Source organism: Geobacillus sp. B4113_201601 (assembly GCF_001587475.1).
Lineage (GTDB): Bacteria > Bacillota > Bacilli > Bacillales > Anoxybacillaceae > Geobacillus > Geobacillus icigianus.
In genome coordinates, this window is record NZ_LQYX01000094.1 from 59,752 (window position 1) to 102,356 (window position 42,605).

General features: G+C 50.4%; 42 protein-coding genes and 2 pseudogenes. 40 read left to right on the top strand and 4 right to left on the bottom strand.

The annotated features are described in order from the left end of the window. The 10 genes and pseudogenes from B4113_RS20665 to B4113_RS13610 all read left to right on the top strand — a co-directional run. Window positions 1-324 (top strand): annotated as a pseudogene (locus tag B4113_RS20665) (IS701 family transposase); the annotation flags it as partial. A gap of 141 nt (window positions 325-465) precedes the next feature. Continuing rightward, window positions 466-1,131 carry an HAD family hydrolase gene (locus B4113_RS13570; RefSeq protein WP_061912566.1) on the top strand — a complete coding sequence of 222 codons (666 nt, stop codon included), beginning with the start codon at window positions 466-468 and terminating at the stop codon, window positions 1,129-1,131. A gap of 18 nt (window positions 1,132-1,149) precedes the next feature. After that, window positions 1,150-2,121: an ATP-grasp domain-containing protein gene (locus B4113_RS13575; RefSeq protein ID WP_235207655.1), complete on the top strand. Its 972-nt coding sequence runs from the start codon at window positions 1,150-1,152 to the stop codon at window positions 2,119-2,121. 2 nt (window positions 2,122-2,123) lie between these two features. Continuing rightward, complete coding sequence (locus B4113_RS13580) at window positions 2,124-2,849, top strand: cytidylyltransferase domain-containing protein (RefSeq protein ID WP_033022889.1); 726 nt, start codon at window positions 2,124-2,126, stop codon at window positions 2,847-2,849. Window position 2,850: 1 nt separating this feature from the next. Then, complete coding sequence (locus tag B4113_RS13585) at window positions 2,851-3,138, top strand: glycosyltransferase (protein WP_255358723.1); 288 nt, start codon at window positions 2,851-2,853, stop codon at window positions 3,136-3,138. 24 nt (window positions 3,139-3,162) lie between these two features. After that, window positions 3,163-4,224 carry a UDP-2,4-diacetamido-2,4,6-trideoxy-beta-L-altropyranose hydrolase gene (gene pseG, locus B4113_RS13590; protein ID WP_033022878.1) on the top strand — a complete coding sequence of 354 codons (1,062 nt, stop codon included), beginning with the start codon at window positions 3,163-3,165 and terminating at the stop codon, window positions 4,222-4,224. 61 nt (window positions 4,225-4,285) lie between these two features. Then, the gene (pseI, locus tag B4113_RS13595; RefSeq protein WP_051962789.1) at window positions 4,286-5,272 is read left to right on the top strand and encodes a pseudaminic acid synthase; all 987 of its coding nucleotides are present in this window, start codon (window positions 4,286-4,288) and stop codon (window positions 5,270-5,272) included. A 14-nt stretch (window positions 5,273-5,286) separates the two neighbouring features. Then, a complete protein-coding gene (gene pseC / locus B4113_RS13600) occupies window positions 5,287-6,432 on the top strand; it encodes a UDP-4-amino-4,6-dideoxy-N-acetyl-beta-L-altrosamine transaminase (RefSeq protein ID WP_033022876.1) in 1,146 nt (381 codons plus the stop codon). A gap of 173 nt (window positions 6,433-6,605) precedes the next feature. Further along, window positions 6,606-7,952: a DUF4910 domain-containing protein gene (locus tag B4113_RS13605; RefSeq protein WP_033843073.1), complete on the top strand. Its 1,347-nt coding sequence runs from the start codon at window positions 6,606-6,608 to the stop codon at window positions 7,950-7,952. Beyond that, complete coding sequence (locus B4113_RS13610; RefSeq protein WP_033017836.1) at window positions 7,949-8,755, top strand: formyl transferase; 807 nt, start codon at window positions 7,949-7,951, stop codon at window positions 8,753-8,755. The genes B4113_RS13605 and B4113_RS13610 overlap by 4 nt, the downstream gene beginning before the upstream one ends. Before the next feature lie 203 nt (window positions 8,756-8,958). Here the strand turns inward: B4113_RS13610 and B4113_RS13615 are convergent, their stop codons facing one another. Then, window positions 8,959-9,768, bottom strand: a complete 810-nt coding sequence (locus B4113_RS13615; RefSeq protein ID WP_033017835.1) for a flagellin — start codon at window positions 9,766-9,768, stop codon at window positions 8,959-8,961. Window positions 9,769-9,893: 125 nt separating this feature from the next. Here B4113_RS13615 and flaG point away from each other — a divergent pair, with 125 nt between their 5' ends. The 17 genes and pseudogenes from flaG (at window position 9,894) to B4113_RS13700 (ending at window position 25,372) form a co-directional block, all read left to right on the top strand. Further along, entirely contained in the window at window positions 9,894-10,241 is a 348-nt protein-coding gene (gene flaG / locus B4113_RS13620; RefSeq protein ID WP_033017832.1) for a flagellar protein FlaG, read from the top strand. A gap of 15 nt (window positions 10,242-10,256) precedes the next feature. Then, window positions 10,257-11,828, top strand: a complete 1,572-nt coding sequence (locus B4113_RS13625; RefSeq protein ID WP_061912567.1) for a flagellar hook-associated protein 2 — start codon at window positions 10,257-10,259, stop codon at window positions 11,826-11,828. A 41-nt stretch (window positions 11,829-11,869) separates the two neighbouring features. Continuing rightward, window positions 11,870-12,268: a flagellar export chaperone FliS gene (gene fliS, locus B4113_RS13630; protein ID WP_061912568.1), complete on the top strand. Its 399-nt coding sequence runs from the start codon at window positions 11,870-11,872 to the stop codon at window positions 12,266-12,268. Continuing rightward, a complete protein-coding gene (locus B4113_RS13635) occupies window positions 12,268-12,618 on the top strand; it encodes a hypothetical protein (RefSeq protein ID WP_061912569.1) in 351 nt (116 codons plus the stop codon). The genes fliS and B4113_RS13635 overlap by 1 nt, the downstream gene beginning before the upstream one ends. A 169-nt stretch (window positions 12,619-12,787) precedes the next feature. Continuing rightward, a complete protein-coding gene (gene hpf / locus B4113_RS13640; RefSeq protein WP_033017827.1) occupies window positions 12,788-13,336 on the top strand; it encodes a ribosome hibernation-promoting factor, HPF/YfiA family in 549 nt (182 codons plus the stop codon). 81 nt (window positions 13,337-13,417) lie between these two features. Beyond that, the gene (locus B4113_RS13645) at window positions 13,418-14,059 is read left to right on the top strand and encodes a septation ring formation regulator EzrA (protein ID WP_061912570.1); all 642 of its coding nucleotides are present in this window, start codon (window positions 13,418-13,420) and stop codon (window positions 14,057-14,059) included. A gap of 110 nt (window positions 14,060-14,169) precedes the next feature. Further along, window positions 14,170-16,683 carry a preprotein translocase subunit SecA gene (secA, locus tag B4113_RS13650; RefSeq protein ID WP_061912571.1) on the top strand — a complete coding sequence of 838 codons (2,514 nt, stop codon included), beginning with the start codon at window positions 14,170-14,172 and terminating at the stop codon, window positions 16,681-16,683. A gap of 96 nt (window positions 16,684-16,779) precedes the next feature. After that, window positions 16,780-17,881 (top strand): peptide chain release factor 2 gene (gene prfB, locus B4113_RS13655; RefSeq protein ID WP_369802277.1). Its coding sequence is split into 2 segments (ribosomal slippage): window positions 16,780-16,851 and window positions 16,853-17,881, totalling 1,101 coding nucleotides; the frame shifts between segments, so codons are not numbered across the junction. Between the two features lie 108 nt (window positions 17,882-17,989). Next, a complete protein-coding gene (locus B4113_RS13660) occupies window positions 17,990-18,250 on the top strand; it encodes a hypothetical protein (RefSeq protein ID WP_081897160.1) in 261 nt (86 codons plus the stop codon). Beyond that, the gene (locus B4113_RS13665; protein WP_033017823.1) at window positions 18,219-18,479 is read left to right on the top strand and encodes a type II toxin-antitoxin system RelE/ParE family toxin; all 261 of its coding nucleotides are present in this window, start codon (window positions 18,219-18,221) and stop codon (window positions 18,477-18,479) included. The genes B4113_RS13660 and B4113_RS13665 overlap by 32 nt, the downstream gene beginning before the upstream one ends. A 136-nt stretch (window positions 18,480-18,615) precedes the next feature. Continuing rightward, a complete protein-coding gene (locus B4113_RS13670) occupies window positions 18,616-19,479 on the top strand; it encodes a YitT family protein (protein ID WP_033017822.1) in 864 nt (287 codons plus the stop codon). A gap of 58 nt (window positions 19,480-19,537) precedes the next feature. Then, the gene (cccB, locus tag B4113_RS13675; protein ID WP_033017821.1) at window positions 19,538-19,873 is read left to right on the top strand and encodes a cytochrome c551; all 336 of its coding nucleotides are present in this window, start codon (window positions 19,538-19,540) and stop codon (window positions 19,871-19,873) included. A gap of 489 nt (window positions 19,874-20,362) precedes the next feature. After that, window positions 20,363-21,049, top strand: coding sequence for a cell division ATP-binding protein FtsE (ftsE, locus tag B4113_RS13680; protein ID WP_033017819.1), 687 nt, complete (start codon window positions 20,363-20,365; stop codon window positions 21,047-21,049). Beyond that, on the top strand, window positions 21,039-21,932 hold the full coding sequence (gene ftsX / locus B4113_RS13685) for a permease-like cell division protein FtsX (protein WP_033017817.1): 894 nt from the start codon (window positions 21,039-21,041) through the stop codon (window positions 21,930-21,932). Before ftsE ends, ftsX begins: the two co-directional genes overlap by 11 nt. 33 nt (window positions 21,933-21,965) lie before the next feature. Continuing rightward, entirely contained in the window at window positions 21,966-23,252 is a 1,287-nt protein-coding gene (locus tag B4113_RS13690; RefSeq protein ID WP_033017815.1) for a murein hydrolase activator EnvC, read from the top strand. Window positions 23,253-23,416: 164 nt separating this feature from the next. Next, window positions 23,417-23,711: pseudogene (locus tag B4113_RS13695) on the top strand (pirin family protein); the annotation flags it as partial. Between the two features lie 197 nt (window positions 23,712-23,908). Further along, on the top strand, window positions 23,909-25,372 hold the full coding sequence (locus B4113_RS13700) for a S41 family peptidase (protein WP_033017814.1): 1,464 nt from the start codon (window positions 23,909-23,911) through the stop codon (window positions 25,370-25,372). Between the two features lie 576 nt (window positions 25,373-25,948). Here B4113_RS13700 and B4113_RS13705 read toward each other — a convergent pair. The 3 genes from B4113_RS13705 to B4113_RS13720 form a co-directional block, all read right to left on the bottom strand. Then, complete coding sequence (locus tag B4113_RS13705; protein ID WP_081897161.1) at window positions 25,949-26,941, bottom strand: glycosyltransferase family 2 protein; 993 nt, start codon at window positions 26,939-26,941, stop codon at window positions 25,949-25,951. A gap of 17 nt (window positions 26,942-26,958) precedes the next feature. Then, window positions 26,959-28,629, bottom strand: coding sequence for a DUF6044 family protein (locus B4113_RS13710; protein ID WP_033017812.1), 1,671 nt, complete (start codon window positions 28,627-28,629; stop codon window positions 26,959-26,961). 893 nt (window positions 28,630-29,522) lie between these two features. Next, window positions 29,523-30,077, bottom strand: a complete 555-nt coding sequence (locus tag B4113_RS13720; protein WP_061912573.1) for a MerR family transcriptional regulator — start codon at window positions 30,075-30,077, stop codon at window positions 29,523-29,525. A 219-nt stretch (window positions 30,078-30,296) separates the two neighbouring features. Between B4113_RS13720 and B4113_RS13725 the strand changes: the two genes are divergently transcribed. The 13 genes from B4113_RS13725 (at window position 30,297) to B4113_RS13785 (ending at window position 42,486) form a co-directional block, all read left to right on the top strand. Continuing rightward, window positions 30,297-31,469, top strand: a complete 1,173-nt coding sequence (locus tag B4113_RS13725) for a PDZ domain-containing protein (protein ID WP_061912574.1) — start codon at window positions 30,297-30,299, stop codon at window positions 31,467-31,469. 14 nt (window positions 31,470-31,483) lie between these two features. After that, window positions 31,484-31,708, top strand: a complete 225-nt coding sequence (locus tag B4113_RS13730; RefSeq protein WP_033017804.1) for a CsbA family protein — start codon at window positions 31,484-31,486, stop codon at window positions 31,706-31,708. After that, the gene (locus tag B4113_RS13735) at window positions 31,705-31,935 is read left to right on the top strand and encodes a hypothetical protein (protein ID WP_061912575.1); all 231 of its coding nucleotides are present in this window, start codon (window positions 31,705-31,707) and stop codon (window positions 31,933-31,935) included. Before B4113_RS13730 ends, B4113_RS13735 begins: the two co-directional genes overlap by 4 nt. A gap of 392 nt (window positions 31,936-32,327) precedes the next feature. Further along, the gene (gene uvrB / locus B4113_RS13740) at window positions 32,328-34,304 is read left to right on the top strand and encodes an excinuclease ABC subunit UvrB (protein WP_153017160.1); all 1,977 of its coding nucleotides are present in this window, start codon (window positions 32,328-32,330) and stop codon (window positions 34,302-34,304) included. Between the two features lie 5 nt (window positions 34,305-34,309). After that, a complete protein-coding gene (gene uvrA / locus B4113_RS13745) occupies window positions 34,310-37,168 on the top strand; it encodes an excinuclease ABC subunit UvrA (protein ID WP_061912577.1) in 2,859 nt (952 codons plus the stop codon). A 128-nt stretch (window positions 37,169-37,296) separates the two neighbouring features. Then, on the top strand, window positions 37,297-37,623 hold the full coding sequence (locus B4113_RS13750; protein ID WP_061912578.1) for a DUF4870 domain-containing protein: 327 nt from the start codon (window positions 37,297-37,299) through the stop codon (window positions 37,621-37,623). 84 nt (window positions 37,624-37,707) lie between these two features. After that, complete coding sequence (locus tag B4113_RS13755; RefSeq protein WP_033017797.1) at window positions 37,708-38,070, top strand: phage holin family protein; 363 nt, start codon at window positions 37,708-37,710, stop codon at window positions 38,068-38,070. Beyond that, the gene (locus tag B4113_RS13760) at window positions 38,045-38,245 is read left to right on the top strand and encodes a hypothetical protein (protein ID WP_061912579.1); all 201 of its coding nucleotides are present in this window, start codon (window positions 38,045-38,047) and stop codon (window positions 38,243-38,245) included. Before B4113_RS13755 ends, B4113_RS13760 begins: the two co-directional genes overlap by 26 nt. Window positions 38,246-38,303: 58 nt before the next feature. Next, window positions 38,304-39,239 carry an HPr(Ser) kinase/phosphatase gene (hprK, locus tag B4113_RS13765; protein ID WP_061912580.1) on the top strand — a complete coding sequence of 312 codons (936 nt, stop codon included), beginning with the start codon at window positions 38,304-38,306 and terminating at the stop codon, window positions 39,237-39,239. 248 nt (window positions 39,240-39,487) lie between these two features. Then, a complete protein-coding gene (gene lgt / locus B4113_RS13770; RefSeq protein ID WP_033843075.1) occupies window positions 39,488-40,300 on the top strand; it encodes a prolipoprotein diacylglyceryl transferase in 813 nt (270 codons plus the stop codon). A gap of 88 nt (window positions 40,301-40,388) precedes the next feature. Beyond that, the gene (locus tag B4113_RS13775) at window positions 40,389-41,327 is read left to right on the top strand and encodes a nucleoside recognition domain-containing protein (RefSeq protein ID WP_033843076.1); all 939 of its coding nucleotides are present in this window, start codon (window positions 40,389-40,391) and stop codon (window positions 41,325-41,327) included. Further along, window positions 41,324-41,992 (top strand): pyrophosphatase PpaX, encoded by a 669-nt coding sequence (gene ppaX / locus B4113_RS13780; protein ID WP_061912581.1) that lies wholly within the window; start codon window positions 41,324-41,326, stop codon window positions 41,990-41,992. Before B4113_RS13775 ends, ppaX begins: the two co-directional genes overlap by 4 nt. Beyond that, window positions 41,989-42,486, top strand: coding sequence for a DapH/DapD/GlmU-related protein (locus B4113_RS13785; RefSeq protein ID WP_033017782.1), 498 nt, complete (start codon window positions 41,989-41,991; stop codon window positions 42,484-42,486). Before ppaX ends, B4113_RS13785 begins: the two co-directional genes overlap by 4 nt. Window positions 42,487-42,605 lie beyond the last annotated feature (119 nt).

Genomic DNA, 42,605 nt, shown 5'->3' on the forward strand with positions numbered 1-42,605 from the left:
TTCCATGTTGTCTTCGACACCAACCGGGAGCTGGGTGACGAAGACATCCTGCTTGACGATGCCCAGCACTGGACGATCCGGCAGGCCAAAGACTGGCTGAAGTCAGGTGCTACCCGTGTTCGCCACGTTCGGACGGTGAAACGGGATGGGGCCGTGGTGCTATTTTCCTGCGTATCCAGCATCGCGGAATCTCAACAAGACCTCTCTTCCGGCCTAGAGCTTCTTCTGTCTTGGAAAGGACACAGCCTAGTTGAGTTCATTTGCAACACCGCTGATCAAGATATTCCTATTAATGTTATCAAAAAACAGCTTCATGTCGCCTAAGGGGTACCCTGTTTGTCTCTTAGGGCATGGAAATGACTGTAATGAAAAATGCTCATCTACAGTTGTTAAATTGATTGACCTGTAAATGATATTTTCGTTATTTGATATTCACGAGTTAATTGTATCATCTTGAGGTGACTTATGGTTTACAGTGGATACATTTTTGATCTTGACGATACCCTATATTGCGAACACGATTACGTAAAATCGGGATTTTGGGTTGTGGCAAATGAGCTCGCGAACTATCGGTCGGATATGGATATAAGTGGGATTTATCAAATGCTTATTGCTGAATGGAAAAGAAATGGTCGTGGTCGAGTGTTTGATGAAGTATGTAGACAGTTAAATATCGATATAGATGTTTCCCATTTAGTTCGTCTTTATCGCAGACATACACCTAATATTTCCTTATATGATGATGCGCAAAAATTAATTTTCTATTTAAAAGAAAAAGGAAAAAAGCTAGGGATTATTACTGATGGAGATTCAACAATGCAATGGGCCAAGGTGAAGGCGCTTCATCTAGAAAAGCTGTTTGACTATATTATTGTCACTGGTGATTTGGGGGAGGAACATTGGAAACCTAGCGAGACTCCGTATCGAAAAATGGTTGAATATTTGCATTTAGATTTTGGCGATTGTGTATATATAGGGGATAATCCAAACAAAGATTTTATTACCGCTAGAAAACTGGGAATGGGAACGGTTCGTATCGTTCGTGATGTTGGTGATCATATGCAAACGAGGCTTTCAGGAGAGTATGAGGCGGATGATTTGATTTATTCATTAACCGAATTGATTACATAAGATGCGAAAAATAAAGGGGTGGTATGTATTAATGTATTAGTAACTAGTATTTCAAAAAAAATACCGATGTTGCAAGCTATTCAGCAGGCGATGCGAAAAATGAATTCTTCTATGGCTTTAATTGGCGCCGACATAAATCCGAGTTGTATCGGTCGATATTTTGTTCATGAATTTTGGGAAATGCCTTCTTTGGAAGATGTGAAAATTGAAGAGTTTATTTTGTTTTGTAAGAAAAAAAACATTGGTTTTTTGATCCCGACAAGAGACGGTGAGCTTCTTTATTTTTCCTTTTATCGTCGATTATTGAAGGAACATGGGATTTCCGTCATGGTCTCTGAACCAGAAGCTGTCCAAACCTGTCTTGATAAGCTGCGTTTTTACAAAGTTTTAACTGAAAATGGGTTTCCAGCGATTCCGACGTCCTTATCGGTTCAAGAATTAGAATTTGATCATTATGTCGTCAAAGAACGTTACGGATCTGGAGCGAGAAGCATAGGGATCAATTTATCAAGCGAAGAGGCAGTATTGCACGCTAAGAGATTAGAAGAACCTATTTTCCAACCGTTTATTCAAGGGATGGAAATCAGTGTTGATCTTTACATCACCCGTACAGGAGACGTTAAAGGAGTAGTAGCGCGAACAAGGGACAATGTCGTAAACGGGGAATCGCAAGTAACAACAACGATAAAAAACGAAAAATTAGAACGTATGTGCGGAGATGTTGCTAAATGTTTGAAATTATATGGTCATATTGTAATGCAAGTGATCATGGATAATCAAGGAGATTTTCATATTATAGAGTGCAATAGTCGTTTTGGCGGGGCTTCTACGTTAAGCATAGAAGTCGGATTGGATAGTTTTTACTGGTTTTTTCTTGAATCGCAAGGAAAAAATTTAGATGATTATCCTTTTGTTCGTTCAGAGACCGAAAAGAGACAAATAAGGTATCCAACCGATCTGATCATCGATATTAGGGAAGGGGAGGGATAACCTTGAAAACTTTAATCATCATCCAAGCACGCATGGGGTCGTCCCGTTTGCCAGGAAAAGTATTGATGCCGCTTGGGGAGACGGTGGTGTTAGACTATGTTGTTTCCAGATGTCAGCAAGTGAAACAGGTAGATGAGGTTATTGTCGCAACCTCTGTGCTGCCGCAGGATGATGTGATTGAATCGTGGTGCAAACAGCATCACGTTCGGTGCTTCCGCGGATCGGAGGATGATGTGCTAGCGCGCTATTATGAATGCGCAAAGCCTTATCAGCCTGATTATGTGATTCGTGTGACGGCGGATTGCCCTTTTGTTGATTATGAACTTGCGGACCGAATTATTGAAGCAATGGAGGTTGAACCAGCTGATATTGTGATTGTAGAAGGAGATTTGCCGCGTGGCTTAGTCGTTGAAATGGTGTCATTTTCAGCGCTCGAATATATATATCACCATGGGAAAGAGCCGCGGCATCGCGAGCACGTGACTTATTATGCGTATGAGTTTCCCGATGAATTTCAGCGTACATATATTCAAGCGCCGAAGGAGATTCAGCATCCCCAGTTGCGCATCACACTCGATACCGAAGAAGATTATCAATTATGTAGGGCAATTGCCCACTATTTCAAAGGAGACCGATTTGTTCGTTCACGCGAGGTCGTTCGTTTTTTGCTTCATCATCCGGATGTGGCACTGATCAACGCGCATGTTCAGCAAAAGCCGGTGGTGTAAAATGCGTGGTGGTCACGAGAGAATCTTTACGACTATGCTACATGGAGCCGTTAGTTTGACAGACAACAATCTATTCTTACAAAGTGAATTTAAAGACGGAGAGGACCTTCTTTCGTATTCTTTTACTTCATATCCTTATGATAGGATACAGTCATTTTTGGACGATAAAGTAACGTTGCAAAAAATCGCTGAAAATGGGAGGAAAAAGGTGATAGAAAAGCATACTTGGTTGGCAAGAGCAAAAAAAATCATTGAGACTGTTATTTATCACAAACATTTTATGGCTTAAATAGAAATAGAGGCGAATAGGACGATGAATATTTTATTTCGTGTTGATTCGTCGTTTGTGATCGGCACCGGTCATGTGATGCGCTGTTTGACATTGGCGAGAATGCTCAAAGAAGCTGGTTGTGCTGTATATTTTGCGATGAGAGTGGGAGTAGGGGATTTTTGTGATGAGGTGGAAAGCAGAGGGTTTCCTGTGTTCCGTCTAACTTATGATGGACCATTGTCGCAAGAGATGGACGCCCAATGGACGATTGACGTAGTGCGAGGATTTCCTCAGCCGATCGATTGGTGCATTGTTGATCATTATGAGCTTGATCGCCGCTGGGAAGAAAACGTGAAAGCCTATGTTAGGCGTGTGATGGTAATTGATGATTTAGCGAACCGTCCTCATGAATGTGATATTTTGTTGGATCAAAACTATTACCGGCAGGCGCAACAGCGGTATCATGGACTTGTGCCGTCTAGTTGCCGTCTGTTTTTAGGTCCAAAATATTTGTTGTTGCGGCCAGAATTTGAGGAGGCTAGACAATCTGCACCGATTCGCAACGGACAAGTTCGGCGGCTACTCTTGTTTTTTGGCGGCAGCGATCCAACGAATGAAACGGAGAAAGTATTGCAGGCTTTGCGGGATTTGCATTTCACACCTGTGAAAGTGGATGTTGTCGTCGGTAAAGCTAATCCAAAACGTTCGAAAATCGAGGAAATGTGCCTTGAAATGAACATCAATTACCATTGTCAAATTAATGATCTCGCTGAACTCATGGCGCAGGCGGATTTATCTTGCGGAGCTGGTGGAGTGACGATGTGGGAGAGATGTTTTCTCGGTCTTCCTTCCATTGTTACCATAGTTGCTGAGAATCAAAGACAATCGGTGAAAGATACAGCTGAATACGGGGCGGTTTGGAATTTAGGTTGGTATAGGGATGTAAAAGTGATGGATTATGCCGATATATTGAATAGAGCCATATCATCACCTGATGAACTTGCATATATGAGTGAAAAAGCGTTAGAATTGTTGGGCAACAAAGTAAAATATATGGTTCATCCAGTTGTTCAAGCTATTTTGGAGGGATCACATCTTGAGTGACGGTATTCGAATAGGAGATCGTTGGATTGGTATCAATCGCAAACCATTCATCATCGCCGAAATGTCGGGCAACCATAATCAATCTTTAGAAAGGGCGTTAAAAATTGTTGATCTTGCAGCGGAAGCAGGTGTCGACGCGGTTAAACTGCAAACATACACCCCTGATACGATGACTTTAGATATTCATACAGGTGAATTTTTTATCGAAAGTGAGACGAATCTTTGGAAAGGCCAATCTTTATATAACCTGTATAAAGAAGCGTACACTCCGTGGGAATGGCATGAAGCGATCTTTGAACGTTGTAAAAAGCACGGATTGCTTGCTTTCAGCTCTCCCTTTGATGAAACGGCAGTGGATTTTTTAGAAACATTAAATGTGCCGGCTTATAAAATCGCTTCGTTTGAAAATATAGATATTCCGTTAATTAAAAAAGTGGCTGCTACAGGGAAACCGGTTATTATTTCAACAGGAATGGCTACGGTTGCAGAGCTAGATGAGGCCGTTCAAGCGGTTCGTTCACAAGGGAATAATCAAATTATATTATTGAAATGTACAAGTACGTATCCTGCGACACCAGAAAACTCGAATATTGTGACGATTCCACATATGCGACAATTATTTGGAGTTGAAGTGGGATTGTCTGATCATACGATGGGGATTGGCACTGCGGTAGCAGCGGTAGCGCTTGGAGCAACAGTCATCGAAAAACATTTCACCACTTCCCGTGTAGAAGGCGGGGTGGATGCTGCGTTTTCGCTAGAGCCTCATGAAATGAAAATGCTTGTCGAAGAAACAGAACGGGCTTGGCTCAGCCTAGGTATGATCCATTACGGTCCTACTAATGCCGAAAAGCCTTCCCTTGAACATCGGCGTTCTCTTTATATTGCAGAGGATTTAAAGGCAGGCGATCTCATTACAAAAGAGAATGTTCGCGCCATTCGGCCTGGACATGGATTGCCGCCCAAATATTATGATGTAGTTCTTGGAAAAGCGGTGAAGAAAGATGTAAAAAAAGGAACACCATTAAGCTGGGATATATTGTTGTAAATGAAGGTGGAACAATGAAAAAAAGGGAATCTTTCCTTTCCTATGGACAACAATGGATTACGGATGACGATATTGAAGCAGTCGTAGATGTGCTAAAGTCTCCCTATTTAACCCAAGGGCCAAAAATTCAAGAGTTTGAACGGAAAGTCGCTGATTATGTTGGAGCGAAGTATGCCGTGGCGTTTTCAAATGGAACGGCAGCTCTTCACGGCGCTTGTTTTGCTGCGGAGATTGGCGAGGGGGATGAAGCGATTACGACGCCGATTACATTCGCCGCTACTGCCAACGCTGTTCTTTATTGCGGGGGAAAACCTGTATTTGCAGATATTGATGATCGGACGTACAACATTGATCCGAAAGAAATACGCAAGCATATTACGCCAAATACAAAAGCGATTATTCCGGTTGATTTTACCGGGCAGCCAGCTGATATGGATGCAATCATGGAGATCGCCAATGAGTACGGCTTGATCGTCATTGAAGATGGTGCCCATTCTCTCGGGGCTGAGTATAAAGGGCGTAAAGTCGGAACGTTAGCGCATATGACGATGTTTAGCTTTCATCCTGTCAAGCCGGTGACAACAGCAGAAGGCGGAGTCATCGTAACCGATTCAGCGGAGTATTATGAAAAACTAAAACGATTTCGCTCGCACGGCATTATAAAGTATAATTTGTCACGAGATGAAGGCCCTTGGTATTATGAAATGGTAGATTTAGGGTATAACTATCGGATGACGGATCTTCAAGCGGCGTTAGGGCTTTCACAAATGGACAAGTTGGATCGTTTTATTGAAAGACGCCGCGAAATTGCCAACATGTATAATGAAGCGTTGAAAACGATGGATTCTGTTATTTTACCAAAGCAGCTTGAAGGAACTCAATCCGGCTGGCATCTGTATGTGCTTCAATTAAAATTGGATAAACTAAAACGCAGCCGCAGAGAAATTTTTGAGAGTCTTCGCGCCGAAAACATTGGTGTTCATGTACATTACATTCCGGTTTATTGGCACCCTTACTATCAAAAGTTGGGGTATCGAAGAGGGATTTGTCCAAAAGCGGAGCATTGGTATGAACAAGCATTGACACTGCCGATATTTCCAAAAATGACGGATAAAGATGTGAATGATGTCATTGAGGCGGTGAAAAGAACCATCGTGTAAGCTGTTGCCTAGGAGGCTGGTGAAAAGCCGCTGATTCTCTTCATGAATGGAGAACGTGTGAAAAACAGGACTGATGCAATAAGGTTTTTCTAGTTGAGAAACGAGAGGGCAAAGCCATATCCACGAGTAAATCACCAGCCATCTAGGTTCGCTTACAGCGAAAGGAGCATACCATGAATAAGGAATATGAATTGATCGATCAGTTGTTTGATGAACTGTTCCCTATTACTCGAAGTATAACGGGTGAAGGTGTTAGAAAGACAATTAGTATTTTAAAAAAATATATTCCATTAGAAATGTTTTCTGTTAAAACGGGTACAAAGGTATTTGATTGGGAAATACCTAAGGAATGGGTGATTAGGGAAGCATGGATTAAAGATGAAGAAGGTAATGAAATTGTAAATATGAAAAATCATAATCTACACGTTTTGAATTATAGTATTCCTGTTAATAAAAAAATGTCCTTAGAAGAATTAAAACCATTTATTCACACTATTCCTCATTTACCAGAAGCAATTCCGTATGTGACATCGTATTATAAAGAGCGCTGGGGATTTTGTATGTCCTACAATCAATTCAAAAGTTTAAAGCAAGGCATTTATCATGTATTTATAGATAGTGAACTGAAAAATGGTGAGTTAAATTATGCACATGCCATTTTGCCGGGGAAATCGGATAAGGAGATTTTAATTAGTACCTATATTTGTCATCCATCAATGGCGAATAATGAATTAAGCGGACCATTAGTAGCTGCTTTCTTGTACAACCGGTTAAAAAAATGGAAAGAAAGAAACTTTACTTATCGCTTTGTATTTGTCCCTGAAACAATTGGATCAATTGCATATTTACATCGCTTTGGAGAACATTTACGTAAACATGTTTATTCAGGCTTTGTTTTAACATGTTTGGGTGGAAAAAATTATCCTTTAAGTTTTAAAAGATCAAGAAACAAAAATGCTCCAATTAATAAAATTGTAGACTACTTGATGTCAACAGGAGAAATGGATATTGTTGTACGACCGTTTACACCAATTAACGGATCGGACGAAAGGCAATATTGTTCTCCTGGGTTTAATTTGCCGATTGGACAATTTGCTAGGATGGTTTATGGACAATATGATGGCTACCATAATTCGTTGGATACAAAAGAGGTCATGACGATTGAAAAAATAGTAGACAGCATTGATGAGATTGAACGAATCTTAAAAATCCAAGAATGGAATGGCTACTATGTGAATGTGAATCCGTTTGGGGAAGTAAAATTGGATAAACATGGCCTATATCCTGATATGAACACCCCTTTAAATCGAGATGCGTCTACTAATTTTAAAAGGGACCAACGAAAACAATTAAATGTTATACTGACTTTGCTCAATTATTCTGATGGTGAGCATTCTTTATTGGATATTGCCGAAATCTCAGGTTACTGTTTCCATGATTTTGTAGATATGATTCAGTTACTAAAAAGGAAAGGATTGTTAGAAGGTCCATATTACGAAAAAAGGAGTTTATCTGTATGAAAATAGTGCTTTTGTCGGGTTCTCATCCTCGTCATTACTATGTTGCTAATACGTTGTTAGAAAATGGGTTGCTACATGGCCACATGATTGAAGAGAGAGAGGCTTTTGTACCTGCCCCTCCAGAAGGGTTGGAACCGATTGATCGCGAAAACTTTATTCGTCATTTTCGTGAACGGGAAGAGGCAGAGTACGCTTTTTTTGGTGAACACAAAAAAGTTTTGGGTGATATTCCTACATTGGTCATTCATCAATCTGAGTTGAATGGTGAAAAGATGCTTCAATGGTTACAAGAACAACAACCCGATGTTGTACTGACGTATGGCGTACATAAAATTGATGACCATGTAATTGACAGGTTGCCTGATTATGCATGGAATATACACGGCGGGCTTTCCCCTTGGTATCGTGGAAATATAACGCTATTTTGGCCGTTTTACATGTTAAGGCCAAACTGGGCGGGAATGACGATCCATCGTTTAACGTCTAAACTGGATGGGGGAGATATTGTTCACCACTCGGTACCTAAACTCGAGTATGGAGATGGTATTCATGATGTAGCATGCAAAGCGGTGAAAAAGGTGGCGGCTGACCTTGTTGAAATATTAAAAAGGCTTCAAAGTGGCAAGGTACCTAACTACGTGCCGCAAAAATCCAACGGAAAATTATTTGTAGCAACTGATTGGACACCACAACATTTAAGGCTGATTTACCAGACTTTTCATAACGACATCGTTGATCATTATTTAGATGGAAAGTTAGGACATGTGGAGCCTAAGCTAGTCAATGCGCTAGCAGAGCAGTAAAGTGCCGTTGTGTTGGTTTGGTGGCTTGTGAGAAAGAGAAAATGTGCACTCGTCCTGTGTCTCTCATTTTCGATTTCCTAAAATCGGAATATTTCGCTGATGATAACTGATTAGGCAGCGGCAGATAAGCAGGACATTGTAAAAATGAGGGCTGTCTCGACTCGTCGTTTCAAACGACTTCTTGAGACAGCCTTGTCGTATGATTACATCAGTAATTTTAACGTTTCCTCCACATTGCGGTTCATATGAGAAATGAGAAGGTAATCCGCTTGTTGGCGAATTTTCCCGCTTATGTAGTTCATCATTTCGCGGGCGATGTTGGTGTCTCTCAACATCGATTCCGATGTGGTTAAGCTCGTTTCTTTTAACATCGTATTGTTCAGATGATGTTCAAGCGCTTCGTAATCAGCCCCGACTTTTGTTAAGTGATTTGTTACTTTTTTTAGCGCGTTGTCCACCTTTGTGATCAATTGTTCGGCCTCTGTCCGCGTTAATAGCGTTGCTCCGTTAAGCTCAAGACTAATAGTGCTTGTATCTACTATGTCAACGGTAATGGTTTGACCGGGATTGGCCCCGACTTGTAATGTTAGCGGTATGGTTTCGCCAAGAATTTTCTTTGTGTTGAACTCGAGCTTTTCTGCAGTATCATCAATGGCTTGGAGCAGCTGATCCAATTCTTTTTGACTGGCGGCGCGGTCATTCCCGTCAAGTGTATCATTGGCGTTTTGCGTTGCCAGTTCTCTCACGCGTTGTAGCAGGTGATTGACGTTCATCAGTCCTTCTTCGGCTGCCTTTAACACGGAAAGGCCGTCCTGCATGTTTCGCTGTGATTGGGCCAAACCTCTTATTTGCGCTCGCAATGTTTCTGAAATGCTTAATCCTGCCGCATCGTCACTCGCACGATAAATGTGTAACCCGGAGGACAGCTTCTCCAGTGTTTTGGTCAAATTCGTGACATTTCGCTGATAGCGGTGGGTGGAAAAGACAATCGCAGATTGGTTTTGTATTTTCATAAGTTCACCTCCATTTTCTCTAATGGTCTGTTCATTTTATATATCGACTTTTTCGCTGAAACTTTAAATATTCGCAATAGGAACCGATATAAACAGTAGCAAAAGAGTACAGGAGGAAGAGAAGGATGAAAATCGAAAATTCCTTGTCGGTGCATGATGTGTATATTCCTCACCTATCCAAGGAAGGCTCAGTTTTGATGCAAAAAATGATGGAGCAACAGAGTGAGGCTAATGACGAAGCGCCTGTATCGAAGAAAAAGGTCGAAGAAATTACTAGAAAGTTAAATGAATTTCTAGAAATTCATAGCCGCTCTCTTAAGTTTAAACTGCATGAAGAGCTAAACCAGTATTATGTGCAAGTCATTGATGATGACACCGAAACAGTGATAAGGGAAATTCCTCCGAAAAAATTGCTAGACGCGTTTTATACGATGCAAAAGTTTCTTGGCATGATTGTTGATGAAAAAATTTAAAAAGGGGTGAGTGGAATGGAAATGATGCGAGTCGGGGGTTTAGCAAGTGGAATGGATATTGATAAGCTTGTCAATGATTTGATGAAGGCAGAGCGTGCTCCTCTTAACAAATTATATCAGAAAAAACAAATTTTTGAGTGGCAGCGTGATGCATATCGTGAAATCAACAAAAAATTAGCGGATTTCGATCAATATTTATTTGATCATTTTACGTTGTCCAGTACCTTTTATCAGAAAACAGCGACGTCATCAAACGAAGCGGCTGTCAGTGTGAAAGCTTTGGGTTCATCGTATGATTCAACCAATACGATCACCGTTTCCCAATTGGCTATGGCTGCCACAGGTGTTTCGGGGGAAGTGGGAAATGCGTCTTTGGCCACCAAACTAAGCGAAAAAGGGTTAGCGGCAGAGACGAAGATCACCATCGTTGCGCTGCAAGCTAACGGAGTGTATAAAGAGGAAGAGCTAACGTTCTCCCCGAATGATACGATCGCTGATGTTGTGAAGAAGCTGAATCAATCCAGTTTAAATATCAATGCGATTTTTGATGACGGCTCCAAAAAACTTGGAATTTCTGCTCGGGCAACTGGTACATTGGACAGCACCGATGTCGATAAAGCAGAGGTTTATGTGAAAACGGCGACAGGCGATGATATTTTTGCGACGATTTTCGGTTTTGGTATCGGAAATGACCAAAACGGCAATTCTGGTGTTACTTCTTTGGCCAATGGAGGAAAAAACGCAAAATTCACATTGAACGGACTAGAAATGGAAAGGCAGTCTAATACATTTACCATTAACGGTATAGAGTATACATTGAAAGCAGTAACTTCTACTCCTGTGACAGTTGCTTCCTCGACTGACATGGATGCCATGATCAGCAAAATTGAAGAATTTGTAAAAAAATACAATGAATTAATTGGCGCATTGAATGATAAAATCCGTGAAAAGCGTTATCGCGATTACCCGCCACTTACTGATGAACAAAAAAAGGAAATGACGGAAAAGCAAGTTGAGCTGTGGGAAGAAAAAGCGAAAAGCGGATTGCTTCGGGGAGATTCAATCATTTCAACTGGCTTGTCGCAAATGCGTCGTGATTTATACAGTAGGGTAGATGGAATCGGTAGCAATGGTATTGACACTCTTTCTGAATTAGGAATTACTACAACCAGTGAGATTTCGAGCGGCGGAAAACTGGTGATTAATTATGACAAGTTGCGAAAGGCGCTCGAAAGTGATGTGGATAAGGTTGCGAAAACATTGACGCAAAATGGCGTTGTTAGCAAAGATCCAAACACTGGTCAGGTCACTTCTGATACCCGCGGCATCGTGCAACGACTTCGTGATACAATGAAAGGGATGATGACCAATATTGAAAAAAAGGCTGGGAAACCGACCTATACAGAAAATCAATATTCTCTTGGTTTGCAGCTAAGGGATGTTGAAGATCGAATCTCAGATGTTCAACGACATCTTCAGGATATTGAATCCCGGTATTGGAGACAATTCACAGCAATGGAACAAGCCATTCAAAGAGCAAATCAGCAATCAGCGTTTCTTATGGGGCAATTTGGTCGAGGGATGTAAGTGGGATATTGATGATCATTGATATAGGGAGATGCTAATAGATGACTACTCAGCAATTTCATCAAGTTTACAAACAAAACAGTGTGAGCACTGCTTCACCGGGTGAACTAACATTGATGCTGTATAACGGTTGCCTGAAGTTTTTAACGAAAGCTAAGCAGGCAATGAGTGAGGAAAACGTACAAGAGCGCAATAGAAATTTGCAAAAAGCGCAAAGAATTATTCAAGAACTTATGGTGACATTAAATCAAAAATACGAAGTGGCTAAACAGATGATGGTTATGTACGAGTATATGAACCGACGGCTCATTGAAGCGAACATCAAAAACGATATTTCGATTGTTGAAGAAGTCGAAGGGTTTGTGATCGAGTTCCGTGATACATGGGAAGAGGTTATTCGTTTAACGCGCCAAAAACAGTTTAAGGGAGATCAAGTTTAATGGATTTGATCGAGCAGCTTGTCTTTTGTTCAGAACGCTTGCTGGCGGTTCTTCAGCATCCGGTGGATGAGCGTGACAAACAAGTAGCCAAAGTGGAGCACTTGTTAGCGGAAAGGGAAAAAATAATCAGCAGATTAAAAGAGCAATCATGTGAAAACGTAAACCGGCAGAAGGCAGAGAAAATCGTAGAAATGGAACGGGATATTCAGCAAGGGCTGTTTCGGTTATACGAGAGTATAAAAGCGGATTGGGAAAGATGGCATCAGAAGAGAAGGCTGCAGCGCTCCTATCAAAATACGTTTGCATATGTTGAGACATATGACGGGCGATTCTATGATAAGAGAAAATAGGACTTCCATTCATAATGATCATTCCGTTTGAAATGTAAACCGACACTTCTATGGCAGTCTTTCTAAGTTCCGAAAACTCCTGAAAATTTTTTGATTGGAGGCGGAGATCACAGGGTAATAAAATGATGTAAAGGGTTATTTAGTTTGTACAGAGAAGGAGTGGTCAGCGATGATGTATCACATTCGCGGGGAAAACATTGACGTCACGCCAGCTTTGCGCGACTATGTGGAGAAAAAAATTGGGAAATTGGGCCGCTACTTTGAGGGGACTGACGACGTGCATGTGCATGTCAATTTAAAAGTATATAATGATGGACAAGGAAAAATCGAAGTGACCATTCCGATGCCGCATTTGTTGCTGCGGGCTGAAGAGCGCCATAACGATATGTATGCGGCCATTGATTTAGTGGCCGATAAATTGGAGCGGCAAATTCGCAAGCATAAAACGAAAGTGAACCGGAAGCTGCGCGACCGCGAAAAAGAAATGAAGGCGACCGCTCCGGTGCCCAACGGTCCTAGCGCGGCCGAGAGCGAAGATGAATTTGAAATCGTGCGCACGAAACATTTCAGCTTAAAGCCGATGGATAGCGAGGAAGCGATTTTGCAGATGAATTTGTTAGGGCACAACTTCTTTATTTTCACGAACGCGGAAACGAACCGGACGAACATTGTTTATCGCCGCAAAGACGGCAAATACGGGCTCATCGAGGCGAATTGAACCACTCTTCTATACGCATCCCCTGCTTTTTTTGGCAGGGGATGCTATAATATGTGTGAACAGAGCAAAAGGGGGAGAACGATGGAAGAACTGCTGCGGCAAATATTGTTCAAGTTGGATAACATGGAAAAAGGATTTTTGGCGTTTCAAGAAGAAACTCGCCAACGGTTCACGAAGATTGACGAACGGTTTACCCAGATTGACGAGCGATTTGCCCAGATTGACGAGCGATTTGCCCAGATTGACGAGCGATTTGCCCAGATTGACGAGCGATTTGCCCAGATTGATGAGCGGTTTGCGCAAATTGATGAACGGTTTGCTCAGATTGATGAACGGTTTGCTCGGATTGACGAATGCTTTGCTCAAATGAATGAGCGTTTTGTGCAGATCGATGGCCGTTTAGCAGAAATGAGTGGGCAAATGGGTTCACTGACGACTCGTGTTGAAGCGCTTGAAGGACGCGTCGATGAAATGAACAAGCGCATTAGCCGGCTTGAACAAGAAATGGGAGAGGTGAAAGCACGATTAGACCGTGTAGAAGCGGAGTTGGCGGAAGTGAAAGAAACGCTTCATCGCGTCGAAACGCAGCTTGTGGATGATGTGCAACTATGGCTGCGCAAAATTCATGAAAAAGTAGAGGAGAAAAGTTTTGAAATTGATGCGCTGAATCGGCGCCTTCACCATGCGGAAGCGGCGATTGAGCAGCTTCAGTCCAAGGCGTGATCCCCTCCTCTTGGACATGCCCCTCTCTAAGCCTGTACAACAGTTGTCACCGATCCCTGTCTAATGATATGATGAAGAAGTGAGTCCATGAAAAATAAGGAGCGTTTCCTATGCTTGGAGTCTTAAAAAACGTATTTGACCCGAACAAGCGTCAGTTGGCAAGACTGGAGAAAATCGCTGACCAAGTCGATGCGCTCGGTCCGGAGATGGCGCGATTGTCGGATGAACAGCTGCGGCAAAAAACCGAGGAGTTTAAAGCCCGCTATCAGCAAGGCGAATCGCTCGATGACTTGCTTGTTGAGGCGTTTGCTGTTGTGCGCGAAGGAGCGAAGCGCGTCCTCGGCTTGTACCCATATAAAGTGCAAATTATGGGCGGCGTTGTCTTGCATGAAGGCGACATCGCCGAGATGAAAACCGGGGAAGGGAAAACGTTGACGGCGACGATGCCCGTCTATTTGAACGCCTTGACAGGGCGCGGCGTGCATGTCGTGACGGTCAACGAATACTTGGCGACGCGCGACGCGACGGAAATGGGCAAGCTGTACGAGTTTTTAGGCATGACTGTCGGCTTGAACTTGAGCGGCATGTCGCGCGAAGAAAAGCAGGCGGCGTACAACGCCGACATCACGTACGGGACGAACAACGAGTTTGGTTTCGACTATTTGCGCGACAACATGGTCCTCTATAAGGAGCATATTGTGCAGCGGCCGCTTTATTACGCCATCATTGACGAGGTCGACTCGATTTTGATCGATGAAGCGCGGACGCCGCTTATCATTTCCGGTACGGCGCAAAAGTCGACAAAGCTGTACGTGCAGGCGAACGCGTTTGTGCGCACGTTGCGCAAAGACGTCGATTACACATACGATGAAAAAACGAAAAGCGTCCAGCTCACTGAGGAAGGGATGAACAAAGCTGAGCGGGCGTTTGGCATCGATAACTTGTTCGATTTGAAACACGTCACGCTCAACCACCACATTCAGCTGGCGCTTAGAGCGCACGTGACGATGCAGCGCGACGTTGATTACGTCGTGCAAGACGGCAAAGTGATCATCGTCGACCCGTTCACCGGGCGTTTGATGCACGGCCGCCGCTACAGCGACGGGTTGCATCAAGCCATCGAGGCGAAGGAAGGGCTCGAGATTCAAAACGAGTCGATGACCTTAGCCACGATTACATTCCAAAACTACTTCCGCATGTATGAAAAATTGGCGGGGATGACCGGGACGGCGAAGACGGAGGAAGAGGAGTTCCGCAACATTTACAACATGCGCGTCGTTGTCATCCCGACGAATCGTCCGGTCATTCGCGAAGACCGTCCGGATTTGATTTACCGCACGATGGAAGGGAAGTTCCGCGCCGTTGTTGAAGATATCGCCGCCCGCCATGCGAAAGGGCAGCCGGTGCTGGTTGGGACAGTGGCGATCGAGACATCGGAGCTGCTGTCCGAGATGCTCAAAAAACGCGGCATCCCGCACAACGTCTTAAACGCGAAAAACCATGCGAAAGAGGCGGAAATCATCGCCCAAGCCGGGCAAAAAGGCGCGGTGACGATCGCGACGAACATGGCCGGGCGCGGGACGGACATTAAGCTCGGCGAAGGGGTCAAAGAGCTCGGGGGATTAGCCGTCATTGGCACGGAACGGCATGAAAGCCGGCGGATCGACAACCAGCTGCGCGGCCGTTCCGGACGCCAAGGCGACCCGGGGGTGTCGCAGTTTTACTTGTCGCTTGAAGACGAGCTGATGCGTCGCTTTGGTTCCGAGAGCCTCATGGCCATGATGGACCGCCTTGGCATGGACGACTCGCAGCCGATTCAAAGCAAAATGGTGACGAAAGCGGTCGAGTCGGCGCAAAAACGGGTGGAAGGCAACAACTTCGATGCCCGCAAACAGCTGCTTCAATACGACGATGTGCTGCGCGAACAGCGGGAAATCATTTACCGCCAGCGCTACGAAGTGCTCGATTCCGACAACTTGCGCGGCATTGTTGAAAAGATGATCCAATCGGTGATCGAGCGCGTCGTCCACGCTCATACCCCGAAAGAAGACTTGCCGGAAGAGTGGAACCTAAAAGGGCTCGTCGATTATCTCAACGCCCATCTGCTTCCGGAAGGCGATGTGACGGAAGCCGACTTGCGCGGCAAAGAGCCGGAAGAGATGATCGAACTCATTTGGGCGAAAGTCAAAGCGCGTTATGATGAAAAAGAAGCGCAAATTCCGCCCGAACAAATGCGCGAGTTTGAACGCGTCGTCGTCTTGCGCGCCGTTGACATGAAATGGATGAACCATATTGACGAGATGGAGCAGCTCCGCCAAGGCATCCATTTGCGCGCTTACGGGCAGGTCGATCCGCTCCGCGAATACCAAATGGAAGGGTATGCGATGTTTGAAAACATGATCGCCTCGATTGAAGAGGAAGTCGCCACCTATATCATGAAAGCGGAAATCCAGTATAATCTCGAGCGCCAGGAAGTGGCGAAAGGCGAGGCGGTTCATCCGAAGGAAGACGGTGAGGAGCCGAAGAAAAAACCGGTCCGCAAGGCGGTGCGCGTCGGCCGCAACGACCCGTGCCCGTGCGGCAGCGGGAAAAAGTATAAACATTGTTGCGGAAGAGCGGTGTGACCGTTTATAAATAATAAAGGGAGGCTCGACCTCCCTTTTCCATGGCAACGATGAATGATTGGCATACGATATTCATGATGAGGTGAGGACAACATGATCGATTTGGCGGAAATCAAACAAGAGCTCGAGAAAATGGCTAAGCGATTAGCGGAAATCAGGGGGTCTCTTTGACCTCGATGTGAAGCGGGAGCGCATTCGCGAATTAGAGGAGCAAATGGCCGCCCCCGGTTTTTGGGATGACCAGAAAGCGGCGCAGGCGGTCATTGCCGAGGTGAATGGGCTCAAGGATTTGGTTGGCGAGTTTGAGTCGCTGCAGGAACGGTTTGACAATTTGGAAGTGACGTACGAGTTGTTGAAAGAAGAACCGGACGAGGAGCTGCAGGCTGAGCTCGTGGAAGAAGCGAAAACATTGACGAAAGACTTCAGCGAGTTCGAGTTGCAGCTGCTGCTCAACGAATCGTACGACCAAAACAATGCGATTTTGGAACTTCATCCCGGCGCGGGCGGCACCGAGTCGCAAGACTGGGCGTCGATGCTGTTGCGCATGTACACGCGCTGGGCGGAGAAAAAAGGGTTCAAAGTGGAAACGCTCGACTACCTGCCGGGCGAGGAAGCGGGGATCAAAAGCGTCACGCTGCTTATCAAAGGCCGGAATGCCTACGGCTATTTAAAAGCGGAAAAAGGGGTGCACCGGCTTGTCCGCATCTCGCCGTTTGACGCCTCGGGCCGCCGGCACACGTCGTTTGTGTCATGCGAAGTCGTGCCGGAGATGGACGAAAACATCGAAATCGAGATTCGTCCGGATGAGCTGAAGATTGACACGTACCGCTCCAGCGGCGCGGGCGGACAGCACGTCAATACGACCGATTCGGCGGTGCGCATCACCCACTTGCCGACCGGGATCGTCGTCACGTGCCAATCGGAGCGGTCGCAAATCCAAAACCGCGAAAAAGCGATGAATATGTTGAAAGCGAAATTGTATCAAAAGAAACTCGAGGAGCAGCAAGCTGAACTGGCCGAGCTGCGCGGTGAGCAAAAAGAAATCGGCTGGGGGAACCAGATCCGTTCGTACGTTTTCCATCCGTATTCGCTTGTCAAAGACCATCGGACGAACGTCGAGGTTGGCAACGTGCAAGCGGTGATGGATGGGGAGATTGACGTGTTTATTGACGCGTATTTGCGCGCGAAGTTGAAGTAAAGGGCGATCATCGGATCGTCCTTTTTCGTTTCAAAAATCATTTTTCTGATTTTGACGCATCTGCATCCCCGTGGTATGCTGAAGGTAACGAAAGGCAAAAGGAGGGCGATGGCTTTGGCGGTGCGCAAACAAGTGCTTTACGAACTGATTGAACGGTTGGATGAAACGGATCATCAAACAGCGTACGATTTTTTGATGTACCTGCTTGATCGGTCCAGAAAGGAACGAATGGTATGGGAGCGGATTGACGAAACAGATGAAGAAGAAACGTTGACGGAAGAAGAGCGCCAGCAGTTGCAAAGCGATGAAGGATATATCATCGGGGGAGAAGCCAAGCGTGAATTCGGGCTACAAGTTGATTTACCATAGGGCCGCAGTCAAATTCATCGCTAGGCAAGAAAAAGAGGTTCAAGAACGGTTGGCCTCTGGGTTGCAAGGTCTGCTAGCGATCCCACCGCAGGGGGATATTAAAAAGTTGAAGGGGCAGGATGGATTATATCGGCTGCGAATCGGAACATATCGTGTATTGTTTCGTATCGATCATGAAGAACGAATCATCTATATTGAGGCGATCGGCAACCGTGGGGATGTGTATTGAGGCTTGTATTTTTTGGCTAGGGCGATCATCGGATCGTCCTTTTTCCCTTTAGCATAGTAGATCGATATCGCGTTAATCGGCTGTCATTTACTTGTCAAAACGGGCATGCTATACTCACAAAGGAAGGTGGGGAAGCATGCGGAAACGAAAAGAGAAAACCGTTTCTCCGGCGATCGAGGCGGCGTTGGAGTATGGATACGTGCTCGCTGGCGCGGCGATCGTCGCGGTGGCGTTTAACGTGTTTTTGCTGCCGAACCGGATCGCCTCGGGCGGAGTGAGCGGCATCAGCACGATTATGCATGCGCTGTTTGGCATTGAGCCGGCGTATGTCCAATGGGCGCTCAACGTCCCGCTCTTTATCGCCGGCGTCGTGTTATTAGGCCGGCAGTTTGGCGTGAAAACGTTCGTGGGGACGGTGTTTTTGCCGCTTGTGGTCTATTTGACGAAAGAGATGGAGCCGGCGACGACGAATCCGCTTCTTGGCGCGATTTTTGGCGGCATCGGTGTTGGGCTTGGCCTTGGCATTGTCTTTCGCGGTCGGGCGTCGACGGGCGGCACCGACCTAGCGGCGCAAATCATTCATAAATATACCGGGCTGTCGCTTGGGATGTGCGTCATTTTGATCGACGGTTTGATCGTGTTGACCGCGGCGTTTGTATTTGATATCGAACGGGCGCTCTATGCGCTGATTGCGCTGTATGTGACAAGCAAAACGATCGACCTCGTTCAAGTCGGACTCGGCTACTCGAAGATCGCGCTGATCATTACGAACGAAGAAGAGAAAGTGCGGCGCGCCATTTTGCACGAAATCGACCGCGGGGTGACGCGGCTGCCGGCGTACGGCGGTTACACGGAACATGAGCGCCCGGTGTTGATGTGCGTCGTTGCTCAATCGGAGTTCACGAAATTGAAACAAATCGTCCGAACCATTGATCCGACCGCATTTGTCGTTGTTGCCAACGCCGCTGAGGTGCTTGGCGAGGGATTTCAGCGTACGTAAAAGAGAAAAAATCGGTTATAATACATATGAGAAACCAATGTTTTAGGGGGAGTTCACCATGAAGTGGAAATGGGCTGCGCTGTTTCTCGGAGTTTCGCTCACCTTGGCGGCATGTGGTGGCGGAGGAGATAACGCTGAGAACAAAAACAATGGCAACAAAAGTGGAGGGGAGACGACAGCGTCCGCCGAACAAATTTTCAAACAAAACTGCGCATCCTGTCACGGGCAAGATTTGTCAGGAGGGGCTGGCCCGAACTTGCAAAAGGTAGGGAGCAAGTATTCGAAGGATCAGATTAAAGACATTATTGCCAAAGGCCGCGGCATTATGCCTGGGGGGGTGATCAAAGGCGAAGAGGCCGATAAAGTAGCCGAGTGGCTGGCCGCCAAAAAATAATCGCCGCCGAGCGAAAAAAGTGAGACGTCGCCTTGTTCGAATGCGAACAGGGCGATGTTTTTTTATGAGCGTGGAAAATCGAGGCATTCTCGCCCACCGTTTCCTCATCTCGCCGATGTAAAAGCCGGCGTGCGCTTGCAGGAGTGTGATTCTCGCTCATACTGTTTCCGTATATCGTTTCTCAAATCGAGACACCTTGTCCCATCGGTCCTTCTGTTTGCGTGTTCACTCACCGACCGAGGAGAAGAAGCGGTTTTTCACCCGTCTTCCAGAAGGGCGTTGATGGAAAAGGATCCGGCGCTCAAGCAATTGTTTTCGCATATAGGCATGGTTGCAGAACTGCGACTTTTTTCCTATCATTATTTGAAATATAAATGTAAAATTCGACAGAAGAAAATCGTGTTATAATAATCCTTGTGAAATTTTGCTAGATTCGTTCGAAACAGCTCGAGAAATGACAACAAGTGCGTCGAAAAATAGGTGATGACGATGATTGAAATGCAAGATGTATATAAAACATATCCGAACGGCGTTGTGGCATTAAACGGCGTCAATGTCCGCATCAAACAAGGAGAATTCGTCTATGTCGTTGGACCTAGTGGAGCGGGCAAATCGACGTTTATCAAAATGATGTACCGCGAGGAGAAGCCGACGAAAGGGAGCATCATGGTCAACGGAGTGAACCTCGCAAAGCTCAAAGATAACAAAGTGCCGTTGCTGCGCCGCCAAATCGGCATTGTCTTCCAAGATTTTAAGCTGCTTCCTAAACTCAATGTATATGAAAACGTCGCCTTTGCTTTGGAAGTGATTGAAGAGTCGCCGAAAGCCATTCGCAAAAAGGTGATGGAAGTCCTTGATCTCGTTGGTCTCAAGCATAAAGTCCGCTCTTATCCGAACGAATTGTCCGGCGGCGAACAACAGCGCGTCTCCATTGCCCGCTCGATCGTCAATTCTCCGAAAATTGTCATTGCCGATGAACCGACAGGAAATTTAGACCCGGAAACATCATGGGGGATTATGGAGTTGTTTGAGAAAATTAACGAACGAGGAACGACCATTGTGATGGCAACCCATAATAAGGAAATCGTCAATGCGACGCGGCGGCGTGTCATCGCCATCGAAAACGGAAAAATTGTCCGTGACGAGGCGAGGGGGGAATACGGCTATGACGCTTAACACGTTCAAGCGCCATGTTCGGGAGAGCGTCAAAAGTCTCGGCCGCAACGGCTGGATGACGTTTGCTTCTGCGAGCGCCGTCACCGTGACGCTGCTGCTCGTCGGCGTCTTTTTCACCGTTATGTTCAACATTAACTATTTTGCCAAAAAAGTAGAAAATGATGTCGAAATCCGCGTGCATATCGAGTTGACCGCCGACCGTCAAGCAAAAGACGCGTTGCGTCGGCAAATCGAAGCCATTCCCAACGTCAAAGATGTCCGTTATTCCTCGAAGGATGAAGAACTGAAGCGGCTGATCAAAAGCATGGGCGAGGAAGGGACGGCGTTCCGTCTGTTTGAGCAGCAAAACCCGCTCAGCGATGTGTATGTCGTCAAAGCCGCCCGTCCGCAAGACACGGTGAAAATCGCCAAGCAAATTGAAACGCTCCCGTCTGTTCATAAAGTGAACTACGGACAAGGAACGGTTGAAAAGCTGTTTAATGTGCTAAAAGTGATGCGCAACGTTGGGTTGGTGCTGATTGCCGGCTTGCTGTTTACGGCGATGTTTCTCATTTCCAACACGATTAAAATTACGATTTTTGCCCGCCGCCGCGAAATCGAGATTATGCGCCTCGTCGGGGCGACGAACGGGTTTATCCGCTGGCCGTTTTTCTTGGAAGGATTGTGGCTTGGCGTGCTCGGTTCGATCGTTCCGATCACGGCGTTGGCGGTCGTCTACTATAACGTCTACCATGTATACGAGCATCAGTTTGCGCTCCAGCTGTTTGAGCTTCTTCCGTTTTCCCCGTTCATCTGGCAGCTAAGCGCTTTGCTGCTGGCCATTGGCGCTGTCATCGGTGTCTGGGGAAGCGTGATGTCTGTGCGCAAGTTTTTGAAGGTATAAACAATCCAATTTAGCAGGGAGAGGGGAAGCGAGATGAAAAAGAAAAACGTAATGGCGCTCGCCGTTGCCGCGGCGCTTGGGCTCGGCGTTTTGCCGCCTGCGGCCAATGCCGTCAGCTCTCGCGATATTCAACAAAAGCGAAGCGAAATCGACGCGCTTCGCTCCAAGCGGTCGGAAGTGCAGGGGAAAATTAGTGAGTCGCAAAAAAACATCGAGTCCCTCCAGTCGCAGCAAAAACAAGTCGCCAATGACATCGCGAAGCTGAACGTCGCTATTGAGGAGACGAGCGGAAAAATCCGCAACGTCAGCGCTGACATCGACCAAACAGAGCGAGCGATTACCCAATTGAAACAAGAAATTGCCGAAATTCAGGAGCGGATTGAAAAGCGGAATGAGATTTTAAAGGAGCGGCTTCGGTCGCTGCAAGAAAGCGGTGGAGCGATCAGCTACTTGGAAGTGCTGCTGGGCGCGCAAAGCTTCAGCGACTTCATCGACCGCATGAGCGCGGTGACGACGATCATGGAAGCGGACCAGCAAATCGTCCGCGAGCAAGAGGCGGATAAAGCGCTCAAAGAGAAAAAAGAAACCGAACTGACGGAAAAGCGGAACAAGCTGCAAGCGGACTTGCAGGAGCTCAAACAGCTGCAAGCAAGCCTCGCCGGTCAGCTGGAACAGAAAAATCAATTGATGGCTGATTTAAAACAAAAAGAAGAAGAGGAACACGAACATCAGTTGGCGCTTGAAGAACAAAACGAATTGATTGCCAAGCAAGAAGCAGCCGTAAAGCAGCAGCTCGCCGAACTGGAGCGGCAAAAGCGAGCGGAAGAGGAAGCCGCGAAGCAGCGGGCACGTACATATTTATCACCATCGTTGGCTGACCAAGGATCGGGCGGCAGCGTCCCCCCGGTATCGAGCGGGGCGTTCACCCGTCCGGCCAACGGACCGATTACATCCGGTTTTGGGTACCGGTTTGGCGGCACGGACTTCCATCCGGGAGTCGATATCGGCAAGCGGGCTCCGGTCGTTCCGGTCGTTGCCGCCGCCGACGGGGTTGTGTTCCGTTCCTACTATTCTAGCAGCTACGGAAACGTCATTTTTGTCAGCCATATCATCGACGGCCAACTGTATACGACCGTTTATGCTCACCTTGAAGCGCGGCTCGTGGGCGAAGGTCAGCACGTGCAAAAAGGGCAAATCATTGGATACATGGGCAACACCGGCGATTCAACCGGCCCGCACTTGCACTTTGAACTTCACCGCGGCGAGTGGAACCCAGGCAAGACGAACGCCGTTGACCCGCGCAATTACATCGCGTTCTAATTCGCTGAAATGAAAAGGGAGGCGCAACTCGTCGATCGCTTTGCGATGGGCCAGTTGCGCATTTTTTCTTGGAGGACGGTGAATTTTGGCGATGATTTCGTCATTGGATAGCGTTGGCGCTGCTTGCAAGCTGGGAATGAGCGCCAATGAAGGCGAGGAAAATGATGATTCAGATTGACCGGGCTTCATCCCGCTATCATGCCGATTACGGTTGGCTAAAAACGTACTATAGTTTTTCGTTTGACGAGTATTGCGATCCGAACAACGTTCAATTTGGCCCGCTGCGGGGGGGAAACGACGATTTCGTCGCGCCGCTTGCTGGTTTTGGCGCTCACCCGCACATAGAGATGGAAATTGTGTCAGTTAAAGGGGTATTTGCAACATGAAGACAGCACGGGGCATAAAGCTGTGACGACGTTTGGCGGCGTGGAGCGGATGTCGGCCGGCACCGGCATCGTTCGCCGTTAAGGGCGAGCGGTGCCTCTTTTTTCCGTTCTGTATCGGTTGAGAAATCAAAAGCGAGCATGTAAACTAGTAAGAGGGATGGGCGGCATGGTATCATACTCGGTACAAGCTTGACATATGATGAAAATAAAGCCTTGGCACGGCGATAAGCGGTGCTTTTCATATATGGGACAGGGTGAGGAGGAAACGACGTGAAAAAAACGACAATGACTGCGCTAATGGCGCTGTCGATGCTCATCGGGGCAGGGGGCACGTACGTCGGCTTGCAGTGGGCCGATCGCCCGCCGGAAGGAGCGCTTTCAACGATTGTGGCCGATGAGCTGTCCAAATCCGCGGGCGATGATGAAGAAATGAAAAAAATTCGTCAAGCGTATGAGCTTATCAAAAATCGATATGTGGAAAAGGTCGATGAAGACAAACTGACGGAAGGCGCCATTCAAGGGATGATTCACACGCTCGGCGACCCGTATTCGGTGTATATGGATGCGGAAACGACCGAACAGTTCAATGAATCGCTCGATTCATCGTTTGAAGGGATCGGCGCTGAAGTCAGCATGATTGACGGCAAAGTGACGATTGTCGCCCCCATCAAAAATTCACCGGCGGAGAAAGCAGGATTGAAGCCCAATGACCAGATTTTGCGCGTCAACGGGGAAAGCTTGGAAGGGCTTGACTTGTATGAAGCGGTGTTGAAAATCCGCGGCAAAAAGGGGACGACGGTCGAGCTGGACATTTTGCGTCCTGGTGCGAAAAATGTCATGAAAGTCAAAGTCGTCCGCGATGCCATTCCTATTCAGACGGTGTACGACTCGATCAAAACGTACCAAGGCAAAAAAGCGGGCTACTTGCAAATTACGTCGTTTTCGGAAAACACGGCGGCCGATTTTAAAAAGAAATTGGCGAAGCTGGAAGCTGAACACATTGACGGCTTAATCATTGATGTGCGCGGCAATCCGGGCGGCTATTTGCAAAGTGTGGAGGAAATGTTAAAACAGCTGATTCCAAAAGGCAAACCGTATGTCCAAATCGAAGAACGCGACGGCGACCGGCAAAAATTTTACTCCGACCTAACGGCGAAAAAGCCGTACCCGATTGTCGTTCTTGTCGATCAAGGCAGCGCCTCGGCGTCGGAAATTTTGGCCGGAGCGATGAAGGAAGCGGGGGGCTATCCGCTCGTCGGCGAGACTACGTTCGGCAAAGGGACGGTGCAGCAAGCGATCCCGATGGGCGATGGAAGCAACATCAAATTGACGCTGTACAAATGGCTGACCCCGGACGGACATTGGATTCATAAAAAAGGAATCAAGCCGGACGTCGCGGTCGCTCAGCCGGACTACTTTCACGTCGCTCCGCTTCATGTGGAAAAACCGTTTCAGTATGATATGAACGATGAGCAAATCGCCAATGCGCAAAAAATGTTAAAAGGGCTTGGCTTCAACCCGGGCCGCACTGACGGCTATTTCAGCAAAGAAACGGAACAGGCGGTAAAAGCTTTCCAAAAAGCAAACAAGCTGCCGGTCACGGGCCACATCGATGACACGACAGCGCAACTGTTGCAGGCGAAAATCATAGAGGCGGTGCGCGACCCTGGCCATGACATGCAGCTCAAAAAGGCGCTGGAGGTGCTGTTTTCGTCATCGGCCCGGCGCGGGTGAGCAAGCGGGAAAACCGCTTTTCGATTTAACGTAATTTCCGACAGAAGTCTCCCACCTCAAGGGAATATACAGGGCAAAAACCAATGAGTAGGTGGGAGAGGAATGTCGGTTGGCGATCGCCGACGGATGTGGTCATCGATTGTTCGAGCGGACGCCTTCGGAGCGAGGGAAAGCGTAAAGGGGACTTGTGTGGGGCTTCCCGTTCGGTGAACGCGCACAAGTCGCTAGAAGCCTCCTCCCCAAGCGAAGCGGAGGTGACGGGTAGTTCACAGCCTTTCCGCGCTGACACGCTCCGGCCGCTTCCGGGTTGTCGTGCGGAGAGGAAAAAGGCGTTCATCGATCAATGGCTCTCGTGAGGGAAAGCGCGATGGCCGGCGTTGTCTCTTGATTCGATCACGGCTGGACGGGATGAAAAAGAGGGGGAGCGAAAAGGCGCGCCCCATATCGTGAGGCAGAACCGTATATATAGCAACGCAAGAGAAGGAGGGTGTCCCTACAAAGGATCGGGACACCCTCTTTCGTTGCTAATATAACGCACTGGCTGCTTCTGCCGCACGGGGACCGCTGTTTTCTGTTCTATAAGCGCGCCGGCGTTTTTTTCTGTTCTGCCGGAAGCGGCAGCTGGACGGTCGTTTCGATCGCAAAGCGCGGACGACGTTTTACTTCTTGGTAAATTTTACCTACATATTCACCGATCAGACCAAGGCTCATTAGCACGAGTCCGCCGATAAACCAAACGGAAATCATGAGCGACGTCCAGCCGGATTTCGCGTGTCCGAGCCATTTGCTGATGAGAGCGTACAACCCGGCCGCTCCGCTGATGAGAAAGGCGGCAAAACCGATCAAAGTAATGGCGCGAATCGGTGCGACGCTTAAGGAGGTGATGCCGTCAAAGGCGAAGGCGAGCATCTTTTTGAGCGGGTATTTCGACTGCCCGGCCCATCGCTCATGACGGTCGTAAAAGACGCATGTCGAGCGGAACCCAACAAGCGGCACCAATCCGCGCAAAAAGAGATTGACTTCTGTGTAGCGGCTCAGCTCATCGAGCGCCCGCTTGCTCATTAACCGGAAATCGGCGTGGTTGTAAATGAGCTCGATTCCGAGCGCCTGCATGAACCGATAAAAGGCTTGGGCGGTCGTACGCTTGAACCACGTGTCTGTCTTTCGGCTGCGCCGCACGCCGTAAACGATGTCGTATCCTTCGCGGTATTTTTGCACAAATTCGCGGATCGCCTCCACATCGTCTTGCAAATCGGCGTCAATGGACACGGCGCAATCGGCGTACGCGCGGACGGTGTCAAGCCCGGCGAGCAGCGCCCGCTGATGGCCGACGTTGCGCGCGAGCTTGATGCCCGCCACGAAGGGGTTTCGCTCGCTTTCTTCTTCAATGAGCGACCATGTCCGGTCGCGGCTGCCGTCATCGACAAAAACGACATGGCTGCCGATGGCGACCGCTCCTTCTTCGAGCAATTGCTCAAGCAAAGCGGTCAGCCGCCGGGTCGTTTCCGGCAACACGTCTTCTTCGTTGTAGCATGGGACGACGATGGCCAACAATGGTTTGTCCATCATGTGTTTCTTGCCTCCTTTCACTCCACTTCATACACATAAATTTTCCATACTGACTGTCGATCGGTGAACGCCCGCAAGAAGCGGAGATGGATGTCGCGGGCGTTCATGATCGGGACGGAGGAAAAAATGTACTTGCCGCCAAGCTGTTTGAATGCCTTTGTGTTGATCTCGAAATGATGGATGACTTTATGCGATCGTTTCGTGAACATATAATGTTTTCCAAGCTCTGCCGAGAACAAATAGACGCGGTTGCCCCAATGGTCAAAATAGTCTTTCAGCACCGGGTTTTTATCCAGTTCCTTGGCGATGATACGCCGAAATTGCCGCTTATATGACAGCGGGTAAAAATTGTTGTACGTATCGAGCGTATAAAACCCGTTGTATTGAGCGATGGCCGGATGCAGCCCAACGCTGGCGACGCGGTAGGAGGATACCGGCTTGCCGATATATCGTTTGATTTCTGAAAACAAATGTTCAGAATAAAATTGCTCGAACGATGGTGTGCCAGCGAGGCGATAGCGAATTTCCTCGTTGAATCCGCCAAGCAGCAGCAACTGCAACGTCAGGGCGATCGGTACGAGCCGCCGCCACGCCGCGCGCTCTTTGGCGATGATTTGCAAGGCCAAGGCAAAATCAAGGTAAATGACCATCGGCCGCAAAAAATGGAAGCGGGCGAAATTGAACGTATTCAAAAGCGAAATCCGCTCTTTGAGCGGCTGCCACCCTTTGTAAAACCAAAACGCATACCAAGTCGATAAGGCGATGTTCAACCAAAACAGCAAAAGAAAGCGCCGCTCCAATGGTCCGCGCTGTCGGCGCCAAACGAGAAAAAACGCCGCCCAAAGCACCGGCAAGATGATCGGCCCGTGAACGGTCATTACATGCGTATGGCCGAGCACATAGTTTTTTAGCGTCAGCCGCAGACAGTGGAGGAAGCTGAGCCGTGAAGAAAGAAATTCGTTTCGGCTCGTCGGTTCGCCATCGAAGACAAGCGAGTATACGAGCCGGTACTCGATGGCTAAAAACAAGCTGGTCATCAAGACAATCGCTGTGAACAATCGTTTGTTCCATTGCCTGCGGACAACGCCGTCAAACAACCACACCGCCCCCATCGCGGCGAGGAAAAAGAAAAATCCGAGCACAAAGCTGGCGTAAAACGGAAGCAAGATGATCGCAAGCCACTCTTTCCACGTCGCTTCCCCTTTGCGGATGGAAAGAAATGCCCATAGCGCCAGCGGCATGCCGAGCGTGCTCAGCATCCCGGACGGCCAAAACGGCGTCAGGGCGAAGGCGAGGGAGACGCCGACGCGAATCAGCCATGATTCCGGATTCGGCAAAAAGTGGCGGCGAAGCAGCCAATACATGCCCAAAAAAGCGAAAATACGCGTGATCGTCTGGCTGAGCGCGTACGCCACCATGGAAGGGAATAAGGCGTGCAGCCACACGATGCCGCTGAATTCCGTCCCAAAGGCGTTGCGCGGCAGGCCGTTGATCACTTGCGGGATGACGGCGTCGATGGGGCCGAACAGCTCGCCGCTCCGGACCAGCACCCGATACCAAGCAATGTTGGAATCCATGTTGTCATGGACACGAATATGGGCATGTTCCCCGAGAAGATATAGAGGGGACAGATAGGCCGCCAAGATGATCCATGCCGCGATGAGCGCCTTTCGTTCGTTCCGTTCCACGTCTGGCTTCCCTCCTTTCGAAAAGCGAAATCATCGCAACATCCGACATTATACGAAGCAATGATTAAGAAATGATAAGAAAGAGGTAAAGAAGCGGTGAAGGCCAAGCAAAAAAGCCCGCTTCAACCGGCCGAAGCCTTCGGGAGAACGATTAGAATCCACCACCGTCCCCCAAACGGAGCCGCGGTCGCTAAGCCTAAGGAGGACGGCGGGGATCAAGGTGAAAAAACAGTCTATATAAGTTGCCATTTTGTTTTCCATGGCGTTGTTCGCCGTTCTTGTCACGGTGCCAACTTGTCAGGTGATAAGATGGGACATGGAGACCGGAGATTCTTTATTACAACCTAATATATTAAGTTGCCATTTTGTTTTCCATCCCGCTGATTACTCTGATATTGGCTTGTATTTAGATGAAACCTGCAACGAAAACTCGGAAATTCTTTATTGCAACTTATATAGCTTCCCTTTTTTATCTACCTTCATGATTTGGGCCACAATCACTCGCTTTGTCCATCTTCATGCTTGACGGTGGTCACAGCAGAGAAAAAGGGGCCAGAGGGTGCCTCCTAGTTGGTTGAACCCTCTCTTGCGCCCTCATTAGATGTGGAAGACAGGAGCTGAACAAAGCATTTCATTTTGAAACACGATGTTGCGAATAGGCATTGTTCAATCCTCATCGTATGTTAGAAGGCCGGTGAAACGTGCTGATTTGCGCCCAACCGCCAGTGTTTCGACGTGTATGTTGGCAAGGTTGCTCAAATGGAGCAAGTCAGGTTGCCCTTAGACTCCCTTCTTCCATCACCGGCCTTTTCGATTGGCTGCTGGCTTGCGTGTTGCTCTTTCACCGCCAACGGTCAGTTAGCTACCCGCGCGGCCGGAACTGAAGCAACCGGCTAGGCGAACAGACCGATCACCCGTCCGAGGCCGCGCCGTTTTCGCTTTGGTGGTTGAGGCGGTTCGTGGGATGATGGCGGCTTGTTATTCAGCTGTTGCTCGAGCCGGGCGACGAGCTGTTCGAGCGCGGCGAGGCGGGCAGTGATTTCTTCCATTTCCCGACGGTGATGCAGCAATTGAACGGAGACGACGTCGTCGGCTTTTTGGCCGAGCTGCTGTTCGAGTTGATCAAGGCGCGAAGAGATGCGGGCGATTTCCGGTTCGAAGGATGGCTGGCGCAAAACGTCGAGCGTGGGCGACGGCGCTTCTTGTTTCGGTTGGTTGTCGGTTGGCAACGACGCTGCAGCGGAAGGGTGCCGCGCGGCTGCAGGCCGTTCCAAGGCCGCGCCTTGTTCGAATTTGACGCGCTCCAACAAAGCGATCGTGTTTTCATCGAACAAGTAATGGCCGGCTTCATTTTTGCGCAGCGGGATGTCATACTTCCGCACCCAGCGTTGGATGGTTTTCGGTGAAACACCAAGACGGGCGGCGACATCGGTCGTTTTTATTTCCATCGTTTCACTCCTCCCTTTCTCCTTCTTGTTCTATCTTTTTTTCATTGAGGGCGCGAACTCCTTCCTGACCGACAAAACTAGTGGCGATTCGACAAAGAAAGCCGAAAAGGACGGCATTTCGCCACATGGGAAAAAAGATGGCGGCAGGCATAGGATTTGTCGCGGCCATTTGGTAGAATAAAAGGTAAAGAACGGTGAACGAAACAAGGGGGAACGTTGATGGCGACATGGGGGCTTGAATGGCTAGAAGGGATTGCGGCGGTATGGCGGCAGCCGCTCCTTTATTATGGCGCCTTGCTCGCCTTGGCCGCCGGTTGGCGGCGGGTGAAGCGCGAGCGCCACGATTTTCACGTGCGCGTCTACAGTCCATGGAAAGAATGGCGGGGGCTTTGGACAAGCGGATGGCTTCCGGGGGCGGTGCTGTCAGCGGTGGCGCTTGGGGCGGGCCTCGTCGTGCCGAAGGAGGTCGTTTGGACGGTGACCGCGCTCACGGTGCTGCTTGGCTTGACGATGGAAGCGCGGCTATTGTCGGCGGCGTATACGCTGGGGGGGACGCTGCTCGTGCTCGCGATGGCCGAGCGCGGCAGGATGGCTGTTCCTTGGCTTCGCGATGGCGTAGAAGCAGCGCCGGTGTTGGCGCTGTGGCTGACGTTGCTGTTGGCGGCTGAAGGATGGCTCATCATTCGGACGCGAACGGAGCCCGCTTCGCCGCAGCTTTTGAAAAGCAAGCGGGGAATGACCATCGGCCGGCAATGGGTGCAGCGCCTCTGGTTTGTGCCGGTCGTGTTGCCGATGGCTGGCGGCTCGCTGCCGTCGCTTCCATGGTGGCCGTTTGCTGTCGGCGGGGAAGGGCATTCGTTTTGGCTTGTTCCGTTTCTGATCGGGTTTTCTCAGCGTCGCCATCATGTGCGGCCGCCCGAGGCGGCGCGTCGGGAAGGGCGGCTCGTGCTGCTGCTGGCCGGCGTTGTTGCCGTGTTGGCGACAGGAAGCGTATGGTATGCGCCGCTGGCGGTGGCGGCGGGAGCGGTGGCGGTCATCGGGCGTGAATGGATCGCTTTTTCTGGCCGCCGCGCCGACAGCGCTTCCCCACCCCGCTTTGCCCGTCATCCGCACGGAGTGGTCATCGTCGGGGTGCTGCCGGGGTCAAAGGCGGAAAAAATGGGGCTTTCGATTGGGGAAGTGATCTGCAAAACGAACGGGGTGCCAGTGCGGACGGAGGCGGAGTTTTACGAAGCGCTCCAGCGCAACCGCGCATTTTGCAAATTGGAAGTGATCGGCGATAACGGGGAAGTTCGCTTTGTCCAAGGGGCGCTCTATGAGGATGAACACCATGAGCTTGGGCTGCTGTTCGTCCGTGAGCGCGGCTCCTTGGCATCGGAAGCTGTTTCGTAAAGGAGAAGACAATCATGTGGTTTTTGGCGGCGCTTTTCATACCGTGTCTCTTAGTGTTGTTGTTCGCGCGGGTGACGTACAATCGGTACATCGCGGTGCTGTTGACCGTCGCCCTGCTTGTAGCTTCTTATCTGAAAGGGTATACGGACCAGTTTCATGAAATCGTGGCCGATGTTGCTTCCACGATAGCCGGGTTTTTGTGGGCAGGGCGCATGCTTGAGCGCTTGAAGGAAAAATGAAGGGCGATGGCCGGCGGCGCGGCTGTGATGATCAACGCTTTTTCCCGCCGGTGGGCGGTGAAGCAAGCAAAGCGGAGCCGGTGATGGACTCGCGCAGCCGCTTCTCGGAATCGTTTCTTAATATAGAAAAACTTGTTCCATCGATCAAGGCAAACAGCGGTTTTTCATCGACCTTAACAAGGCCGGCGGAAATAGCTGTTTTTTCCGATCAATGGATGAACGTGTGAAAAGAAGCGCTGATGATACAACGTTTCTCTATTGGAGAAACGATGCTAGGAATCGGTATGTACTATTAAATCACCAGCCTCTAAAGGAGCGGACGGGGAAGAAGGAACCAGTCCGCTTTTTGGCGTTGCTAAAAAGGGCGATGATGGCCGCAAAATCGAGATGTCGTTGCTCTGCGTCTGCGCCCCGCTGCACTGATGCCAGCGCCTCTGTCTGTTGATGGGGCGCTTCGTCTTGTTCCTTGAGACAGCGGTTTCTTCCCGAAAGTGCAGGAAAGAGGGAGCGATGGAAAACGCTGAACGGATTGGTACGAATATGAGTTCGCATTTTTGATGCGCCGATGGAGCCGATGTGGTACAATGGGGAAAGATGGTACGGAGAAGGAGGCGGAACGGTGGAGGGCCGTTTTCAACTAGTTTCATCTTATCAACCGCAAGGCGATCAACCGCAGGCGATCGCCAAGCTCGTTGACGGGTTGCGGCAGGGAGTGAAGCACCAAACGCTGCTTGGGGCGACGGGGACGGGCAAAACGTTTACGATCTCGAACGTGATTGCCCAAGTCAACAAACCAACGCTCGTCATCGCCCACAACAAAACGCTCGCTGGCCAATTGTACAGCGAGCTGAAGGAGTTTTTCCCGCACAACGCCGTCGAATATTTTGTCAGCTATTACGATTACTATCAGCCGGAAGCGTACGTGCCGCAGACGGATACGTACATTGAAAAAGACGCGAAAATCAACGATGAAATCGATAAATTGCGGCACTCGGCAACATCGGCTTTGTTTGAGCGCCGGGACGTCATCATCGTCGCCAGCGTGTCGTGCATTTACGGTTTAGGGTCGCCGGAAGAATACCGGGAGCTCGTCGTTTCATTGCGCGTCGGGATGGAAATCGAGCGCAACGCGTTGCTGCGGCGGCTCGTTGACATCCAATACGACCGCAATGATATCGACTTCCGGCGCGGCACGTTCCGCGTCCGCGGCGATGTCGTCGAAATTTTCCCCGCGTCGCGCGATGAACATTGCATCCGCGTCGAATTTTTCGGCGATGAAATCGACCGCATCCGCGAGGTGGACGCCTTGACCGGCGAGGTGCTCGGCGAGCGTGAGCACGTCGCTATTTTCCCGGCGTCGCACTTTGTCACGCGCGAGGAGAAAATGCGGCTCGCCATTCAAAACATCGAACAAGAGCTCGAGGAGCGGCTCGCCGAACTGCGCGCGCAAGGGAAGCTTTTGGAGGCGCAGCGGCTCGAGCAGCGGACGCGCTATGATCTTGAAATGATGCGCGAGATGGGCTTTTGTTCCGGCATCGAAAACTACTCGCGCCACTTGGCGCTGCGGCCGCCGGGCTCGACGCCGTACACCTTGCTTGACTATTTTCCGGACGATTTTTTGATCATCATTGATGAGTCGCACGTCACCTTGCCGCAGCTGCGCGGCATGTACAACGGCGACCGGGCGCGCAAGCAAGTGCTCGTCGACCACGGCTTCCGCCTGCCGTCGGCGCTTGACAACCGGCCGCTCACGTTTGAAGAGTTCGAGCAAAAAATCAAGCAAATTATTTACGTCTCCGCGACGCCGGGGCCGTATGAGCTTGAGCATAGCCCGGGCGTTGTCGAACAAATCATCCGCCCGACCGGGCTGTTGGATCCGACGATCGACGTCCGTCCGACGAACGGGCAAATCGACGATTTGATCGGCGAAATTCGCGAGCGGGTCGAGCGGAACGAGCGGACGTTGGTCACAACGTTGACGAAAAAAATGGCTGAAGACTTGACCGATTATTTGAAAGAAGCCGGCATCAAAGTCGCTTACTTGCATTCGGAAATCAAAACGCTGGAGCGCATTGAAATCATCCGCGACTTGCGGCTCGGCAAATATGATGTGCTTGTTGGCATCAACTTGCTGCGGGAAGGATTGGACATTCCGGAAGTGTCGCTTGTCGCCATTTTGGACGCCGACAAAGAAGGGTTTTTGCGCTCGGAGCGTTCGCTCATCCAGACGATCGGCCGCGCGGCGCGCAACGCGAACGGCCATGTGATCATGTACGCCGATACAGTGACGAAATCGATGGAAATTGCCATTCAAGAAACGAAGCGGCGCCGGACGATTCAGGAAGCGTACAACCAAGAGCACGGCATCGTGCCGCGCACGGTGAAAAAGGAGATTCGTGACGTCATCCGCGCGACGTATGCGGCGGAAGAGACGGAGACGTACGAGGCGAAGGCGCCGGCCAAGATGACGAAGCAGGAGCGGGAAGAGCTGATTCGAACGCTCGAGGCGGAAATGAAAGCAGCGGCCAAAGCGCTCGACTTCGAGCGGGCCGCCCAGCTGCGTGATGCCATTTTCGAGTTGAAAGCGGAAGGGTGACGGGAATGGAGAAAATTATCATCAAAGGGGCGCGCGCCCATAACTTAAAAAACATTGACGTCGAAATCCCGCGCGGCAAGCTTGTTGTATTGACCGGGCTGTCGGGTTCGGGAAAGTCGTCGCTGGCGTTTGATACGATTTACGCGGAAGGGCAGCGGCGCTACGTCGAATCGTTGTCGGCGTACGCCCGCCAGTTTTTAGGGCAGATGGACAAGCCGGATGTCGATGCGATCGAAGGATTGTCGCCGGCCATTTCGATCGACCAAAAGACGACAAGCCGCAACCCGCGTTCCACGGTCGGCACGGTGACGGAAATTTACGACTACTTGCGGCTGTTGTTCGCCCGTATCGGCCGGCCGTTCTGCCCAACGCACGGCATCGAAATTCAATCGCAGACGATCGAGCAAATGGTCGACCGGCTGCTCGCGTACCCGGAGCGGACGAAAATGCAAATTTTGGCGCCGATCGTCTCGGGACGAAAAGGGACGCACGCGAAAGTGCTTGACGATATCCGCAAACAAGGGTATGTGCGCGTCCGCATTGACGGCGAGATGCGCGAGTTAACGGAAGACATCGAACTGGAAAAAAACAAAAAGCATTCGATTGAGGTCGTCGTCGACCGGATTGTGATGAAAGACGGCATCGCGGCAAGGCTCGCTGACTCGCTGGAGACAGCCTTGAAGCTCGCCGACGGCAAAGTCATCGTCGATGTGATCGGCGAAGGAGAGCTCTTGTTCAGCGAAAAGCACGCTTGCCCGTATTGCGGCTTTTCGATCGGGGAGCTTGAGCCGCGCCTGTTCTCGTTCAACAGCCCGTTTGGCGCCTGCCCGGACTGCGACGGGCTCGGGGCGAAGCTCGAAGTCGATCCCGACCTTGTCATCCCGAACGATGAATTGACATTGAAGGAGCACGCCATCGCTCCGTGGGAGCCGCAAAGCTCGCAATACTACCCGCAGCTGCTCGAAGCCGTGTGCCGCCATTACGGCATCCCGATGGACGTGCCGGTGAAAGATTTGCCAAAAGAGCAGCTCGATAAAATTTTGCACGGCAGCGGCGGGGAAGTCATTCATTTTCGTTATACGAACGATTTCGGCCAAGTGCGTGAACAGTACATCGAGTTTGAAGGAGTTTTGCGCAACATCGAGCGCCGCTACCGCGAGACAAGCTCCGATTACATCCGCGAGCAGATGGAAAAGTATATGGCCGAACAGCCGTGCCCGACGTGCCAAGGCTACCGGCTGAAAAAAGAAAGCCTCGCCGTCTTGGTCGGCGGCAAGCATATCGGCGAGGTCACCGCCATGTCGGTGACCGAGGCGCTCGCCTTTTTTGACGGTCTCGAGCTGACGGAAAAAGAAGCGCAAATCGCCCGCCTCATTTTGCGTGAAATTCGCGACCGGCTCGGCTTTTTGCAAAACGTCGGCCTCGACTATTTGACGCTGAGCCGCTCGGCGGGCACGCTCTCCGGCGGCGAGGCGCAGCGCATCCGCTTGGCGACGCAAATCGGCTCGCGGCTGACCGGCGTCTTGTACGTGCTCGACGAGCCGTCGATCGGCCTGCATCAGCGCGACAATGACCGACTGATCGCGACGTTACAAAACATGCGCGACCTCGGCAATACGCTCATTGTCGTCGAACATGACGAAGATACGATGCTCGCGGCCGACTATTTGATTGACATCGGTCCGGGGGCGGGCATCCACGGCGGCGAGGTCGTCGCGGCCGGCACGCCGGAAGAGGTGATGAACGATCCGAACTCGCTCACCGGCCAATATTTGTCCGGGAAAAAATTCATCCCGCTCCCGGCCGAACGGCGCCAGCCGGACGGACGGTGGCTCGAGGTGGTCGGCGCCCGCGAGCACAACTTGAAAAACGTCTCGGTGAACATCCCGCTCGGCACGTTCGTCGCCGTCACCGGGGTGTCAGGCTCGGGCAAAAGCACGCTTGTGAACGAAGTGCTTTATAAGGCGCTGGCGCAAAAGCTGCACCGGGCGAAAGCGAAACCGGGGGAACATCGCGACATCCGCGGGCTTGAGCATCTCGACAAAGTGATTGACATCGACCAATCGCCGATCGGACGCACCCCGCGGTCGAATCCGGCGACGTACACCGGGGTGTTTGATGACATCCGCGACGTGTTTGCCGCTACGAACGAAGCGAAAGTGCGCGGCTACAAAAAAGGGCGCTTCAGCTTCAACGTCAAAGGCGGGCGCTGCGAGGCGTGCCATGGCGATGGGATCATCAAAATTGAAATGCACTTTTTGCCGGACGTGTACGTCCCGTGCGAAGTATGCCACGGCAAACGGTACAACCGCGAAACGCTTGAGGTGACGTACAAAGGAAAAAACATCGCCGACGTGCTGGACATGACGGTCGAAGATGCGCTGGACTTTTTCGCTTCGATCCCGAAAATCAAACGCAAGCTCGCGACGCTGTACGATGTCGGCCTCGGCTATATGAAGCTCGGCCAGCCGGCGACGACGCTCTCCGGCGGCGAGGCGCAGCGCGTCAAGCTCGCTGCCGAGCTGCACCGCCGCTCGAACGGCCGGACGCTCTACATTTTGGACGAGCCGACGACCGGGCTGCACGTCGACGACATCGCCCGGCTGCTTGATGTGCTTCACCGGCTGGTCGACAACGGCGATACGGTGCTCGTCATCGAACATAACTTGGACGTCATTAAAACGGCCGATTACATCATTGACCTAGGTCCGGAAGGCGGCGACCGCGGCGGGCAAATTGTCGCGGCCGGCACGCCGGAACACGTGGCCGAGGTCGAAGCTTCCTACACCGGCCGCTATTTGAAACCGATTTTGGAACGCGACCGGGCGCGCATGCAGGCGCGGTATGAGGCGGCAAAGGCGTAAAGGCCTTTGCCGCTTTTTTCAACCGGCGGTGGAGGAAGTGGCTGCGCTATCTTTTTTTTCAACGGCGGGAAACTTTCCCTGATGATGATCGTATATACAAAACGAACACGTGGGAAAGGGGATTGTCAATGTCAACGAATAAAATGGTATCAGCGCTTTGTTATTTTAGCGTCTTTTTCGCGCCATTGCTTTTGCCGATCGTCGTTTATTTCGTCGTTGAGGATATGGAAGTGAAACGCCATGCGAAGCGGTCGCTCGTGTCGCATTTGATTCCAGCCGCCACCATTGTCTTGTTCATCGCCTTCGCCGCCTCGCCGCTCTTGTTTGGCCATTGGAACGAGGGGTCGTTCTTGTTTAGCAGTGGGGTCGTGTGGCTTGGCTTTCTTGTGGCCGGGGTGGTGAACCTTGTGGTTGTGATTTGGAATGTCATTAAAGGAATTCAAGTGTTAAAATAGAAATGATGATGGCCGTCGATTCAAGGCGACATAGGCAGATGATGGCGTTTCAACGCGAAAGATTACAGAAAAGATGGTGAGGCCATGCTCAATTGGTTGATCGGAGTTGTCGTAAATACGGTGTTGTTAATGGCGATTGACGGCTATTTTGACGACATTCATTTCAGCGGGGTGGGGGCGGCGTTTGTGGCCAGCCTCATTTTGGCGGTGCTTAACGCCGTCGTCCGCCCAGTCCTCATTTTATTGACGCTGCCGGTAACGGTGTTAACGCTCGGTTTGTTTTTGTTTGTGATCAACGCCATCACGCTTATGATGACGGCCGGGTTGATGGGAGATGCGTTTCAAATCGGCGGTTTTGGCACCGCGCTGCTCGCGTCGATCGTGTTGTCGTTTTTCCATTTGCTTGTGCAAAAGGCGATTATTGAGCCGCTGCGCGACCGCTCGTAACGGAAGCGCGATTGATGAAGGGGGCGCCGTCGTTTTCCGCCGCGGCGTGAATCGATCGAGACGCGGAACGGAGCGGCGCCTAGACGGTGCGTTGCGCATCGTTTCGGTTCGACGGGGGCTGAATCGGGACGGGGAAGCCGTCCCGATTTTGTTTTCGCCGTTGTTTTCCATTTAATGACGAAACGAAACGTGCTACAATGGAAAAAGATGAGGAAAGGGGAGAAAGGCCGAGTATGCCAAAAGTGCGGACGAAAGACATCATCGAACAGTTCCAGCTCGAGCTCGTCAGCGGCGCTGAGGGCATTTACCGCCCGATTACGACGAGCGACTTGTCACGGCCGGGCATTGAGATGGCCGGCTATTTCGCTTATTATCCGGCCGAGCGCTTGCAGCTGCTTGGGCGGACCGAGCTGTCGTTTTACGAAACGTTGACGCCGGAAGAAAAACGGTCGCGGATGGAGCGGCTTTGTACCGACATTACGCCAGGGATCATCGTTTCGCGCGGGCTTGAGGTGCCGCCCGAACTGATCGAAGCGTCCGAGCGCCAGTCGGTGCCGGTGATGCGTTCGACGATGAAAACGACCCGGCTCTCAAGCCGATTGACGAACTATTTGGAAAGCAAGCTCGCTCCTACGACCGCGGTGCATGGAGTGCTGGTCGATGTGTATGGGGTCGGTGTATTGATCACCGGCAAAAGCGGCGTCGGCAAGAGTGAGACGGCGCTGGAGCTCGTGAAGCGCGGCCACCGCTTGGTCGCCGACGATTGCGTGGAAATCCGCCAAGAAGACGAGGACACGTTGGTCGGCAGCGCGCCCGAGTTGATCGAGCACTTGCTGGAAATTCGTGGGCTTGGCATCATCAATATGATGACGCTGTTCGGCGCAGGAGCGGTGCGGACGCATAAGCGCATCTCGCTCGTCATCGATTTGGAGCTGTGGGATCCGGAAAAGCAGTACGACCGGCTCGGGCTCGAGGAAGAAAAAGTAAAAATATTGGATACCGAACTGCCGAAACTGACCATTCCGGTCCGCCCCGGCCGCAACTTGGCCGTCATCGTGGAAGTGGCGGCGATGAACTTCCGGTTAAAACGCATGGGCGTCAACGCCGCTGAGGAGTTTTCGGCGCGCTTGAGCGATGCCATCGAGGATGGAGCGCCCGATTACGAGTAACGGCGGGCCGCGAACAGGAGGCGGGTTGTGGGAGACAACGGCGTTCCCCGTGATTTAAGCCGTCTTCGAGTGCATTGGAAGCATCCTGAGCGGTGGCATTTGTTTTTTAACAGTGGACCGCGAACGGGGACGGTGGCGGGAGACAACAGCGTTCGTTCCCCCGTGATTTAAGCCGCCTTCGTGCGCATTGGAGGCATCTTGAGCGCGGCATTCGTCCTTGCCTGATACGCAACATAGGAGGTGGAAAGATGGAGTCTGCGATTCAGCCGCTTGACCGCGTGTTTTTGCACCTTGGTCCAATTACAATATATTGGTATGGGGTCATTATCGGCACCGGCGTTTTGATCGGGCTGTGGCTCGCGACGCGCGAAGGGGTGCGGCGCGGCTTGGCGAAAGAGACGTTTGTCGATTTGGTGCTGTTTGCTGTGCCGATCGCCATTGTCTGCGCGCGGACGTACTACGTGCTGTTTGAATGGAACTATTATTCAAAGCATCTTTCTGAGATTCCGAAAATCTGGGAAGGAGGCCTTGCCATTCACGGAGGGTTGATCGGGGCGGTAGCGACCGGCGCGGTGTTCGCCCGCGTGCGCGGGCTGTCGTTTTGGAAGCTTGCTGATATTGCCGCCCCGAGCATCATTTTAGGGCAGGCGATCGGGCGCTGGGGCAACTTTATGAACCAGGAAGCGCACGGCGGTCCGGTGTCGCGCGCGTTTTTGGAAAACTTGCATTTGCCCGATTGGATCATCAATCAAATGTACATTGACGGCCGTTATTGGCATCCGACCTTTTTGTATGAGTCGCTTTGGAATCTCGCCGGCTTTTTCTTGCTTCTTTGGCTGCGGCGTGTCAATTTGCGGCGCGGCGAGCTGTTTTTGTCCTATTTGATTTGGTATTCGGTTGGCCGCTTCTGGATTGAAGGGATGCGCACCGACAGCTTGATGCTGGCCGGCAGTCTGCGCGCGGCCCAAGTCGTATCCGTGACGTTGATCGTGCTGTCGATCGCGCTGTGGATCGTGCGCCGGGCGAAAGGATGGGCCGAAGCAAGATATCAAGACGAGTAACCGCCTTGGTCCGTTGACGGGTGACTAGGGAAAGGGGCGGTGAAAAGGCCGCACGGCGGCATGAAGACAAGCGAAGGAGAGAGGAGATATGGTGGGAACATTGCAGCGCGGCGTCATCGCCGGGCTGAAGACGTCATGGGCGCTTGGCAAAATCATCTTTCCGGTGACGCTCGTTTTGGCGTTGTTGCAGCCGACGCCTTTATTTTCATGGCTGATCGACCTTGTCACTCCCCTGATGAAGTGGTTTGGCTTATCCGGCGATGCGGCCGTGCCGCTGGTGCTCGGCAATCTGCTCGGGTTGTACGCGGCGATCGGGGCGATGCTGACGATTGAGTTTACGGTGAAAGAAGTATTGATTTTGGCGATCATGCTTTCTTTTTCCCATAACTTGATCGTTGAGTCTTCCGTCGCCTCGCGCACGGGAATGAGCGTTTGGCTCATGCTCGCCGTGCGCATTGGCTTGGCCGTTGTATCCGGGTTGCTGATCGCTCATTTATGGGACGGGGGGCATGAGGCCGCCCAATACGGCTTTATAACACATGAGGCTGCACCGCCGGTCGGCTGGGGGGCGATCGCGTTGGCGGCGCTGAAAAAAGCGGCCACCGGCATCGTGCAGCTGGTCGCGATTGTCATTCCGCTAATGACGATCATTCAAGTGTTGAAAGAACGCCACTGGATTGAGACGTTTTCGCGCTGGATGGCGCCGGTGACCAAGATGCTCGGTATGAGCGCGAACACGTCGCTCACGCTCGCGGCCGGTTTTGTGTTTGGCCTCGCTTATGGGGCGGGGGTGATGATTCAGGCGGCGAAAGAAGACGGCGTCTCGAAGCGCGATTTGACGTTGGCGTTTATTTTTCTCGTTTCTTGCCATGCCGTTGTCGAGGACACGCTCATTTTTGTTCCGCTTGGCATCTCGGTCTGGCCGTTGTTGGTCATTCGCCTCGTTACGGCTGTGCTGTTGACGATGGCGGTCGCATTCCTTTGGCGCCGCTTTGAACACCCGATGAGAAAGGAAGCTGCATCATGACGATTCGCACGATTTTATTTGACCTTGACGGAACGTTGATTGATACGAATGAGCTCATCATCCAGTCGTTTTTGCATACGCTGGAGAAGTACTACCCGGGCCGCTACGGGCGTGAGGACGTCTTGCCGTTCATCGGGCCGTCGCTGTACGAGACGTTCAGCTCGCTCGATCCGGAGCGGGTTGAGGAGATGGTGAAGACGTATCGCACGTTCAACCACGCTCGCCATGACGAACTGATCCGCGAGTTTGACACCGTATATGAGACGATCGAGACGCTGCATCGCCATGGATTTCGCCTTGGCGTCGTAACGACGAAAATGCATGACACGGCGCTCATGGGCTTGCGAAAAACGCGGCTTGAGCCGTTTTTCTCATGCGTCATTGGTCTTGATGACGTCAGCCGCCCTAAGCCGGACCCCGAACCGATTCATAAGGCGCTTGAGGCGCTTCAGTCGAAACCAGACGAAGCGCTCATGGTCGGCGACAACTACCACGACATTTTGGCCGGCAAAAACGCCGGTGTCAAAACGGCCGGCGTCGCTTGGGCGATTAAAGGGCGCGGGTATTTGGAACAATATGAACCGGACTATATGTTGGAAAAAATGAGCGATTTGCTGGCCATTGTCGGCATCAACGAATGGAAGGAGGAAGCGTCCTCCCGGTGAGACGAACGACCAAATACCCCGTCTGCGGGGCGAACTCGCTCTGGCAATTGTACCGCACCGTCTCGTTTTGGAAAGTGCTGAAAAACGTCATCGTGATCCAAATCGGGCGCTACACGCCGTTTTTGCCGCTGAAAAACTGGCTGTACCGCACGTTTCTCGGCATGAAGATCGGCGAGCAAACGGCGCTCGCCTTTATGGTCATGCCGGATATTCTCTTCCCGGAAAAAATCCGCATCGGCCGCAACTGCGTCATCGGCTACAACACGACGATTCTCGCCCACGAATATTTAGTGGACGAATACCGCCTCGGCGATGTGGTGATCGGCGATGAGGTGATGATCGGCGCCAATTCGACCATTTTGCCCGGCGTCGTGATCGGCGACCGCGCCGTCGTCGCCGCCGGCACCATCGTCCATCAAGACGTCCCGCCCGGAGCCATGGTCGCCGGCTGCCCGATGCGCATCGTCCGCACGAACGAACCGCCTTCCGAGTAACGGGGGCGGTTTTCCATTTTGAAATAGGAAAAAATGAAAGAAACCACGAGTGTTGATTATCCAAAATTATACATACGCCTTCCATAAATTTGGGCATACTCAAACAAAGCAGCGGCCAT

Coding starts and splice junctions, on each gene's coding strand:
- B4113_RS13570 (WP_061912566.1), top strand. CDS start 466: ATGGTTTACAGTGGATACATTTTTGATCTTGACGATACCCTATATTGC.
- B4113_RS13585 (WP_255358723.1), top strand. CDS start 2,851: ATGCGTGGTGGTCACGAGAGAATCTTTACGACTATGCTACATGGAGCC.
- pseG (WP_033022878.1), top strand. CDS start 3,163: ATGAATATTTTATTTCGTGTTGATTCGTCGTTTGTGATCGGCACCGGT.
- pseI (WP_051962789.1), top strand. CDS start 4,286: ATGTCGGGCAACCATAATCAATCTTTAGAAAGGGCGTTAAAAATTGTT.
- pseC (WP_033022876.1), top strand. CDS start 5,287: ATGAAAAAAAGGGAATCTTTCCTTTCCTATGGACAACAATGGATTACG.
- B4113_RS13605 (WP_033843073.1), top strand. CDS start 6,606: ATGAATAAGGAATATGAATTGATCGATCAGTTGTTTGATGAACTGTTC.
- B4113_RS13610 (WP_033017836.1), top strand. CDS start 7,949: ATGAAAATAGTGCTTTTGTCGGGTTCTCATCCTCGTCATTACTATGTT.
- B4113_RS13615 (WP_033017835.1), bottom strand. CDS start 9,768: ATGAAAATACAAAACCAATCTGCGATTGTCTTTTCCACCCACCGCTAT.
- flaG (WP_033017832.1), top strand. CDS start 9,894: ATGAAAATCGAAAATTCCTTGTCGGTGCATGATGTGTATATTCCTCAC.
- B4113_RS13625 (WP_061912567.1), top strand. CDS start 10,257: ATGGAAATGATGCGAGTCGGGGGTTTAGCAAGTGGAATGGATATTGAT.
- fliS (WP_061912568.1), top strand. CDS start 11,870: ATGACTACTCAGCAATTTCATCAAGTTTACAAACAAAACAGTGTGAGC.
- B4113_RS13635 (WP_061912569.1), top strand. CDS start 12,268: ATGGATTTGATCGAGCAGCTTGTCTTTTGTTCAGAACGCTTGCTGGCG.
- hpf (WP_033017827.1), top strand. CDS start 12,788: ATGATGTATCACATTCGCGGGGAAAACATTGACGTCACGCCAGCTTTG.
- B4113_RS13645 (WP_061912570.1), top strand. CDS start 13,418: ATGGAAGAACTGCTGCGGCAAATATTGTTCAAGTTGGATAACATGGAA.
- secA (WP_061912571.1), top strand. CDS start 14,170: ATGCTTGGAGTCTTAAAAAACGTATTTGACCCGAACAAGCGTCAGTTG.
- B4113_RS13660 (WP_081897160.1), top strand. CDS start 17,990: ATGGCTTTGGCGGTGCGCAAACAAGTGCTTTACGAACTGATTGAACGG.
- B4113_RS13670 (WP_033017822.1), top strand. CDS start 18,616: ATGCGGAAACGAAAAGAGAAAACCGTTTCTCCGGCGATCGAGGCGGCG.
- cccB (WP_033017821.1), top strand. CDS start 19,538: ATGAAGTGGAAATGGGCTGCGCTGTTTCTCGGAGTTTCGCTCACCTTG.
- ftsE (WP_033017819.1), top strand. CDS start 20,363: ATGATTGAAATGCAAGATGTATATAAAACATATCCGAACGGCGTTGTG.
- ftsX (WP_033017817.1), top strand. CDS start 21,039: ATGACGCTTAACACGTTCAAGCGCCATGTTCGGGAGAGCGTCAAAAGT.
- B4113_RS13690 (WP_033017815.1), top strand. CDS start 21,966: ATGAAAAAGAAAAACGTAATGGCGCTCGCCGTTGCCGCGGCGCTTGGG.
- B4113_RS13705 (WP_081897161.1), bottom strand. CDS start 26,941: ATGATGGACAAACCATTGTTGGCCATCGTCGTCCCATGCTACAACGAA.
- B4113_RS13720 (WP_061912573.1), bottom strand. CDS start 30,077: ATGGAAATAAAAACGACCGATGTCGCCGCCCGTCTTGGTGTTTCACCG.
- B4113_RS13725 (WP_061912574.1), top strand. CDS start 30,297: ATGGCGACATGGGGGCTTGAATGGCTAGAAGGGATTGCGGCGGTATGG.
- B4113_RS13730 (WP_033017804.1), top strand. CDS start 31,484: ATGTGGTTTTTGGCGGCGCTTTTCATACCGTGTCTCTTAGTGTTGTTG.
- B4113_RS13735 (WP_061912575.1), top strand. CDS start 31,705: ATGAAGGGCGATGGCCGGCGGCGCGGCTGTGATGATCAACGCTTTTTC.
- uvrA (WP_061912577.1), top strand. CDS start 34,310: ATGGAGAAAATTATCATCAAAGGGGCGCGCGCCCATAACTTAAAAAAC.
- B4113_RS13750 (WP_061912578.1), top strand. CDS start 37,297: ATGTCAACGAATAAAATGGTATCAGCGCTTTGTTATTTTAGCGTCTTT.
- B4113_RS13755 (WP_033017797.1), top strand. CDS start 37,708: ATGCTCAATTGGTTGATCGGAGTTGTCGTAAATACGGTGTTGTTAATG.
- hprK (WP_061912580.1), top strand. CDS start 38,304: ATGCCAAAAGTGCGGACGAAAGACATCATCGAACAGTTCCAGCTCGAG.
- lgt (WP_033843075.1), top strand. CDS start 39,488: ATGGAGTCTGCGATTCAGCCGCTTGACCGCGTGTTTTTGCACCTTGGT.
- B4113_RS13775 (WP_033843076.1), top strand. CDS start 40,389: ATGGTGGGAACATTGCAGCGCGGCGTCATCGCCGGGCTGAAGACGTCA.
- ppaX (WP_061912581.1), top strand. CDS start 41,324: ATGACGATTCGCACGATTTTATTTGACCTTGACGGAACGTTGATTGAT.